46 protein-coding genes and 1 CRISPR repeat array (2 of these 47 running past the window's edge) are annotated in these 57,671 nt (G+C 48.8%); of the genes, 13 read left to right on the top strand and 33 right to left on the bottom strand.

What is annotated here, in order from left to right:
* Positions 1-1,469 carry the 3' end of an EAL domain-containing protein gene (locus JFT56_RS18995; RefSeq protein WP_198781519.1) on the top strand. 2,200 nt of this gene lie to the left of the window's left edge, so the window shows 1,469 of its 3,669 coding nt (coding positions 2,201-3,669); its start codon lies beyond the left edge, outside the window; its stop codon occupies positions 1,467-1,469.
* Positions 1,470-1,486: 17 nt separating this feature from the next.
* On the opposite strand, the gene JFT56_RS18990 is transcribed toward JFT56_RS18995, so the two are convergent.
* The 4 genes from JFT56_RS18990 to JFT56_RS18975 all read right to left on the bottom strand — a co-directional run bounded on the left by JFT56_RS18990 (position 1,487) and on the right by JFT56_RS18975 (position 5,499).
* On the bottom strand, positions 1,487-3,004 hold the full coding sequence (locus JFT56_RS18990; protein ID WP_198781518.1) for a DUF3300 domain-containing protein: 1,518 nt from the start codon (positions 3,002-3,004) through the stop codon (positions 1,487-1,489).
* A 137-nt stretch (positions 3,005-3,141) separates the two neighbouring features.
* A complete protein-coding gene (locus JFT56_RS18985) occupies positions 3,142-4,506 on the bottom strand; it encodes an ATP-binding protein (RefSeq protein ID WP_198781517.1) in 1,365 nt (454 codons plus the stop codon).
* Entirely contained in the window at positions 4,499-5,194 is a 696-nt protein-coding gene (locus tag JFT56_RS18980; protein WP_198781516.1) for a response regulator transcription factor, read from the bottom strand. Before JFT56_RS18980 ends, JFT56_RS18985 begins: the two co-directional genes overlap by 8 nt.
* 2 nt (positions 5,195-5,196) lie before the next feature.
* On the bottom strand, positions 5,197-5,499 hold the full coding sequence (locus tag JFT56_RS18975) for a PepSY domain-containing protein (RefSeq protein WP_198781515.1): 303 nt from the start codon (positions 5,497-5,499) through the stop codon (positions 5,197-5,199).
* 368 nt (positions 5,500-5,867) lie between these two features.
* Between JFT56_RS18975 and JFT56_RS18970 the strand changes: the two genes are divergently transcribed.
* Both JFT56_RS18970 and JFT56_RS18965 read left to right on the top strand, forming a co-directional pair.
* Positions 5,868-6,800 carry a choice-of-anchor H family protein gene (locus JFT56_RS18970; RefSeq protein ID WP_198781514.1) on the top strand — a complete coding sequence of 311 codons (933 nt, stop codon included), beginning with the start codon at positions 5,868-5,870 and terminating at the stop codon, positions 6,798-6,800.
* Between the two features lie 80 nt (positions 6,801-6,880).
* Positions 6,881-7,354 (top strand): peroxiredoxin, encoded by a 474-nt coding sequence (locus tag JFT56_RS18965; protein ID WP_198781513.1) that lies wholly within the window; start codon positions 6,881-6,883, stop codon positions 7,352-7,354.
* A gap of 80 nt (positions 7,355-7,434) precedes the next feature.
* On the opposite strand, the gene JFT56_RS18960 is transcribed toward JFT56_RS18965, so the two are convergent.
* From JFT56_RS18960 to ompR, 3 genes are all read right to left on the bottom strand, one after another.
* Positions 7,435-9,414: a methyl-accepting chemotaxis protein gene (locus JFT56_RS18960; protein WP_198781512.1), complete on the bottom strand. Its 1,980-nt coding sequence runs from the start codon at positions 9,412-9,414 to the stop codon at positions 7,435-7,437.
* A 128-nt stretch (positions 9,415-9,542) separates the two neighbouring features.
* Positions 9,543-10,859 carry a two-component system sensor histidine kinase EnvZ gene (envZ, locus tag JFT56_RS18955; RefSeq protein ID WP_198781511.1) on the bottom strand — a complete coding sequence of 439 codons (1,317 nt, stop codon included), beginning with the start codon at positions 10,857-10,859 and terminating at the stop codon, positions 9,543-9,545.
* Between the two features lie 42 nt (positions 10,860-10,901).
* Entirely contained in the window at positions 10,902-11,627 is a 726-nt protein-coding gene (ompR, locus tag JFT56_RS18950) for a two-component system response regulator OmpR (protein WP_007652054.1), read from the bottom strand.
* Positions 11,628-12,004: 377 nt separating this feature from the next.
* On the opposite strand from ompR, the gene greB reads away from it, so the two are divergent.
* From greB to JFT56_RS18935, 3 genes are all read left to right on the top strand, one after another.
* Positions 12,005-12,508 (top strand): transcription elongation factor GreB, encoded by a 504-nt coding sequence (gene greB, locus JFT56_RS18945; protein WP_198781510.1) that lies wholly within the window; start codon positions 12,005-12,007, stop codon positions 12,506-12,508.
* 164 nt (positions 12,509-12,672) lie between these two features.
* Entirely contained in the window at positions 12,673-15,048 is a 2,376-nt protein-coding gene (locus tag JFT56_RS18940) for a Tex family protein (protein ID WP_198781509.1), read from the top strand.
* Between the two features lie 215 nt (positions 15,049-15,263).
* Positions 15,264-17,228, top strand: a complete 1,965-nt coding sequence (locus JFT56_RS18935; RefSeq protein ID WP_198781508.1) for an LTA synthase family protein — start codon at positions 15,264-15,266, stop codon at positions 17,226-17,228.
* A 170-nt stretch (positions 17,229-17,398) separates the two neighbouring features.
* Positions 17,399-19,847: a CRISPR direct-repeat array (repeat unit 33 nt; unit sequence GTTTCAATCCACGCGCCCCGTGCGGGGCGCGAC).
* 180 nt (positions 19,848-20,027) lie between these two features.
* Here the strand turns inward: JFT56_RS18935 and cas2 are convergent.
* The 10 genes from cas2 to bioH form a co-directional block, all read right to left on the bottom strand.
* Positions 20,028-20,321 carry a CRISPR-associated endonuclease Cas2 gene (gene cas2, locus JFT56_RS18930; protein ID WP_198781507.1) on the bottom strand — a complete coding sequence of 98 codons (294 nt, stop codon included), beginning with the start codon at positions 20,319-20,321 and terminating at the stop codon, positions 20,028-20,030.
* 18 nt (positions 20,322-20,339) lie between these two features.
* Complete coding sequence (gene cas1c / locus JFT56_RS18925; RefSeq protein WP_198781506.1) at positions 20,340-21,356, bottom strand: type I-C CRISPR-associated endonuclease Cas1c; 1,017 nt, start codon at positions 21,354-21,356, stop codon at positions 20,340-20,342.
* A complete protein-coding gene (cas4, locus tag JFT56_RS18920; protein WP_198781505.1) occupies positions 21,337-21,978 on the bottom strand; it encodes a CRISPR-associated protein Cas4 in 642 nt (213 codons plus the stop codon). The genes cas1c and cas4 overlap by 20 nt, the downstream gene beginning before the upstream one ends.
* A gap of 121 nt (positions 21,979-22,099) precedes the next feature.
* Entirely contained in the window at positions 22,100-22,930 is an 831-nt protein-coding gene (cas7c, locus tag JFT56_RS18915) for a type I-C CRISPR-associated protein Cas7/Csd2 (protein ID WP_198781504.1), read from the bottom strand.
* A gap of 10 nt (positions 22,931-22,940) precedes the next feature.
* A complete protein-coding gene (cas8c, locus tag JFT56_RS18910) occupies positions 22,941-24,887 on the bottom strand; it encodes a type I-C CRISPR-associated protein Cas8c/Csd1 (protein WP_198781503.1) in 1,947 nt (648 codons plus the stop codon).
* Positions 24,884-25,603: a type I-C CRISPR-associated protein Cas5c gene (cas5c, locus tag JFT56_RS18905; protein WP_198781502.1), complete on the bottom strand. Its 720-nt coding sequence runs from the start codon at positions 25,601-25,603 to the stop codon at positions 24,884-24,886. Before cas5c ends, cas8c begins: the two co-directional genes overlap by 4 nt.
* A gap of 17 nt (positions 25,604-25,620) precedes the next feature.
* Positions 25,621-28,086 (bottom strand): CRISPR-associated helicase Cas3', encoded by a 2,466-nt coding sequence (gene cas3, locus JFT56_RS18900; protein WP_198781501.1) that lies wholly within the window; start codon positions 28,084-28,086, stop codon positions 25,621-25,623.
* A gap of 103 nt (positions 28,087-28,189) precedes the next feature.
* Positions 28,190-29,029 carry a WYL domain-containing protein gene (locus JFT56_RS18895; RefSeq protein ID WP_233095548.1) on the bottom strand — a complete coding sequence of 280 codons (840 nt, stop codon included), beginning with the start codon at positions 29,027-29,029 and terminating at the stop codon, positions 28,190-28,192.
* Between the two features lie 211 nt (positions 29,030-29,240).
* Positions 29,241-29,795 (bottom strand): hypothetical protein, encoded by a 555-nt coding sequence (locus JFT56_RS18890; protein ID WP_198781499.1) that lies wholly within the window; start codon positions 29,793-29,795, stop codon positions 29,241-29,243.
* A 61-nt stretch (positions 29,796-29,856) separates the two neighbouring features.
* On the bottom strand, positions 29,857-30,579 hold the full coding sequence (bioH, locus tag JFT56_RS18885) for a pimeloyl-ACP methyl ester esterase BioH (RefSeq protein ID WP_233095618.1): 723 nt from the start codon (positions 30,577-30,579) through the stop codon (positions 29,857-29,859).
* A 104-nt stretch (positions 30,580-30,683) separates the two neighbouring features.
* On the opposite strand from bioH, the gene JFT56_RS18880 reads away from it, so the two are divergent.
* Both JFT56_RS18880 and nfuA read left to right on the top strand, forming a co-directional pair.
* Positions 30,684-31,478, top strand: a complete 795-nt coding sequence (locus JFT56_RS18880; protein WP_198781497.1) for a ComF family protein — start codon at positions 30,684-30,686, stop codon at positions 31,476-31,478.
* 238 nt (positions 31,479-31,716) lie between these two features.
* A complete protein-coding gene (gene nfuA, locus JFT56_RS18875; RefSeq protein ID WP_198781496.1) occupies positions 31,717-32,295 on the top strand; it encodes a Fe-S biogenesis protein NfuA in 579 nt (192 codons plus the stop codon).
* A 98-nt stretch (positions 32,296-32,393) separates the two neighbouring features.
* Here the strand turns inward: nfuA and JFT56_RS18870 are convergent, their stop codons facing one another.
* Together JFT56_RS18870 and JFT56_RS18865 are read right to left on the bottom strand one after the other, a co-directional pair.
* Positions 32,394-34,331, bottom strand: coding sequence for an alpha/beta hydrolase family protein (locus JFT56_RS18870; protein ID WP_198781495.1), 1,938 nt, complete (start codon positions 34,329-34,331; stop codon positions 32,394-32,396).
* A gap of 80 nt (positions 34,332-34,411) precedes the next feature.
* Positions 34,412-35,779 carry an MATE family efflux transporter gene (locus JFT56_RS18865; protein WP_198781494.1) on the bottom strand — a complete coding sequence of 456 codons (1,368 nt, stop codon included), beginning with the start codon at positions 35,777-35,779 and terminating at the stop codon, positions 34,412-34,414.
* 22 nt (positions 35,780-35,801) lie between these two features.
* Between JFT56_RS18865 and JFT56_RS18860 the strand changes: the two genes are divergently transcribed.
* Positions 35,802-36,848, top strand: a complete 1,047-nt coding sequence (locus JFT56_RS18860; RefSeq protein WP_198781493.1) for a polysaccharide deacetylase family protein — start codon at positions 35,802-35,804, stop codon at positions 36,846-36,848.
* A 7-nt stretch (positions 36,849-36,855) separates the two neighbouring features.
* On the opposite strand, the gene JFT56_RS18855 is transcribed toward JFT56_RS18860, so the two are convergent.
* The 5 genes from JFT56_RS18855 to JFT56_RS18835 all read right to left on the bottom strand — a co-directional run bounded on the left by JFT56_RS18855 (position 36,856) and on the right by JFT56_RS18835 (position 40,825).
* Positions 36,856-37,479: an SCO family protein gene (locus JFT56_RS18855; RefSeq protein ID WP_198781492.1), complete on the bottom strand. Its 624-nt coding sequence runs from the start codon at positions 37,477-37,479 to the stop codon at positions 36,856-36,858.
* A gap of 47 nt (positions 37,480-37,526) precedes the next feature.
* Positions 37,527-38,432, bottom strand: coding sequence for a heme o synthase (gene cyoE / locus JFT56_RS18850; protein WP_198781491.1), 906 nt, complete (start codon positions 38,430-38,432; stop codon positions 37,527-37,529).
* A 14-nt stretch (positions 38,433-38,446) separates the two neighbouring features.
* The gene (locus tag JFT56_RS18845; protein WP_198781490.1) at positions 38,447-39,424 is read right to left on the bottom strand and encodes a COX15/CtaA family protein; all 978 of its coding nucleotides are present in this window, start codon (positions 39,422-39,424) and stop codon (positions 38,447-38,449) included.
* Positions 39,424-39,969: a hypothetical protein gene (locus tag JFT56_RS18840; protein ID WP_198781489.1), complete on the bottom strand. Its 546-nt coding sequence runs from the start codon at positions 39,967-39,969 to the stop codon at positions 39,424-39,426. The genes JFT56_RS18845 and JFT56_RS18840 overlap by 1 nt, the downstream gene beginning before the upstream one ends.
* Positions 39,970-40,060: 91 nt before the next feature.
* Positions 40,061-40,825, bottom strand: a complete 765-nt coding sequence (locus JFT56_RS18835; RefSeq protein WP_198781488.1) for an SURF1 family protein — start codon at positions 40,823-40,825, stop codon at positions 40,061-40,063.
* Here JFT56_RS18835 and JFT56_RS18830 point away from each other — a divergent pair.
* The gene (locus tag JFT56_RS18830; RefSeq protein ID WP_198781487.1) at positions 40,824-41,042 is read left to right on the top strand and encodes a DUF2909 family protein; all 219 of its coding nucleotides are present in this window, start codon (positions 40,824-40,826) and stop codon (positions 41,040-41,042) included. The genes JFT56_RS18835 and JFT56_RS18830 overlap by 2 nt on opposite strands.
* Before the next feature lie 4 nt (positions 41,043-41,046).
* On the opposite strand, the gene JFT56_RS18825 is transcribed toward JFT56_RS18830, so the two are convergent.
* The 6 genes from JFT56_RS18825 to lexA all read right to left on the bottom strand — a co-directional run bounded on the left by JFT56_RS18825 (position 41,047) and on the right by lexA (position 47,174).
* On the bottom strand, positions 41,047-41,922 hold the full coding sequence (locus tag JFT56_RS18825) for a cytochrome c oxidase subunit 3 (RefSeq protein ID WP_198781486.1): 876 nt from the start codon (positions 41,920-41,922) through the stop codon (positions 41,047-41,049).
* On the bottom strand, positions 41,919-42,500 hold the full coding sequence (locus JFT56_RS18820; RefSeq protein WP_198781485.1) for a cytochrome c oxidase assembly protein: 582 nt from the start codon (positions 42,498-42,500) through the stop codon (positions 41,919-41,921). Before JFT56_RS18820 ends, JFT56_RS18825 begins: the two co-directional genes overlap by 4 nt.
* A gap of 1 nt (position 42,501) precedes the next feature.
* Positions 42,502-44,094, bottom strand: a complete 1,593-nt coding sequence (gene ctaD / locus JFT56_RS18815) for a cytochrome c oxidase subunit I (RefSeq protein WP_198781484.1) — start codon at positions 44,092-44,094, stop codon at positions 42,502-42,504.
* 9 nt (positions 44,095-44,103) lie between these two features.
* Positions 44,104-45,642: a cytochrome c oxidase subunit II gene (gene coxB, locus JFT56_RS18810; protein ID WP_198781483.1), complete on the bottom strand. Its 1,539-nt coding sequence runs from the start codon at positions 45,640-45,642 to the stop codon at positions 44,104-44,106.
* Positions 45,643-46,044: 402 nt separating this feature from the next.
* Positions 46,045-46,557, bottom strand: a complete 513-nt coding sequence (locus tag JFT56_RS18805) for a cell division inhibitor SulA (RefSeq protein ID WP_198781482.1) — start codon at positions 46,555-46,557, stop codon at positions 46,045-46,047.
* Complete coding sequence (lexA, locus tag JFT56_RS18800; protein ID WP_198781481.1) at positions 46,554-47,174, bottom strand: transcriptional repressor LexA; 621 nt, start codon at positions 47,172-47,174, stop codon at positions 46,554-46,556. The genes JFT56_RS18805 and lexA overlap by 4 nt, the downstream gene beginning before the upstream one ends.
* Positions 47,175-47,334: 160 nt before the next feature.
* On the opposite strand from lexA, the gene plsB reads away from it, so the two are divergent.
* The 3 genes from plsB (at position 47,335) to JFT56_RS18785 (ending at position 51,930) form a co-directional block, all read left to right on the top strand.
* A complete protein-coding gene (gene plsB / locus JFT56_RS18795; protein ID WP_198781480.1) occupies positions 47,335-49,758 on the top strand; it encodes a glycerol-3-phosphate 1-O-acyltransferase PlsB in 2,424 nt (807 codons plus the stop codon).
* Complete coding sequence (gene mtr, locus JFT56_RS18790; protein WP_198781479.1) at positions 49,758-51,014, top strand: tryptophan permease; 1,257 nt, start codon at positions 49,758-49,760, stop codon at positions 51,012-51,014. The genes plsB and mtr overlap by 1 nt, the downstream gene beginning before the upstream one ends.
* A gap of 142 nt (positions 51,015-51,156) precedes the next feature.
* Positions 51,157-51,930 (top strand): VOC family protein, encoded by a 774-nt coding sequence (locus JFT56_RS18785; protein WP_198781478.1) that lies wholly within the window; start codon positions 51,157-51,159, stop codon positions 51,928-51,930.
* 48 nt (positions 51,931-51,978) lie between these two features.
* Here the strand turns inward: JFT56_RS18785 and JFT56_RS18780 are convergent, their stop codons facing one another.
* From JFT56_RS18780 to JFT56_RS18770, 3 genes are all read right to left on the bottom strand, one after another.
* On the bottom strand, positions 51,979-53,121 hold the full coding sequence (locus JFT56_RS18780) for a ribonuclease T2 (protein ID WP_198781477.1): 1,143 nt from the start codon (positions 53,119-53,121) through the stop codon (positions 51,979-51,981).
* Between the two features lie 147 nt (positions 53,122-53,268).
* Positions 53,269-56,436, bottom strand: coding sequence for an efflux RND transporter permease subunit (locus tag JFT56_RS18775; RefSeq protein ID WP_198781476.1), 3,168 nt, complete (start codon positions 56,434-56,436; stop codon positions 53,269-53,271).
* A 9-nt stretch (positions 56,437-56,445) separates the two neighbouring features.
* A protein-coding gene (locus tag JFT56_RS18770) for an efflux RND transporter periplasmic adaptor subunit (RefSeq protein WP_198781475.1) crosses the window boundary here: on the bottom strand, positions 56,446-57,671 show its 3' portion. It continues 304 nt past the right edge of the window; 1,226 of the gene's 1,530 nt are visible here — the last part of the coding sequence; its start codon lies off the right edge, out of view; the stop codon is at positions 56,446-56,448.

Raw genomic sequence — 57,671 nt, 5'->3', positions numbered from 1 at the left:
GCGCCGCGCTCGAGCAAACGGGATTTTGGCAAGGGGAAGTGTGGGATCGTCACCGAGATGGATACGATTTTCCTAAGTGGCTGATGATGTCCGTGGTGCGAGATGAATCGGGCACGGTAAGCCACTATATTGGCAGTTTCACCGATATTAGCGAGCGTAAAGTCAATGAGGAGCGCATTCATTTCCTCGCCCACCATGATTCGCTGACATTGCTGCCTAATCGACTCAGTTTGCAGTCGCGCCTCGAAATGGTGTTCCAGGAGGCATTGGCATCCAAAAGCCAGATAGCCGTGATGTTTATCGATATGGACCACTTTAAAAATATCAACGATACCTTGGGCCACCATATTGGAGATTTGCTGCTATTGGAGGTGGCGCGTCGCCTAAAGACTGTGGTCGGTAGTAGTGATATTGTGGCGCGTCTTGGCGGCGATGAGTTTGTGGTCGTGTTATCAGATATCAATCACGATGGGGTTGCCACGATTGCCGAGGCATTGCGCGATGGTTTGAGTCAAGTCTATATCATTGATAATAAACCATTACACTCATCACCCAGCATAGGGATCAGTTTATTCCCCAATGATGGTGACAGTGTTGAGGCTTTGATGAAAAATGCCGATATGGCCATGTATCGAGCTAAGGCGGCGGGGCGGAATAACTATCAGTTTTTCACCTCGGCCATGAACACCTCAGTGACCGAGCGGCAACATATTGAAACTGGCTTAAGGCAAGTGCTCGTCCGTGATGAATTAAGGCTGCATTATCAGCCGCAGATCGATATTCAAACAGGGCAAGTGGTGAGTGTCGAAGCCTTAGTACGCTGGCAACATCCTGAATTTGGTTTAATTGCGCCAGATCGTTTTATTTCCATCGCCGAAGAAATTGACATGATCATTCCCATAGGCCAATGGGTGCTGGAGACCGCCATGGCACAGTTAGCCGATTGGCGCCGCGCCGGTGCTGTGGGGCTGAGGATGGCGGTGAATCTGTCGGCACATCAATTACGTAAAGAGACTATCGTTACCGACATCACCAATGTGTTGGCTAAATACAATTTAGGCAAAGGGGCGTTGGAGCTTGAAATCACTGAAAGTGTGGCGATGCAATATCCGGAGCAAAATGCCCGCTTACTAGCTGAGCTACGCAGCCAGGGGATTGAACTCGCTATCGATGATTTTGGGACGGGTTATTCATCCTTGTCCTATTTAAAACTCCTGCCCTTAGACAGGTTAAAACTGGATAGATCCTTTGTTAAGGATATCGAGAGCGACCCAAACGATGCCGCCATCAGCGCCGCCACTATTTCAATGTCCCATGAGCTAGGGCTAACTGTGGTTGCCGAAGGGGTCGAAAATGAAGCGCAGCTGGTATTACTCTCAAGCATGGGGTGTGACTTAGTGCAGGGATATTATTTTAGTAAACCCCTAGTCGCCGAAGAGTGTTTGTGCTTTATCGAGCGAAATTTGTAGCCGCTTATTAGGGCGGCTTATTCCCTGTGGCGTCGTTCCTGGCTTTGGGTCGATCTGCCTTGATTATGCTCCGCACTACGGGCCGTTTGCATATTTTGGCGTGAATCATTCTGTCTGACTTTGGTCTCTTCCCGCTGCCTTGGCGCGGCTTGCTTTGGTATCGATTGACGAGGTTGCTCCACGCGTTGCGGTTCGGCGCGTCTCACCTCGGGGCGTGTTTCTTGCCTCTGTGGCTGAGTGCGAGTCTCGAAGTTACGCGGTTGCTGTTCTCGGCTTTGATACTGTCTCTGTGGGTTGTCCTTAGCTTGTTCCCTCGATGTTTTAGCCTGCATTTGTCTTACTTGATTATCATGGCGGGCATTGCCGTCACGCTCTTTTGGGTAACCTTCCTTTTTAGCTTGGGCTGAGTTCATCGGCGCAGAACGACGCTCTTTTAACTCGGCCTGAGTATGTTGGAAACTCGGTGCGCGCTCACGGCTATAGTTGTTGCCTCTGTCCTTATCATGGTTCTTGTCATAGCCCTTGTGGTCACGTTGATAACCTGCATTTTGCTGTTCCCTCGATTTCGAGTATTGGCTAGTGAAGTGCTGGCCGCTACCACTGGAGTGGGAATCGCGCCCGCGGAACTTATTGTCGTTGTAGTGTTTGTCGTTATAGTAGCGTTGCTTCACCACTGGGTTGCGATAGACGACGCCACGTCGGTGTTCTGGCTTATGTTTCCAGGGTTGTGCGCCATGGCTAACACTGTATCTTTCCCGTGGGCGATAGTGGTGTGAATGATGGTGGTCAATCACGACGACCCTGTGGTTATGCCAGTGGAATGAGCTGAAAAAATAGTTAAAGGAAATATGGATCCCGGGTGACCAGTAAAAGTAACTCTGGCTTGGGCGGTAAGGGTAGCCCACATAACCACCAAACTCCCAATACACTGGGGGATAAGCCACACCCCAGCGCCAGGTGCCGTAGACGACTCGGGGATCGTAATAGGGCACATAGACAATTTCCCGTTGCACTGGCTCTATGATGATCTGGTTATTGGCGCGGGTAATCGCCATATTGTCCATATTTGCCAGACTATCCGCTTTATCCGCCTGTTGTCTAAGTGACTGAATACCATCCATCACTTGGGCTTCATCGGCTAAAAAGGCCTCCCCTAATCTTTGGGTCCAGTCCAGATCTTCACTCATTTTTTGCAGTACAGTCGGAAAGGCCAGTAGGGCTTTGATGCTAGGATCCCAGTCCTTTACCTCTGCCTGTGACATTCGCTGTTCGACCGATAATTTAGGGCGGCCCTCCAACCAGCGATTTGCTTGTACCACTTCGAGTGGATAGGTAGAGGCAATCAGAATATGGCTCAACAAACTGTCGGGATAGAGTGCAATCGGCGCTAACATTTGCTCGAGTTCGGCCTGGCCAATTGCGGCACTTGAACCTTGGCTGACCGATACGCCCGCGGCTTGGGTCGGCGTAGTGAAAGGCAGGGCGACTAATGCCACCGATAATACTAGCCAGTTCCATCTATGTAGTCTGTTCATGATTTACTCCAATAATCCTGTTTGAGGATGTTATTGGCATCATAGGCGTTTGAATATGAACATAAGCTGAAAGTGTTTTATCGGCGTAAATGTTTTATTGCGTGGAATTAATTAATCTATCTTATTGAAAGTAAAGGTTAAGCAGAGTGGATAAAGCTAAGGTTAAATTGGGCGCCACCTAAGGATTCTGAGCGCGAAACTGAAATTCTGCCGTTATAGCTGTCAACTAAATCACGGACAATCGCCAATCCAATGCCATTTCCTTGGTGATAGGAATCGGCACGGATCCCCCGTTCAAAGATTTGAGTTTTTACTGCTTCACTGATCCCTGGGCCATCGTCTTCGATACAGATCTGCAATTGGTAGGCATCACCCGTGACGGTTAATTTGACGGTGGACTTCGCCGCCTTACAGGCATTGTCGAGCAGGTTGCCTAATATTTCAGTGAGATCGGCTTCATCCCCCTTAAATACCGCGTGCTCCGCCATATCTGCAGTCAGATTGATCTGCGGCTCTCGGTAGATTTTCGCTAAGGTTCGCAGCAGTTTGGCCGCGACCTCATCGACCCTGGTCCCCAAATGCCAAGAGGCCGCTGCGGCAGTCTGGGCGCGCTTGAGCTGATGGCTAATGATCCGACTGATATTAGACACTTGCTCGCTCGAGGCTTCGCTCAGATCGGCTTGGCTTTTGATCACCGCCAGTGGCGTTTTCAGGCTATGGGCCAGATCGGCCAAGGCATTGCGATAGCGCTTGCGTTGGGTTTGTTCGGTATTGAGCAGGATATTAAGCTGCCTCGCTACCGCCTGTAATTCATTGGGATATTGGCTGCTTAATTGGATTGACTTGCCTTGCTCAACATCGTGGAGTTCTTGGGTGAAGCGTGCCAGCGGCCTGAGTGTCCACAATAACCAACTCAGTTGGAACACGAGCATGACCAGCATAAGGATCGCTAACCAAGTCCAAAGCTGTTGATTAAATTGGTCAATTTGTTGCTGAAACTCTCGCTCATCCTTAATGATGTGTATGGTCACGGGCACATTTTCATTCTGGCTGGCAAAGCTCACACTGAAGCTATAAATCAGGTGGGGCTGAGCCGTGAGTTCGATTTGCTCAAAGGCGCTTTTACCCGTGGGAGGAATAGTGAAATGGGCCGGAGGAGAGATGCCCATAAAGGATTGGGAATGCCACACTATCGCCTGCTTATCGCCTGTGCCTTCGGTAGTTGCAATGGCATAAAGCCCTGATTGAATAAGGTTAAATCGGTTTTCAAGCACTAATTCAGGGATGGAAATTTGCCTATTTTCCACCTCAGTGACCGCCAGAATGGAATAAACATAGGCACTGAGTTCATTTTTAGCCGCACTCTTTACCTGCTCGGTAAAGGCGTCGTTGAGGGCGACGCCAATCAGCGGCAGTAGCACTAAGATAAACAGCAGCGCACTGAGAACGAGCCGTGTTTTAAGGGAATTTAGCAGTTGCCATGCCAAGGCGCGTTTACTCATCGGCGCCTTGCTCTGGGGTTAACACTCTTAGGCGGTAACCTTGGCCGCGCAGGGTCTCAATCAGATTGTATTGATTATCAGGGTCGAGCTTTTTGCGTAGGCGGCGGATAAAGACTTCGATAACATTGGAGTCCAAATCAAAATCCTGATCATAAATATGTTCCGTGAGCACGGTTTTCGATTTCACTTCACCCTGATGCAGCATAAAGATTTCGAATAATTTGTATTCGGAGCCGCTGAGATTAATCAGCTGTTCACCCTTACGTACTTCTAAACTACTGGTATTCAAACTAAAAGGGCCATTATAAATCAACGGGCTCGCCTTACCTGCCGAGCGGCGGATCAGCGCTTTTAGGCGGGCGACTAGCTCTTGGGGATGAAACGGCTTTGTCAGGTAATCGTCGGCACCGGCGTCTAGGCCCTCGACTTTGTCTTGCCAACTGTCCCTCGCGGTGAGGATTAATATTGGGAAATCGCGCTCTTTTTGACGCACGCTGCGGATCAGCGCGATACCGTCGAGTTTGGGTAAGCCGACATCGATAATGGCGGCGTCGTAATTATATTCAAGCGCTTGAAACAGCCCCTCTTCGCCATCACTCGCAACATCTATGCTGTAATTGGCGTCGAGCAGGTGTTGCTTTAAGTTGCTCTGTAGTTCTATATCATCTTCAACCAATAAGAGTCGCATAGTTAGTTCCTCGACACCCGGCCCGTGGCGGCATCAACCGATACAGAAAAGACCTGCCCATCGTTATTGAGGATTTTGACGCGATAGCCAGAGCCACTCGACTGCACACTCAGCACTTTGCCACGGTATTGGCGCTGCACCATAGCCACGGCCTGATCTGGGCTGTTAACCACGAGACGACGCTGCTCCTGCTTAGCCCCTTGATTGCGAGGCTGGTTGCGATCATCCTGTTTATCATTTCCCGCCATGCAGCTAAAGGAGAAGCACAAGCAAGCGATCAGTGGCAGTGTCAAACCAAGTTTCATATCGGGTACCCGCGAATGTTCGGCGATCTTACGCAAATAGATAGGTGAATAACTTATCGAGTCGACTAAGAATACCTTATCACCTAAACAAACGCCTAGAGATCGACCAATGGGTTAGCATAATTCCTTCAAAATTCACTGGGATAATCACGCAGGTTAGCCCTTCTTGTGAGCTGGCTGAACTGATCCACAGTGAGCGAGTCTTATCCTTAGCCCAGGCTATGCACCTTAGTGTTATTTAAGGCAGATGAATTAACGCTGAACGTATTGTTGGCTGAATAGCAGCGGATAAATATGTTCAGCCTATGTTCACATTGGGTGCCCTTTAATGTCATCAATTTGAACGGATTATCCATGGGGTATTCAAGATGAACACACTTAAACAACAAGGTATGGCAGCCACAGTGAACGCCGCCTTCGTTAAGGCGATGGTATTGGCAGGCGTATTGCTGGCACCGACAACTGTGAGCGCAGAGTCCATCGATGAGCCAAGCTTGGCTCCCTTTAGTGCGGCCAGTATTGGCATGACGAAAAAGGCCGATGCCGAACAAGCCGCGGAGCAAGAGCAGCAAGCCTTGAGCCTGCTGCAACAGTCGGCTCCCGCCCAAACTGTGGGTGAAGCCGCAGCGGTTGCGGTGAAGTCTTTAGCGCCGTCTTTGTCGGCAAAACATCCGAGTACCAATCGCGTACAGTTGATGGGCGCGACGCCATTGACCCGTGAACAAGTGATCGCAAAACATGCGAGCCAGCCAATCCCCAGTTCGAGTGCGGCCACTGAAGATCCCTATCGCTCCCCCGTATACCATAGCTTTGCGATTTTTGATGCCAGTAGTCGATTGTTCGAAGATTTTGATTACGATGGTTTTTATCAAACCTTTAGCGTGACATTTGATGTGGATGTGTTCGGCGCATACCTTAATGAGCGCGCCGATCTCTTTGCCGAATTGTACCTTAGTCGTAACGGTGGACCTTGGGTGCATTACTACACTACGGATGTATTTACCATTTACGGCGACTCGACCCAGGATGATTATGAAGTGTTGACTACCCTCTACTCGGGTTATCCAACGGATCACTACGATGTGTTAATCGATGTCTATGAAGTGGGTTATAGCGATATTGTCGCGACCATTAGCGCCGATGAAACCGATGGCCTGTATGCGCTGCCACTGGAAAGTAGCGACCGTGACCATATTGATGAAGTGATTGTGGTAGAAGAAAGTGGCGGCGCATTCTCAGTATTAGGTTTGTTATGTCTTAGTTTGTGTGCGGGGCTGCGGTTGAATCGAACTCGAGTCTAATCGCCCTTATTTCTCTCGGTGTTTATCTTGGGGAAATAGGGCTAGTATGGGCGGGTTACTTTAACTAAAGGAAGAGAACCATGATTGCTCAAGGTCAAACATTACCTGCGGCCACGTTAAGCCAACTGACTAAAGATGGCATGGTAAATCATCAAGTTACCGAGCTGTTCGCGGGTAAAAAAGTGGTGTTATTTGCGGTGCCTGGCGCCTTCACACCAACCTGCTCCGAAGCGCATTTACCAGGTTATGTGGTACTGGCCGATCAGTTTAAAGCCAAAGGTGTGGATATCATTGCCTGTGTCTCTGTGAACGATGCCTTCGTGATGAAAGCCTGGGGCGAAGCGCAAAATGCCTCAGAACTGATGATGTTAGCCGATGGCGATGCCAGTTTTACTAAGGCGTTAGGACTCGAGATGGATACTGCAGGTTTTGGCGGTGTGCGCTCGCAGCGTTACGCTATGATTATCGACAATGGCGTAGTGAGCTTGCTCAATGTTGAAGCGCCAAAGTCATTCGAGGTCAGCAAAGCCGAAGTGGTGTTAGCCGCACTCTAATTAGCCGCACTTTAAGCTGTTTGCTGGTATCAAAAATAACAATGGGAGCCGAGGCTCCCATTGTTATTACTGCAAAAACCTTAAGCTGCGCGTGCTTGGGAGAAACCCTGGGTATCGCCAATCCCTAAGCTGGTTTCTATATCTTCAACGCTTTGCTGCACTTCTTGGGCGATGACTTCACTCTGTTGGGAGCTGGTTTGTGCCTGCGCCTTTAAATTATCCATAGTGCGCACAAATTCATCGAGATAATCGACCTGTTCTTTAGCATTGAGCGAGCCCTGTTTGGCGGTGTTGGCCATTTCACTCGCTTGATTTTGCACGTTTTGTGCAACTTGCCATAAACTCTGCGCCCGCAGTTTTTGGCTGCTGGTGGCCTGGGCTATACCATCGACACTCTCGCCGAGGGCATGGTTCGATTGGGTGAGTTGTTGCAGGATTTTTACTATCTCATTTAAGGACACTTGGGTGCGCTGGCTTAAGCTTCGCACTTCATCGGCGACCACGGCAAAGCCGCGACCCTGTTCACCAGCCCGGGCCGCTTCGATGGCGGCATTGAGGGCGAGTAAGTTAGTTTGCTCGGCGATATTACCAATCACATCAATGATTTTGGCAACGTCCGTGACTGAATTATTCAGGCTTTCGAGTGAGGCATGGCACAGGCCAACGGCGGTTTGTGTCTGTTCTGTGGCGCTGAGCACGGCTTCGGCTTCGGCTTGGCTCGATTGCATCTGGCGCATGGTTTCGGCGGCGCTTTGTTCAACTAATTCCGAAGTGTGGCTGACCTCATGGGCTAAGTGACGGATATGCTCAGTTTGGGTTTGAGTATCACTGACAATCGTTTGCGTATGCTCAGTATGTTGGGATAGTTGAGTAATGCGCGCCACCAACTGGCTTAAGGATTGCGAAACCTTAGTCATTTGTTGACGTTGGGTTTCATCTTCCTGCTCAAATCGTTGTAATAGTTGATTGAAATGGCCTGCAATTTGGCCCGTCTCACAGCGCCGATTAATGTCTAAACGCTCGCGGCTATTAGACTCGCTTAACTTCATAAAGGCTTGGTTGAGGCGTTTAAGCGGTTTGACGACCCGATTCTGTTGCAGGATCAAATAACCTATGGCAAACAAGGCCATAATCGAAACCATGGTGTAGAGGAGCAACTGCAGTTCGTATTTAAGCTGCTGATTTTTCGCCGCCTGTGCATCGCCTAAACCTATAAGTTGTTGTTCCACATGGCTAATCGCTTGGACAAGTTGAGCTTGCATCTCCTGGTTGGCTTGCAGCAATTGGTGGGTGTTGGCGACTTCTTTATTGTATCTATTGGCGAGACTTAGCAATTCACTGCGGTCACTCTCACCGACTTCAATTTGTTCTGGCTCGCTGGCGCCGAGGGCAAATTCATCGGCTTCCTGCTGCTCATATATTCCTATTAAGGGTAGGGCATTTAAGCTGTCGTGCCAGTGCGTTAATTCCTTGCTGGTGCTGTCTAAAATCCCCTTGAGCTGCTGATTTTTACCGATCAGATAGCCGTCGGTCAGTTGGGAAAGTTGATAGACGATAGAGGGCAAATCGCGGCTTAATTGCAGATATTGCTCGGCGATGGCGGCATTAGTGGTTAAGCCTTTGTCGGCATAACTGCCGAGGCGACGATTATAGTCGAGCATTTCAGACTCGGCGTGGGCGAGTAGTTGCCGCGGGTTTGCGGCGAGTTTGCCTGCGGCGCGGTATTTAGTGTCTAAATCTTGAATAAACTGGTTGAGACCAAGCTGCAATGCATTATCGGTGGCGCCCGTGGCGGTGAGATTGAGCTCTGTAAGCTGAGTGTTAATGGCGCTGAGTTTAGCTTTAGCCTGTTCAAGTTGGCTGGCATTACCATTGGCTAAGTAACCATCGAGATCGCGGCGTACACCGACGAGAAAATCCTGCTGAATGCTTTGCAATGCCTGGGTTTGTTGCTCAATCTGTTGCCGTTGATCGCTGCTCCACAGCACGACGGCGGCTAATAATCCCGCCTGCAATAACAACAGGGCGGAGGCAGAGAGCGACAGCGTTGAAATTTTCATTTTGCAATCTTCATAATGGACAGAGCGAGTTAACTGCACCGAGTTTATGAATTTAGCGTGACACTAATATGACAAGGCCAAGGTTGAAGCTAGCTTTGTCGGCTTATGTGTAAATCTGTGATCTTGGGTTATTCCAGTGGCAACCACACCTGGGCTTTTAAGCCGCCTTCGGCGCGGTTAGAGAGTTTAATTTGCCCTTGGTGTCTATCGATAATCCGCTTGATGATAGCAAGCCCTAACCCAGAGCCGACACTGCCACGGGCGATGTCACCTTGGGTAAATGGTTGAAAAAGTATGGGGATTTGTGACTCATCTATCCCAGGGCCATTATCTTCGACACTAAAACCGATACGTTTGCCATCGAATTGCGAACTGATACGCACCCAGCCAGAACCGTAACGGAAGGCATTTTCGACTAAATTACTCAATACCCGTTTAATGGCGAGACTCTGGAATAAGGCTTCGGGACAGTCCATAAGCGCCAACTCAATTTCGCCCGCGCGATTGGCTTCTGCCTGGGCGATATCTTGAATAAGTTTATTAATTTGCCCCGGCTCGCGGCTGGCTTCCTGATCTTGACGAATATAGGCAATAAACTGGCTGATGATGGCGTCCATATCCTCGATATCGTTGACTATGCCATCTTTAAGATATTGATCTTCCTCTACCATCATCTCGCATGCGAGGCGGATTCGGGTCAGCGGTGTGCGTAAATCATGGGAAATGCCCGCCATCAACAGGGCTCTATCCTGCTCCAGTTGCTTCATGCTGTGGGCCATCTGGTTGAAAGCGTTAGTCACTTCAACAATCTCACTCGAGCCTTTAAGGGGTAATGGCCCAGGAAACTCCCCGCGGGAAACTGAGATAGCGGCCCTTTGTAGCCGTCTGAGTGGGCGGTTTTGCTGGCGGGCAAACCACCAACCGCCGGCGACGCTGAGTGCGCCTATCACCAGTAAATAGAGGGTAAGCGGCGAAAGATCGGAGACATTCTGGCCGATAAGCGGCACTTTTATCCACACCGAAGGGGCTTGGGGCGGGCGGATCCAAATCTGTAATACACTGCCGTGGGTGACGCGCACTTCGGCTTCACCACCGAGGTACTCCGACATTTGCGATGACCAAAAACCGTAATAGGTCGCCTGTTCTATCCCCGCCTCTCTGGCCTGTTGCTGATTGTAGATTTTCATCCCATCGTCACGGACTTTGGCATTGAGGGCATCGACTATGGTTAAGTGCTCGCGGCCAATGTCGATACCGTCGACAAACAGCAGCTTCACTTGGCGGGCGATTAACTGGTTGATTTGCTGATAGCTTGGCTTAAGCACATACACGGCTACCGTGAGGTAAGACACCAGCTGATTGATCAGTAATAGGCAACCAATCAGCATCACGGTTTGGCTAAATGCACTGCGGGGGATTAATCGCTGCCACCACTTGAGTTTCATCGTGGGCTCAATAACCGCAGTGAATTAAGGTGGCAACGCGGTTCATCGACGCGCCGCACCATCGGGTACAAACACATAACCTAAGCCCCACACGGTTTGAATATACCTTGGGTTTGCCGGATCTTTTTCAATCAAACGGCGCAGGCGGGATACCTGCACGTCAATCGAGCGCTCCAATGCAGAATAATCACGGCCGCGGGCAAGGTTCATCAATTTATCCCGAGATAAAGGTTCCCGTGGATGGGTGACCAATACCTTGAGCACCGCAAATTCACCGCTGGTCAGCGCGATAGCTTCGTCGCCGTGGTACATCTCGCGGGTGGCTAAATCGAGGGAAAACTCACCGAAACTGATCTCGGCTTCCTGCTGGGCGGGCGCGCCGGGGACATCTGGGGTTTGGCGGCGCATCACTGCTTTAATTCGCGCCAGTAATTCCCTTGGATTAAAGGGCTTAGGTAGATAATCGTCGGCACCTAGCTCTAGGCCAATAATGCGATCAACCTCATCGCCTTTGGCGGTCAGCATCACGATAGGAATTGGGTTTCCCTGTTGGCGTAAACGACGGCAGATGGATAAGCCATCTTCGCCGGGCAACATAAGATCGAGCACCAAAAGATGGAAGTTTTCACGTTCCAATAGCCTGTCCATCTGCTCGGCATTGGCCGCACTGCGTACCTGATAGCCTTGCTCCATCAGGTAACGCTCGAGTAACGCTCTGAGGCGCATATCATCATCGACGACGAGGATTTTCGAGGTTTCTTGTCCCATGGGATGTCCTTTAATTGCTCGGATTACTGCTTTTATAGGTGTTGCCCTAATGCAGTTAAGATTAACTAGCTGAAATTGAAAACGAATCCGCCTAATATAGCCGCATTCAGCCTAAGCGACTAGCTGATCATCTCAGCGAGTATGCGCTTAATGCTGATTATTTCCGTTCAATGTTAATACTAAGCAAATGAAATTGCATGGGAATCATTGCATTTATTCACTATGCACATGAAATTGTAACTAAATTGGCATTTTAGCTTGGGGAGAGTTGGAATGCTGCTCGATAGCTTGTTAACTTTGGCTGTGAGTCTGAGTATTATCAGTCAATATTGGCCCGTTTTAATGGCGGCAATTTTATTCAACGATTGAGTCATAACATGAAAGCGCATTTGATCACCCGCCAAGGCTGGATGACCTTAGATAAAGAATTAAAATACCTGTGGAAGGAATATCGCCCGCAGATCACCCTCAAAGTGCAGGAGGCGGCCGCGCAGGGAGATCGAAGCGAGAATGCGGATTACACTTACAATAAAAGGCTTTTACGTCAAATAGATAGCCGTGTTCGCTATTTGGTGAAGCGCCTCGAAGAGCTGAAGATTGTCGATTACTCGCCCCAGCAGGAAGGTAAGATTTACTTCGGTGCTTGGTTTGAACTCGAAAATGACGCCGGTGAGCGGGTGCGTTATCGGATTGTCGGTAAAGATGAACTCGATACTAAACTCGGTTATATCACTATCGATTCCCCCATGGCGCGGGCGCTTATTGGCAAGCAAGTGGATGATGAGGTGGTAGTGCAAACCCCTTCTGGCCCAAAAGAATGGTATATCAACGAGATCCGTTACACGCCATTCGAAACACCCTTAGCCGGCGAAACAGATTAAGCCTGTGATTGCCGGCGTAATAAGGCCCAAGCGCTCGAAAATCATCGCCCAGAAGATCAAACTCTGTGATTTGACGCTGGCTTTAGCATGAAATTGATCCTGCGCCTGTGGTATCTTGGGCGCAATCATGACCCATACAACCCGTTAGGCGCGACATTTTATTTATGCAAACTAATGCCCATAACTCTGTCCATAACATCGCTCACACTATCGCCCAAGAACTGAATGTTCGTGAGCAGCAAGTTAGCGCAACCATCAGCCTACTCGACGATGGCGCTACGGTTCCCTTCATTGCCCGTTACCGTAAAGAAGCCACAGGTGGTTTAGACGATACTCAACTGCGTACCTTGTACACGCGTTTAGGTTACCTGCGGGAGCTCAATGATCGCCGCCAAGTGATTTTGTCTAGCATTCAGGCGCAGGGGAAATTAACCGCACAGTTACAACAGGATATCGATAACGCCGACAGTAAAACGCGCCTCGAAGATCTCTATTTACCCTTCAAGCCTAAGCGCCGCACTAAGGGCCAAATTGCCATAGAGGCCGGCCTTGAGCCATTAGCCGATGCGCTGCTTGGGGATCGCAATGCCGATATTGAGGCGATGGCGACGAGTTATTTGAATGTGGAAGCGGGCTTTGGCGATATCAAAGCCGTGCTCGAAGGCGCCCGTTATATTTTGATGGAACGCTACGCCGAAAATGCCGAGCTATTGCGTAAAATACGTGAACACTTAAGCCAAAACAGTGTGTTAGAAAGCCGTGTTATCGCCGGCAAAGAGAAAGAAGGTGCAAAATTCCGTGATTATTTTGAGCACACAGAGCCCTTGGCAAAGGTGCCTTCACACCGCGCCTTGGCCATGTTACGGGGTCGAAATGAAGGCTTCTTAGCTTTATCTATGAATGCCGACCCTGGCGCTGAAGCGGGCCAGGGCAGTTACTGTGAAGTGATTATTAGTGAGCATTTACAGCTAAAACTGGGTGACAGCAGCGTCGACCAATGGCTTAAAACCGTCGTGACGGCCACCTGGCGGATTAAGATCGCCCTGCAAATGGAAACTGAGTTTATTTCGCAAATGCGTGAACGCGCCGAAGCCGAAGCGATTAAGGTGTTTGCCCGTAATTTAGGGGATTTGCTGATGGCGCCGCCCGCGGGAGCCAAAGCGACGATGGGACTCGACCCCGGATTACGTACCGGCGTTAAAGTTGCCGTGGTCGATAACACCGGCAAATTAGTGGCTCACACTACTATCTTCCCCCATGCGCCGCAAAATTTGTGGGACAAGTCTATTCGAACCCTCGCTAACTTAGTGCAGATGCATAAGGTGGAGTTGATTGCGATTGGTAACGGTACGGCTTCGCGGGAAACCGACAAGCTGGCAGCCGAATTGATTGCCAGCGTTAAAGAGTCGCAGCCACAGTTGACCAAAGTCATGGTCAGTGAAGCGGGCGCCTCTGTGTATTCGGCGTCAGAGCTCGCGGCGCTGGAGTTTCCAGATCTGGACGTTTCTATTCGCGGCGCTGTGTCTATCGCCCGTCGTTTACAGGATCCGCTGGCCGAGTTAGTGAAAATCGAGCCTAAATCGATCGGCGTGGGGCAGTATCAACACGATGTTAGCCAGAGCCAGTTATCTAGCTCACTCGAAGCCGTGGTGGAAGACTGTGTAAACGGTGTGGGTGTGGATCTCAATATGGCCTCTGTGCCCTTATTGGCGCAAGTGGCGGGTTTAAACAAGACATTAGCGAAAAATGTGGTCGATTACCGCGATGCCAATGGCCAATTTACCAACCGTAAAGAGCTGCTTAAAGTGCCGCGTTTAGGGCCTAAGGCCTATGAGCAAGCCGCGGGCTTTTTGCGTATCCGTGAAGGCAGCAATCCCCTCGATGCCTCTTCAGTGCACCCCGAGGCCTATTCGCTAGTCGAAACCATAGCTAAGACTAAACAGGTGGAGCTGGCGAGTCTTATCGGCAACTCGGATCTGCTGCGAAGCATTAATGCCAAGGAGTTTATTACCCCCGAGTTTGGTTTGCCGACCGTAACGGACATTTTAGCCGAGCTGGATAAGCCTGGGCGCGACCCCCGCGGTGAGTTTAAAACCGCTAAGTTTAAGGACGGGGTTGAGGAGCTTAAGGATCTAAAACCTGAGATGATCTTAGAAGGCGTGGTCACTAACGTGACGAACTTTGGCGCCTTTGTCGATATCGGCGTGCATCAGGATGGACTGGTGCATATCTCTTCACTGACCGACAAATTTATCAGCGACCCACATACAGTGGTGAAAGCCGGTGATGTAGTGAAAGTGAAAGTGATGGAGGTGGATGTCGAGCGCCGCCGTATCGGCCTGAGTATGCGTCTGGATGAAGCGATAGATCAGAGCAAGTCGCAGGCAAGACCCCATAACCCAGCAAAGACGCATAATGGTAAAGCCCCGCAATCGGCAAAACCTGCGGCGCGTCCCACCCAAAAGTCTGCGCCTAAAGCGCCAGCCAATGCGGCCATGGGTAACGCCTTTGCCGATGCCTTCGCTAAACTGAAAAAGTAAACGACAGTGCCAGACTCGGACAGACCTGTGTCCGAGTCAGCATTTTTTACTCGCTAATCATAAAATTGTTGCATTTTTGCTACCATCGAGACTATAAAGGCGGCAATTTAATGCAACCTTAAGCCAAATAGGTTGTCATAGGACGACTTCTTCCTAGGTTTTCTTCAAATAGACACTCCAAAGCTGAGTGGAAATTGATTGTTTTGGGGTAATACATGCTGTCAGGTTTATCTACTCGCGGACGTCAGGGCGCCCACGGGCCTTTTCGCGCCATTTTCATTTTTTGTCTATTAGTTCTGTTGATTGCAAGCGTGAGTCGTATCGGTTTAGGCCTATGGCAAGCCGAACGGGTAAGCGCGGTCGACGGTTGGTCACACCTGTTAATCCAAGGGTTACGCGTCGATATCGCAACTCTGTGTTGGCTGTGGGGTATTGCCGCTCTTGGGACGGCGTTGTTTTCGGGTGATCATCTTATTGGCCGAGTTTGGCAACCTATCCTAAGGCTGTGGTTGACCCTTGGCCTGTGGATTATTCTCTTCCTCGAAGTATCGACGCCAGCCTTTATTGAAGAATACGGCATTCGTCCGAATCGTTTGTATGTGGAATACCTGATTTACCCTAAAGAAGTGATTTCCATGTTATGGGCGGGGCGAAAACTCGAACTGATTTTCTCCGTGCTATTAACGATAGGCACACTCTGGGGTGGCTGGATTTTAAGCGGTAAACTCACGAAAAATATCCGTTTTCCACGCTGGTATTGGCGCCCTGTGATGGCGGTACTGGTTATTGCCGTGACGATATTAGGTGCCCGTTCAACCTTAGGCCATAGACCGATTAACCCGGCTATGGTGGCCTTTGCCGACGATCCATTAGTGAACTCGTTAGTGATTAACTCCGCCTATTCATTAGTGTTTGCCATCAAACAGATGGGTAGTGAAGAAGATGCATCAAAAGTGTATGGCAAACTCGATAATGCCGAAATTATTGCCACTATCAGGCAGGAAAGCGGTCGCCCCGAGAGTGCCTTTACTTCAACGGATATCCCCTCACTGAGTTTTAACCAAGCGAGTTTCACCGGTAAGCCCAAAAACTTAGTGATCCTACTGCAAGAGAGTTTAGGTGCCCGTTTTGTCGGGAGTTTAGGGGGATTACCCCTGACACCGAATATCGATGCCTTATCGAAGGAAGGCTGGTATTTCGATAATTTATACGCCACAGGCACTCGCTCCGTCCGCGGTATCGAAGCGGTAACAACGGGCTTTACCCCCACACCCGCGCGCGCCGTCGTGAAGCTGGGGAAGAGTCAAACTGGCTTTTTTACCATAGCAGAACTTCTTAAAAATCATGGTTATACAACCCAGTTTATCTATGGTGGTGAAAGCCATTTTGATAATATGCGCAGCTTTTTCTTGGGTAACGGTTTTAGCGACATCATAGATCAAAAGGACTATAAATCTCCCGCCTTTGTCGGTTCCTGGGGCGCCTCTGATGAAGACTTAATGCGTAAGGCGAATAGCGAGTTTGAACGCCTACACAGTGAAGGTAAGCCATTCTTTAGTTTAGTGTTTAGTTCGAGTAACCACGATCCGTTCGAATTCCCCGATGAACGTATCGAGCTTTACGAACAACCTAAGCAAACCCGTAATAACGCGGCGAAATATGCCGATTATGCGATTGGAGAGTTTTTCAAACTCGCTAAAAATGCCGACTACTGGAAGGACACGATTTTTATTGTGGTTGCCGACCATGACAGCCGAGTGGGCGGGGCGGATTTAGTCCCCGTATCGCGTTTTCGCATTCCTGGGCTGATCCTCGGGGATGCGATTGAACCTAAGCGCGATCATCGCATTGTTAGTCAAATTGATTTACCACCTACTTTGCTATCTTTAATTGGTATTTCAGATTCTTACCCTATGCTCGGTCGCGATCTGACTCAGGTGAGCGACGATTGGCCGGGGCGCGCGTTAATGCAATACGATAAAAACTTCGCCCTGATGGAAGGCAAAGATGTGGTTGTGTTGCAACCCGAAAAAGCACCACAGGGTTTCAAATATGACGAAAAAACTGAGCAGTTAACGCCTAATCCACCCTCCGCCCAAGCCCTTGAGACAAAGGCCCTAAGCTGGGCCTTGTGGGGCAGTTTAGCCTACCAGCAAGAGCTTTATCGCCTAGCTAACTAATTGCGTAAAAATACTGTTTATCGGACCTTTAGCATAATGCGTAGGGGCTAGGTTTTAGGGGCTAGGACCTAGGTTTTAGGAGATAGGCCCTAGGTTTTAGGACCCCGAACCTATTTATCCCCGTGCGGGACGCGACATGAGGCGGTTTAGTGTAGTTATCCTACGATAGAGTTTCAATCCATGCGCCCCGTGCGGGGCGCGACGAGTTTGTTCGCACGATGGCGTTTGAAACCTCAATGTTTCAATCCACGCGCTCCGTGCGGGGCGCGACACTGTTAGCACATACTGTCGGTTCTTCACCCGTTTCGTTTCAATCCACGCGCCCCGTGCGGGACGCGACATTATTGACCCTAACACCGAAGTGTTACTCGAAATTGTTTCAATCCACGCGCCCCGTGCGGGACGCGACTTTCTTCAAATGAACCGAAGCCGCGAACAAAGCCGTTTCAATCCACGCGCCCCGTGCGGGACGCGACCCTGAGAAGTTGATTCAGAAGGTAGACCATTAGCAGTTTCAATCCACGCGCCCCGTGCGGGACGCGACAGTTAAGAGTTAGCATTTTTATCTAATCACATATGTTTCAATCCACGCGCCCCGTGCGGGGCGCGACGTTAAAGCTATCAAAAGTCGATTTCAAAGTTATTGTTTCAATCCACGCGCCCCGTGCGGGGCGCGACGCAAGCCCACCGCTGCACAACTTCCTTTGTTAGTTTGTTTCAATCCACGCGCCCCGTGCGGGGCGCGACGTAAGTTGTTACCTCATCAAACTGCTTGTTAGTGTTTCAATCCACGCGCCCCGTGCGGGGCGCGACGTCATCACCAAATCCAGAGCAGCTTGTGCAGTTAAGTTTCAATCCACGCGCCCCGTGCGGGGCGCGACACTGGCGCACTTGGTATTGCAACGGCTGACGAAGGTTTCAATCCACGCGCCCCGTGCGGGGCGCGACCCCCTAATGCTGTGCAGCAATGATGCCACGGCAGGTTTCAATCCACGCGCCCCGTGCGGGGCGCGACTCTACGTTCTGGTTTAGTATCCAGTCTGTTAGCGGTTTCAATCCACGCGCCCCGTGCGGGGCGCGACAAGATGTACAATGACAACACTCAGTATTTCAGTGTTTCAATCCACGCGCCCCGTGCGGGGCGCGACTATTGAGTAGAGATACTGATAAGCGACTATCTCTGTTTCAATCCACGCGCCCCGTGCGGGGCGCGACGTTTGGTCTCGACTTAGCGATTGCACAGCGCGAGTTTCAATCCACGCGCCCCGTGCGGGGCGCGACTAACGCAGTAGCAAGCTTTAGCATTGCTTGTGGTGTTTCAATCCACGCGCCCCGTGCGGGGCGCGACTCAGAGTATGCAGTTAGATAAAATCAGCAATGCAGTTTCAATCCACGCGCCCCGTGCGGGGCGCGACTAGACCAATATCACCAGCAGATATCGACTTTGCAGTTTCAATCCACGCGCCCCGTGCGGGGCGCGACTCTGGTGCACTGGTAAGGACTATAGAGTTAACTGAGTTTCAATCCACGCGCCCCGTGCGGGGCGCGACGTGATCTCTGCGCTTAAACGCTCAACACTAAAGCGTTTCAATCCACGCGCCCCGTGCGGGGCGCGACAAATTCAGCGGTATCAAAGTCCAGCATGTGAGCGTTTCAATCCACGCGCCCCGTGCGGGGCGCGACCCTACGGTTTAATAATCCCTAAATAATATACCCGTTTCAATCCACGCGCCCCGTGCGGGGCGCGACGGAACAGGCTGAACAACAGGCCAAGCAGGAAGCTGTTTCAATCCACGCGCCCCGTGCGGGGCGCGACTCGTCCGTTTGTGTTCAAGAATATGAACCCAAATGTTTCAATCCACGCGCCCCGTGCGGGGCGCGACTTGAGTTCGCCATGGCCGTCACCGTTAGATTGTGTTTCAATCCACGCGCCCCGTGCGGGGCGCGACTGCCTCCACTCGCCACGGCAATCAATCGCTATTACGTTTCAATCCACGCGCCCCGTGCGGGGCGCGACAATCAAGCGGTGCCATATTTGCCCAGTTCCGCGAGTTTCAATCCACGCGCCCCGTGCGGGGCGCGACGGTGCAAATTTTCAGACATGTACCGAAGGTGACGGTTTCAATCCACGCGCCCCGTGCGGGGCGCGACCCACTTGGCTATGACGGTGATTATAAAAATGAAGTTTCAATCCACGCGCCCCGTGCGGGGCGCGACGATTAAGCGCCCTATTGCATCGTTGCTCTTATAAGTTTCAATCCACGCGCCCCGTGCGGGGCGCGACCACCAAACCCAGTGACAGCCAGCATAAAATTGACGTTTCAATCCACGCGCCCCGTGCGGGGCGCGACATGGCTTGAACAGTGGCGCGACGAGTGGCTAGAAGTTTCAATCCACGCGCCCCGTGCGGGGCGCGACCTTCGACGTTCTCAAGCATGATTACTCGAGGGCGTTTCAATCCACGCGCCCCGTGCGGGGCGCGACTTGATGCGCGCGGAACCTCTGCCTTACTGATCAAAGTTTCAATCCACGCGCCCCGTGCGGGGCGCGACAAAGGGATTATTAAACCGTAGGTTTGATGTAAGCGTTTCAATCCACGCGCCCCGTGCGGGGCGCGACTGCCTTTTTGCAAAGGCAGAGCTAGTCTAGCCTGTTAGCCACATTTACGCTAACGTCAGATTAATTCAAAGATAATACATGGGAAAAGGAAAGCGATATCCTTAATTACCTTTGGGATCAGTAACTAAAGATGCCGCTAATGTTCCGGCTTTTTAAAGAGCACTATAGGTTAGCGGTTAGCTAAATAATGAGAGGATCAGCAAACAAATCCAGCGTGGCTTTGGCACCATGATGTTCTACTTTACTACGCCAGCTTTTACCCAAAATGTAAAAACGCAAGCTGTCGATACTATCATCATAGGTTGATAACAGTTTCGATTTTAAAGAAACCCATTGAGCAGGGTCGATATCGCATTCGAACACCGAATACTGCACTCTGGTGCCATAGTTCTGGCAAATTTTTGCAATGTGCCTAAGCCGACGTTGCCCACCTTCATTGTCAAAAGATACGTCATAGGTAATTAGCACCATCATACAAATTCCCCCACAAATTTACTTACTGATAAAAGGTGGATATTGCTGTAAATCACCACGAATATGCCTTGCCAGTAACAGTGCCTGCACATGAGGTAACAAACCAATTTCAACGTCTTCGTCTAAAAACTGATGCCGGATTTTTTGCTGCTTCCGGCTTTGATATTCTTTCAACACCAGCTTTCTGGCGTCGTCTTTTAGCTTTACAGCACCACCTGTTTCAGTCACAAAATCTGACGGTTTGAGCTGCTGTCGGTTCAGCAGGGTCAGTACCAATCTGTCGGCAATAAAGGCTCTGAACTCTTCCAGCAGATCAAGGGCTAAGCTATCCCGCCCAGGCCTTTCCTGGTGCAAAAAGCCAACCTGAGGATCTAGGCCTACGCCTTGCAACGCGGCGCTGATATCGTTACCAAGTACAGAATACATAAAGGACAACAAACAATTGACTGGATCTGTCGGAGGCCGCCTGACTCGGCCTGAAAACTCAAAGCCCTTGTCTTTGTTGGTCAGCAGCAGATTAAACACTGAAAAATATCTGGATGCAGCTTCCCCTTCATAACCGCGGATTTTGTCTAAATCTGAGCATTGTTTTAACGTATCCAAAACATGATTAATTGCTGTGATTTGCTGACTAAACTCAGTGGCATTTCCATGGTTGCGTTGGTGGCGCTGCAACACCTGCTTTTGCATCTGAATTTTTGCCGCCACAATATTTCTGGCGACAGACACCGGGTCTTCGTCCGCTTTACGATATTGAGCACGACGCAACAACACATTGCCCGTTTGCTTACCTTGTACCCTTGCTAAAAACCTGCCGTATTCGGTAAAAAATGCCAGATTGACAGAGTTTTCACCACAAAAGCCCATCACTTGTGGTGACACCATGACATTACCAAAACAAAAGATGGCACCAATACCATGAATAGGGAATTGAGCTACTTTTTCTTTGTTAATATCAATAACTAAAGTTTCACGTTCTTTATGCAGATACGCACCTTGCGTATTGATGTATAAACTATTCTGGAGTTTCTTCATCGAAATCTTCCGTTGAAAAAAGGCGGTTCACATACTGCGTACTTTTATCATGTTGTAGTAACTTCGGGTTGCACAAATCAAACAAACTGCAAGCATGGCAACGTTTGTCATACACCGCTTTTGGAGTAATGCCCGACTCCAGCATGGCCGCCACATCAGCAATCACCTGTAAGGTGCGCTGGCGCAATTCTGGTGTAAAACTTACCGCTTGGCGGTGACGGGTTTGGTTGTACCAAAGTGCTCCTTCAGCCACAATCCGCCCGGTCATTTCTTCCAGACATAAGGCCTGGGCACAAAGCTGAATTTCATCCCAGTCGCTGATTTTGGGTTTGCCACGCTTGTATTCCACCGGAAACAGCTCACCGGTAGATATCTCTTTTTCAACCAGATCCAGTTTGCCGGTGATGCCAATATTCGGCGCCGCAACCTGTACACCCCGCTCAAACCTGATCCCTTTTCGGGTTTCCGGTTCGCCGCTATCCACACGCTCGTGCAGCAAGTTGCCTTGTGCCGTTAAATAATTATCTGCCCACACCTGCTCGTTATGAATTAACGCACATTGGCGTGGGCAAAAAGCGTAGTGCTGAAGCGCAGCAAGTGGGATCAATCGGACATCATTCATACTATTGCCTGAGCTGTCTTAGCTCTTGGAGGTTCATCTGCTATCCCCAAATTAACCTGATAGTGTTGGTACACTGGCGTTTTCAGAGCCTGATTGCTGCAGGCTCTGTTGTTTTGCAAAGTTAGAATCCGTCTATTTCTTCGGCTACTAAGTTATCCAAAGATGTTAACTGATAGCTGCCATCTGGTTTTACATCCAACGACCTGTGTACTTTGGCCGACGAGTATTGACCAGCTTTGCTGTTATGCTGCCACCAGATCACCTTTTCAACAGTCATAGAACCTTCTGGTCGGGCAGAAGAAGCATCGCCTTCGAATAACCTAGGTAGTATCGATTTTATTACCTCTGCATCAGCATCACTAAAGCCGGTTTTTTCTGCCAGTTGTGGTGACATTGCACCATATGCAACATACACCGCCTGATCAACACGATGCTTCATCCCCATAGTGTCCGAACCTTTTTTACTGCCATCACCATCACCACTAACACTTTTGGTGATTTGGGTGCTGGTAATGCTTACTGGTTCACGGCTAAAGGCCGATTGAATGCTAACCGGGCCGCGGATAGGGATTGAAACGCCATCTTTCTCTTCGCTTTTAAATGCAAATAGCTGACCAAAGGTCCGAACATCGAACCAGGTTTCACATGCCAGTCTTGCTGCATCTTCTGGTTTTGTTTTCTTCGCATTCAGAGCATCTTTACCTAACACGCCTTCAGCTCTTGCTCGCAAACTTGGGTAGCCATCGGTTTTTTTCTCATCAGACTGCACAAAAATTGCCTGACCTGAATCTTGTAAGCGATCCCGTGTTTTGCGCTTTAGGCATACGTCGGTAATTTCGCCCAAACCATCATAGTCAGTACGTGGGCGGTTACCATTTAACGGATCGCCATTTGGATTGGCATTTTTTACTGAAAAAATAATGGCGAAGTCGATTTTATTTTGTAAGCTCATGCTGTTTTCCTTATTCTGCTGTATCTGCGGCTTCTACCGCATCTTTTTTACTGTTTAGCTCTAAGCGCTGGCAGTGAAATCCCAATAAAAACTCACCGCTTAACGCTTTGTCTGATTTAAATTCCGTAGTATCGAAAGTCGACTGAATGCTATCCAGCAAGTCTTTTCGTAGCTTTAAAAAGCCGGGGCTAACATTTTGCAAACGATGCATATAGGGCTTTAGTGCCAGCTCCAGATTACGCCAAGTGGAAAACGGCCTGTCGGCAAAGCGTTGCATTAAACGGTCAGCTGTGGTGTTACGCTTTTCACCCGCTTTGTAAAGCGCATAGGATTCAATATTTTCAGCTACCGCCAATAGGCGGCCATATAAATAGTCCCGTGAGGTACTGGTTTCATCTAATGCCATGGCGTAGTCCTTTTGATATTTTGAAAGAGGTGTGCGTTTGCAAAAGCCTTTGTACAGAGCGCAAGCAATACCGAGGTTTTGCTCCCACTTCCATGTTTCATCACTTTTGTAGGCTAAGCGATTTGTTGCCCGTTTTACTGCGTAATTAACAATGTCTATCGGCAAAGGGCGGCCTTCAACAATGCAGGGCAACAGACGTTCTGTCAGGTTTTTCTTTAGTGAATCAGTGCTTTTTAAAACATCGCCGTAAACTGCATCCCAAATTTTATAAGGTGCAGGAGCGCAAACCGACCAAACTGTTTTCTCGACCGCTTTACTTTTACTCTCACTGTTCAGCGTTACTTTATGCCGCTGCGGCCAGGCAAAATCCTGATACCACTTTTCTAACGAGGCTAAAAACTCTTCCGCTATCGTTTCACGGTAGTAAATAATTCCCATACGGCCTGGCGTGGCGGAATCCAGCCCCAGAATACAAATGCTCTCGTTACGCTCCAACGCTCCTTTACCCGTGCCTTTTAGGTGACTTTTCAGGTTTAGCGCATAACTTTGGCCTAAATCCAGCGAGTGATCTTTTTCAGGTAGGGCTTCGGCATTTAGCAGATCCCATGGATCAGAGAATGGATTTGGGATCTGTTTACCCGATACCGCCCAACTGACATAAGCTTGATCTCCATTGCGAAAACCTTGCCGCCCAAGTAACCAGCGCAGCGCATTATGTGCTTTTTGGGTAACGTCAAAACTCACTGCCGATGCTTGCTCACTATCGGTAAACTTGCCTCTGAAGGTAAAACCACTGCTATCGTTAGCAGAGATTAATTTTGCTTTATCGCCACTGTGGCGAATTTTGGCAGGGTGGTTTGAAGCCAAAACACTTTGTTCGCCTTTTATTAAACACAGGCCCGGCTTACCGCCATTTAAACTATCAAAATTAATCCAGCTTTGTTGGATAGCGGGATCAAGCCAGGTTTTAGATTGGGCAATACCGGGTATTTCAACAGTCCAGCACACTAATGCAGAACCTTGATCTAGCGAACCTTTTTCTTTTGGTAATAACTTAAAAATGGCAGGTGCTTCAGAGTCTTCCGACCATTTTGTTAATAGTTCACCGTCTGCGGCATGCAATACACCATATTTAATCAGGTCCGCCACAACCGTTTTCTGAACGATATAGGAGTGAATAATTTTGATTGTAGATACAGCAAACTCTGACTCGCACCAAGAGCGTAACAAAGCTTCATATAGCTCATAGCCTGATGCTTTTTTCCCTCCAAACGCAGAATAATCACCCGCGACATACTGAATTTTGTCTGCTAGTGGGTGAGGTGCAAGGCCACTGCTTCGCCCGGCAGACTGCTCTGTTGCCGGTAGCACTATTTGCGTTTTATCTAGCACTTCCGCTCTTACGAAATTGCCATCACCATCAATCACAATATTAATATGCGCATTCTGTGGGGTATGGCTAACTGGCATTAACTGCTGTTCCTGCGGTAAATCGGCAGAGAGTTGCTGCGCTTGCTCGTAGGTTTCGTATAGTTTTGCCAGCCAGCTCATAGTGAAGCCTCCAGCGTATCAACCGACTGTTGATTGACATCAAGCGCAAATTCTTTTGGTTGCATCTCACGAACAAAACGTCTGATTTGGCAATCTTCCGGCCGGGGAAAGGTAACAACTCCGTGTTTCATCGTTGCATGCCAAAACCGGCTGTGTAATTCGTTAACTCCGGTTTCATCCGGATAATCAAAACCGTGAAACATTAAACCAAGACCCAGTTCGTCAATATTGTCGTAGGCGCCAGCGCCTTCGCCAAACTCACAAGGCTCTACATAGGCCTGACAATCACGGGTGCCGAGGAAGATATCCTGCCTTCCACCTTTTTCCAGTACCCGTGTAGCAATACTAAAATGCTTGCCATCCACTCTGTCTGCGGCAAGCTCTGGTCGGTGTTCATTCCATTCAAAATGCGCCTCAACCTGATACTCAACATCATGCAAAAAGGTGTAAATCGCCAGACTGTTGCCGCCGCCCCAGTTTAACGGCTTAGTGCCTTTAGTTTGGGTGCGCAGCGGCTTAATCACTCTGACTCTGTCTACATACCAGATCAGTGTTGGCTTCCAGTAAATGGATTTTAAAACGCCCTTTAATGCCTCATAAGTTGGCAGGTGATACGAGCATTTTTCACCGCCGACTTTAGTTATCGGATCGGTAAATAGCGCATATCGCCCCCACAGACGAAAACTAATGCTGTTTTTCATTGGTTTTGTCGCCATTATTCAGTCCTTTTAAATTACAAAACTAAAACTTGCTGTCCTGCACAGAACTCTGTGCAGACACCAAAATCTTCACTATAAAAGCGCTCATCAAGGTAGAAAACGCCTTCGCCTTCAGCTATCTCGTAAATTGCCTTCTGCTGTTGTAGTTTCTGCCAAAGATTCGGAAATAAATTAACGCTATATTTTTGTACTCTGCGCAGTAGCTGGTAGTAGTGCGTAGCGTCGAACTTCTTGTTTGCTGCACACAGCTGAGTTATTAATGTTTTACCTTCACCAAAAGGTACGATCAGCGATTGAGTTGGTGCATCTATTGCCTTAAAGGCTTTACCTGCCGTCATAAACGCATGGTGTAAGGTAAGTGGCACGTTACCGTTTGGGTTGTTTTGATTGGTACTCAATAAATTCAGTAAATTATTTTCACCTGCCGCCGCAGTTGCTTTTAGCGGGTAATGCATCTGGTCGCTGCGGTCAAAAAAGTAGTACTGAAAATACTGCTGCATGACTTTGGGTTTTAAAAAATCCTGATTTTTAAACTCGTTAAATATGCGTTTTGTTGTGTCACGCCCAACCTTGATATCCGTCAGCAAATCGATAGTTTCTTTGTCAGGGTTAATCACATAAACCTGAGCAGTGGGATGCCTGCCGTTACGGTTACAGCGGCCGGCGGCCTGAGCTAAAGAATCGAGCCCGGCCTGAAAACGGATCACTGACGCGAAATCTACATCGACCCCGGCCTCAATTAACTGGGTACTGATGCACAGTACCGGTAAGCCGTTATCTAAGCGTTGCCTTACTTTGGTGAGTAATAGTTTACGGTGTGTCGGACATTGCGCCGTGCTCAAATGAATTAACCCATCGGCATTAATTTGCTGCAGTTGCTGTGCAGATTTAAACAGTGCCTGTGCCCAGTTTTTAGTATTTACAATAACCAGGCAGCTTTGCTTTAAGGTCAGTTGCTCAAGCGCTAATGCTGTAATCTCCTGCAAAGACCAACCCGGAGTTTTTGTCTTATCTAAAATTTCTACACGTTTTAACTGTTCAAATAACTCTGTTACATCCGGTATCAACTCGTTGTCGGCAGGCAGGTGCAGCCTGCCTCTTCTTTCATTTTGCACTTGATGCAACAACGGCTGAGTTGCAGTGCACAACACAGCTGTTGTCTTACAATGTGCAGCCAAGAAGTTCAGTGAATTGTTGAATAAGTGGATGCAGTTAACCGGTAAAGTTTGGATTTCATCAAATACAATGACGCTATTGGCCAACTGATGTAACCGTCTGACACCTCGGGTGCCGCCGCTGAGTAAGGTTTCCAGAAACTGCACCATAGTGGTCAGTACTATTGGCGCGTCCCAGTTTTCACTGACCAATTTGCTGTGCCAGGTTTGCTGTTCTGGTTCCAGATTAGAGTGATGCTCTAACACCCATGGTCTGGCATCATCATCACGGTGCAGGACATTCCTGATTGCCTCAGCATTCTGCTCAATTATTGAGGTGTAGGGAATAATATAAAAAATTCTATCCAACTGATGTTTTCTGGCGTGATGTAAAGCAAAGCGCAAACTGGAATAGGTTTTACCGCCGCCAGTAGGCACTGTAAGGCTGTAGATTCCCTGTGCATCGCCAGCATGTTTTAAGCAATTGTCTGAGATTTGCCTGCGTATATCGTCAACGGTATTTCTGGCTTTCAATGTGGTGACAAAAGCTTCCATACGTTGACAAGCTAATGCCCAATTCGGTTTTAAATGCCGGTGCTGGCTGTAATCCGGGTTTTCAAAATCAGCACTGTTTACCCTGTCTGCATCGATAAGGCAGCTGAAAAGAAACTTAGTGTAAAAGCCAAGATTAAATGCAGAAACAATGTCACTGTGTTCAAAGGCTTCTGATGAGTGTTGTTTTAAGTTGTCAACGACACTCTTAATAAAATCAGCAGATCCCAAGGATGCGGCTTTGGCTAAAATCTCCGTATCTGCCGATTTCATACATTCTTGTAGATGCGTAAGATCGTCAGCTTTACGTACTCGATTTAAAAAGCCTGGACCATTTTCAGAGGGCAAACAGTCAATTAAACCGCTGTGATGAGAGGCAATACATAAAGCTAAAATTTGTACTGTTGCAATTGCCAGTTTTTGATCTGAGGATCCATTTTCAGGAAAGCATCGCAGCGCAACAGGCAGCAGGTGCTGAAAAACCCACTGTGCGCCTGCAGATGAATGGTCGATTTTTCCTTTCAAACTTTTTACGTCAACATCGTCAATGTCAGGATCAAAACTTGATACCGCCTGCTGAATAATAAGCTGCATATAGTCTTGAAAGGCCTGACTAAATTTGCCGAAGTCATGCAATAAACCCAGCAAAAAACCGACATCACTCTGGCCTATTTTGCTTGCATAGCCTGCAGCTAAAGCGCCAACTTCTACCAAATGTGTCTTGACGCTTTGATGGTTAATGCCATCTTTTGCCGGATGAGCGATATAATTCATTTGCTATATCTCCTTTTCAACATCACCACTCTACCTTCAATCCCTGAACTAACAACACTGTACAAAAACACCTGCAAACTAAGTGTGCAGGTTGTTATTAAGCTTATGATTTTTCTTCGAATAGCCATGGTTTTATGTCGTTTAGATTTACCAAAACCAGTTGTTGAGCTTCGGGGCTGATGTCGATGTCGCGGATGTTGACCTGCATTTCCTGTAATACGTATTGGGCAAGGCAAGCACGGCTATGGATAAGGAGTTTGCCTTGCTGCATCTGGTAGTCGTGGGCCAGCACGTTTTGTTGTGCTGGCTTTAAGCGGGGATCGGGCTGAAATTCTAAACAAAGCTCAGTGGTCCAGCCGCTGTCTTCTTGTGCACTGATTTTGGTTTTATCCATCAGTTCAGGCACACCACGAAAGCGGCTTAAGACAAAGTCGCGAAAGCCTTTTGACTTTTCACAGTAAGCCCGCAAATGCCATCGTAAGCCAGCGCTGACAAAATGGTGCGGTACTATTATACGGCCCTGGCGGTCGGGGTTGCTGACCGAAACGTAATCCACATCCACCCGGCGCTTTTGCCTGATAGCAGAGACCAATATCCGCATGATTTCGGCACTGACCTGGCGTTTTGGCAAAGCCAAAGTGGTGTATGGCAAAGCAGTGCTTACATCTGTGATGGCGTCTTGATGACTTATCCAATTCAGGTATTCCACAACATCGCCGGAAATATAGGCTTGCTGAAAATCGTTTTGTGGCAGAAAGCCTTTATAACTGGCGTGATATAGCAGGTTACCGGGCAACAACTGTTGATAATAGAGAATGTCGTTTCGGGCTTGAGTGCGGCTGATGCCAAACTGGCGAATTAAGTGGCTGGCGCTGATGCGACCTTCCCACCAGGCAATCAGTTCGATAAACCATAATCTTATGTCCTGATTAATAATAACCACTTCATTTCCTTGAAGTTTAGCCGGTGGCACATTGTAAAGTAGCATTTACCTTAACGTAACAGATACAAAGACAACAAGTGGTTTATTGCTGCCAACTTGAGTAGTCACTAAGCTAGGGAGACTATCGGGAGGGAGATCACACTTTTGACTGTCTGTGTGCAGCCTGATCATCTGTTGTTTTTGCTGTGGCAGAACCTTGAAATGGGGTAGGTTAAATCCAAGCTGACATGGCGGGCTCTTGTTCTGGCTGGGTCTGTTGCTCGTAAAATAGACCGATACGCTGCCCAAGCTGCTGGTAAAACTGGGGGGATTCGCCTTGGATGGACGGGCGAGTTGGGTTATGGCTCGCTTTAGCGTTGGTGCTGGCGTAATTTATCGCGCTTTGACCCACCTTTAAGCGTATATCCTTTCGCTGCAGTGCTGCTTGGCCTCGGGGGGCGATCTTCAAGGTTTTTGCTTGTGCTGGCACTGCCGCTAGAACGGGGGCTTTTTTCTCTTGTTGCTGTTGATTTTGCTGCTGTGAGGATTGCTGTTGCTGCTGTTTTTCTTGGATCTGTTGTTGGCTGTGCTCGAGTAAGCGTGCCTGTTGCTGGGCTTGTTCTGCTGTGCGTTCATTTTGTGGATTGAAGGCGCGTTCTTCGTGGCCTTTAGTGGCCGCTTGGGGAGGAATGACCACTGGCTTGAGTTGGTTGTCGACCCGAGCCGTGTCCGTGGCGACATTAGTGGTCGCTAGCGGGACTTGGGGGTAGTTACTGACAACTAACATGGAAAACTCCTTGGAACACTAATGGTTAAATACTAGCCATTAATTGCTCAAAGATAAAGCGCTAGCGTGTCTGCCGTGCTAACCAAGGTAAAAATACCTGTAAAAACTCATCTCTATGGGAAATGAAGGGAGCATGGGAGGCTTTGGCTAATACCACATCTTCTATTTGAGTCGCCGTTGGCATCTTAGGTTGTACCCGTTTAGGCACGAGTCCATCGAGCCGTCCCCAGACCCTCAGCCAAGGTTGTTGGATAGTTGGCATTTGCGGTCTTAAGTCTATTCCTGCAAGCATTTCAAGACCTTGAGTCAAAGCTGTTGCATGGGGCAAGGGACGCGCAAGCACGAGATCCCGCAGTTGTTTGATGTCTTCTTTAGCGGTTTCACTCCCCATAGCTTGGATGGCTAAGAAGCGTTCTATGGTGCGAGGTAGATTTTGCTCGAGTTGTTCGCCAAATTGGTTAAGCACTTCGGGTGGGATGCCAGGCCATGCTTCAGCTTCCCTCGCCATAAAGCAAGGGGACGAGGCTATGGTTATGAGTCCATTAATATGTGAGGGATGACTGAGCGCCGCCTGAGTCGCCACTAATCCACCCAATGACCAACCCGCCCAAATGGCCTTTGCGGGCAGAGCCTGCACTAAAACCTCGATCCAGTCTGATAGTCCGCCGGCAATCGGTTGGCTTAATCCAAAGCCCGGCAGATCGACGTAGTGCACCCTATACTCAGAGAGCGACTCCTGCAGCGGTGTAAACACGGCACTGTTAACGCCCCAACCGTGGAGCATCACCACATCAGGCCCTTGGCCTCTGGTGTCAATATGCACATAGGGTTGAGGTATGTGGGTCACTTGGTTCACTCTATGCCTCTAAAAATAATTAGGATTAATGTATGCCGCGCGATAACAAAGGGATTTGGTCGCAGGATGGAACTCGATTACTGCGTTTAGTGTATCGCTTAGTTGCAACTTGGTTGGCGGGCAGTTTACCTAACCGTTGCCTGCTGTGCCACCAATCCATGCAAGCGCCCGATACGGGGATTTGTGCTATTTGCCTGCAAGCCTGCCTGTACCATGGCCCGATTTGCCTTGGGTGTGGTAAATCAATGCAGTTGCAAATGGATTACTGTGGTGAATGCCAAAAGCACCAGCCGCGTAAAGTCGTGGCCCCCTGTAGTTATCACCAAGGGCTGGGCACTTGGATAGGTGCAATTAAGTATCAAGGGCAACTCGCCGCCTTACCCGTATTGTGCCGCGCTTTAGTGGCGAGAATTTATCTCCTCGAACAGCAAGGTTTATTAACGCTTCCACAGGCTCTTGTACCTGTACCGCTACACCCAAAACGTTTGCGGCAGCGGGGATTTAACCAAGCTTGGTTGATTGCCCATGAATTATCCCAACTTCTGCGGTTGCCCTTAGTTAACGAGGGATTGATGCGTCAGCAGGATACGCACCCGCAGGCGGGATTGTCGGGGGCGCAGCGGCGGCGCAATTTACAGGATGCCTTTATCCTCGCGGATGATTTTGAGTTTCAGCGTATTGCCTTGGTGGATGATGTAGTGACGACAGGGACTACGGTTGCCGAAATAGCCCGATTATTCGAGGCCCGCTATGTGCATGTTCAGGTGTGGTGTCTGGCAAGGGCAGAGGCGCCAGGCTTGTTGGACGATCTCGATAATGAAGGATGAGAATGTGTGTAACGGCGATGAATGCCGGCTCAAGTGACTGTCTTTGTAGCATTATTCGATTTTAATGGGTTGTGCCTTTATCCTTTAATCCGTCAAAATCACTCAGTCAAATCGTGATCACTATGGCAAAAATCCACAAACTTGCTATCCAAGGGACTACAAAGCAAAGGTGAGTCGGAGTATCATACGGCTAATTCTTACTAAAACACTCAGGTATCCCCTGACGGAGCAGGTTTTCATGATTACTATTTCCGATGCGGCTCAAGCCCATTTTGTTAAGTTGTTAGCAGATCAACCTGAAGGCACTCATATTCGTGTGTTTGTGATAAGCCCTGGCACCGCTCAAGCTGAGTGTGGTGTGTCCTATTGTCCACCGGATGCGGTTGAAAGTGATGATATTGAACTCGAGTTCAATGGCTTTAACGCTATGGTCGATGAGAAGAGTGCGCCTTTTCTTGAAGAAGCGACCATTGACTTTGTAACCGATCAACTCGGCTCACAGCTCACACTCAAAGCCCCTAATGCGAAAATGCGTAAAGTGTCAGGTGATGCGCCCCTAGTCGAGCGTATCGAGTATGTTATTCAATCTGAAATCAATCCTCAGCTTGCTAGCCACGGCGGTAATATCATGCTGGTGGAGATCACCAAAGAAGGCGTAGCCGTACTGCAGTTTGGTGGTGGTTGTAACGGTTGTTCTCAAGTTGATATCACCCTGAAAGATGGTATCGAAAAACAACTGTTAGACATGTTCCCAGGTGAATTGATGGGTGTGCGTGACGTGACAGATCACCAGCACGGTGAGCATTCTTACGCTTAATCTAGCTGATTAATTTTCAATAAAAAAACGCGACCTTGAGTCGCGTTTTTTTATGCTTAGCTTTTCACTTTACTGGCTTTTAAGCGTGAAGCGTTAAGTTATAGCTGGGTTTTGAGATTATCGGCGAGGAACTTATCTAGTGCCTTAAAGGTGGCAAGGCGATGATCATTATTGCTCAGATAATGATCGCCATTTTCCAACTCAATATACTCTACTGGTTTTTTCAGCGATTTGAGTTCGTCATACATTTCGCGGCTATGTTCAACCTTGACTATCCTGTCCTTATCGCCATGCAGCAACAAAACTGGGATATTAATGTTGGCCGCTTTGCTAATCGGTGAGCGTTCATAGAGTGCATCGAGATCGCTGCCTATTTGCTCTTTAACCACTTCATAATTGGTATGTCTGCGGCTGGATTTGACTAGGTAGGCCACATCGGTAACGCCCGCAACACTCACTGCGCAGCGGTAGAGATCGGGGGTCATGGCCGCCCCCATTAAGGCCGCGTAGCCACCGTAACTGGCTCCAACAATGCAGATACGTTTAGGGTCGCTAATACCTTGATCGATAAGGTATCGAGTCCCATCTTCGACGTCGTTTTGCATCTCCAGTCCCCAGCTTTTTAGGCCAGCTTTCATAAATTCATAGCCGTAACCCGCCGAGCCCCTGAAATTCATCCGAAAGACAGCGTAACCGCGATTGGCGAAAAACTGTGCCCAATAGTCGAAGTCATTGCTGTCGTAACTGATGGGGCCGCCGTGGGGGAAAATAATCGTCGGCAGTTGCTTGGCTTCGTGCCCCTTTGGCACTGTGAGGTAAGCATTAATTTTGAGCTTATCCCTTGCCTCATAGGTTAGATATTGGGTCTCTGCGAGCAATTCACTGTTGAGCTGGTTGTATCTATTCGCTATGGGGTAGAGCGATTTTGCATCCCTATCGCCGAAATAATAAGTGCCGGGCTCGGTCGAGCTAGTGGAATACACTAAGTAGCGGCGCTCATCGGCGCTGAACTGGGTAATATAGTTGCGGGCGTTGGGCAACACGGCTTTAAGGCCATTCTGCAGGCCTGCATATTCCTTGTCCCAAAAGGTGTATTCTTCGCCGTCACCCTCGCTTATTCCAATCACTTTTTGTTTCAGAGTGGAATAAAGCAATTCGCCTTCGACGTCGGTTTCTTCATTGGCGTAGACCAATTCTTTGGTGAGCTTAGGGTCGGTTAGGTTCACTTTAAAAATGGCTTCAAAACCATTGTGATAGGCGCGAACGTAGAGAATATTAGGATCGGCATCGAAACCTAAGGGCCAGACACTGTCTTCAGCGAAGGCTTTAAAGGTCCAGAGCAAGCGAGAATCACTCTTCTGCTCTGGCTGTTCATAAATGCGGTACTCAGTCTCATCGTTATAGATAGAAATGCGGACCTTATGCTGTCTGTCGGTAATCCAACCTATGACATGGTTTTTCGCATTTTGAATATATGTGGATTTTCCCTGCGCTAGATTGATTTTCAGCACACTTTCTTGGCCCACACTTTCACCCATACCATCTAAAGAGAGCAAAAAACTATCGGGGTCATCGGGCATAAGATCGATAATTTGCCCCTGATGCTGTGGGATCCAACTGAGGCGCTCTAAGATGCTGTTAGCGAGCACATTTGCGGTCTTTTTCGTCGTCAAATCATACTTTACGAGGCGGGTTTCTATCGTGGGCGTACCGTAACGGTTGGCCGGAAACTTAGCTTTGATCAGTAAGGTATTATCATTTGCCCACAGTAATGACTGGATGACAAATTTTTGGTTGTCCGTATGAATGGCATAGTTTTTCTCCCCCGTATTTAAATCGAGAATACTCACTACAGTTCCCTTGAGTTTAGGGAGTTCGACACGCACAACCGAGGCGATTTTTTGGCCATTAGGGGAGAGTTGTACAGAGCTAACATCTGGGATGCTGGCAAAGGCTTCGACGGGTAATAGGGGAGCTGAGTCGGCAAAAGCAGGGTTGCAGAGCAACAGGCAGAGCAGGGAAAAAATCCTTTTCATGATTGAGCTACATTTTAGTTACAGTTGTAAGAATCGCATCTTAATGATTTTAGAATGAGTAAACCACTGTCTTTACAGATTTATTTAGTAAAAAAGGCGTTGCTGAAATAATAGTGCCCACCCAGAGTGAGGCTTCTTGTTAGCATAAACGCGCTCATGGCGGCCCAGAGGGCATGGTTGCCTTGTTCAGGTAACAATAGCTGTTGCAGTACATACCATGTTGGGAAAAACGCGCCGAAGGTGGCGAGTATCATGCTATTGCGCATCACTTTTCCTTTAGCGGCACCTATGTAAACACCATCGAATAAATACGAGCTAAAGGACCATAAAGGCAAGAATATTAGCCAGATAAGATAGGTTTGCGCAGTGGCTCTGACCTCATTAATACTGGTCAATAACGCGATAATATTACTGCCAAAAAGACTAAATACAGCGCAGAATCCTAGTGCCGTTATGGCCGACCAGCACCAAGCTAAGATCACAGCTTCCCTTAATTGTTCTGCCTGTTTTTGCCCATAGGCACGGCCGACTTCTGCCTCGGCATAATAGGCTATACCATCTAGAGCGTAGGAGATTAATAGCAGTAAATTCAATAACACGGCATTGGCCGCAACGGTATTATCACCTAGACCTGCACCATGGAATGTCATAAAGGCAAAGGCCGCCTGCAAGCAGAGGCTACGGACAAAAATATCTGTGTTGAGCCTCAGTAATTTGCCATAACCAGTCAGGGTGACATGGGGGAATAGGTGGGATAAGTGAAACTCGGGTGCACGCTTGAGTTGTTGTAACACCATAGTGAGTGCGACTGAGAAAGCAGTGATATCGGCAAAGACTGAGGCGAGGGCAGCACCTTTAACGCCCCAGCCCAAGCCGAGGACAAACACCACATCGAGAATAATATTGGCAAGGTTCGCTAAAATCAGCTGCCACATGGCGGCTTTAGGTTGTTGTCGCCCTAAGAGCCAACCTAACATCACTAAATTGAGCAGGGCGAAGGGCGTTGACCAAATCCGTACCTGAAAATACTCGCGGCAATAACGTTCGACCTCGCTACTCGCTTCGGATAATCCTAACGCTAAATTCAATATCGGGACTTGCAGTGCGATAACACCTGCGCCCAATAACATCGCTAGCATAGCGCCTTGGACTAAGAGTTTGTGCTGGGCGTGAAGATCGTCAGCACCAAAGGCTTGCGCGACTAAACCTGTCGTCGCCATGCGCAAAAATCCCAATAACCAAATGATTAATGTGATAATCGTTGACCCGACAGCGACTCCCCCTAAATAATAGGCCTCACTCAGATGACCTATAACAGCCGTATCGACTAAGCCCAACAGCGGGATAGTGATATTGGAGAGTATCATCGGCAGGGCGAGCGCTAGTAACTGGCGATTTTTCGCGTCGTTGAGCATGAGGTCGAGCCAAGTTGATTTAGCAGTATTCATTAATTTCAGAGGTGTTCACATTATGGTTAAACGTGTGCTGTTGGCACTCATAGGGCTAATGACGTTTTCTGCCCATGCCGTGGTCATTCTGCAATATCACCATGTGTCAGAAACCACTCCGGCGGCAACCAGCGTTACGCCCGCGCAATTTCGTGAGCAAATGCAGTTTCTCGTCGATGACGGCTTTAAGGTGATCCCGCTTTCTAAAGTGGTTGAAGCGATCAAGCAAAAACAAGATTTACCCGCTAAAACAATCGCAATTACCTTCGATGATGGTTATCGCAGTATAGCGACTACGGCGCATCCTATCCTAAAGGAATTTGGATTCCCCTACACCTTGTTTGTGGCAATTGAGCCGATTAAACAAAAGTTTACCGAGATGATGACTTGGGATGAGCTGATAAAATTATCTAAGGAAGGCGCCGATATTGCTAACCACAGTTGGGCGCACGAACATTTGATCCGCGCCTTAGAAAATGAATCACAGGCCCAGTGGTTAGCGCGGATAAAAGCCAATATTTTAGACACAGAAAAAGCCATTGCGGATGCCACAGGGCAGAATTTTAAAATGCTGGCCTATCCCTACGGTGAGTACAACCAAGCGATTCAAGATATGTTAACCGAGAACGGCTTTGTCGCTTTTGGGCAACAGTCCGGCGCTGCTGGGCCCTATTCGCCATTAACGGCCCTGCCGCGATTCCCCGTAGCGGGACAATATGCTGATCTAAAAAGCCTTAAGGCCAAGTTATATAGCTTAAATATGCCTGTGATTGCCCAAACCCCAAGCGATCCTGAGTTAAAGGGCGGCCATTGGCGCCCAGAGCTTAAAGTCACCCTCGATATGAGTGATATCTCTGCTAAGCAAGTGATGTGTTATATCCAAAGCCAAGGCTCAAAACAACCGACTTGGCTGAGTGAAAACGAGTTTAGTGTACAAGCGGATTTAGCCTTACCCGCTGGGCGCTCCCGTTATAACTGCACAGCGCCGAGTAAGGTTCGCAATGGTTATTATTGGTTTTCCCAGCCTTGGGTTAGGCCAAAGGACGATGGCTCTTGGGTGAAAGAGTGATCAACTGCTAGTGGTATTGCGCCACTATTTTTCCAAAATCGCTAATCAATTGCTCATTTAATACCTGCGGCGGTTTTCCGAGTGTTGCCGTAGGTTTAAACACTGCGACTCGGGTGCCCTGGGGCGACACCAGCACATAACCCGCACTGTGGTCGACTAGGTAGTTTTCCCCTTCACCCACCATGGCATAGGTGAGCCCTAGGCTGCGGGTGAGGGGAAATATCTGCGTTTGTTCACCTGTCACGGCTTTAAATTCAGGATTGAAAAAATTCACATAGGTTAGAAGCTTATCCGGAGTATCCCGTTTGGGATCGACGGATAAAAACACCACCTGCAATGGCGCGATTTTGTTGAGCTCGGGATAGGCCGCGGCGAGTTTGTTTAAGGTCGTCGGACAAACGTCGGGGCAAAAGGTAAAGCCGATAAAAAATAAGCTCCATTTTCCTTGCAAACTGGCGTTAGTAAACGCCTGCTTGTGCTGATCGACCAATTCAAAGGGTGCTATTTCATAGGCCTGTGGGAACAGAAATCCGTTCTCTAGCTCGACGGGTTTTTGGGGACTAAATTTCACCGCAAACAGGCCGCCAAGACCGACTAATAAAATGGCGGCGACTAACATTCTTTTCTTCATTATTCGCTCCATCAATACAAGTTAGCGGGACAAACGAGTTCCATACACTAGCTCCATAAATAGTGGTCGAGCAGTAACGCCATAAATAACAACATTAAATGGTAGATAGAGAAGCGGAACACTTGCATCGCTAAGCCATCACGATCCCGATATTTAAGTTGCCACGCCTTGTAGATAAATCCCGTGCTAAGCAGGCTAGAGCAGACGAAATACACTGGCCCACACATGCCAACCAGCACAGGTAACAGGCAAGCAATCGCCAGTAAGACTGTGTAGAGCAGAATGCAGGTTTTAGTAAATTCGACGCCGTGGGTGACGGGCAACATGGGAATATCCACTTTGGCATATTCGGCGCGTCTGTGAATGGCCAGTGCCCAAAAATGTGGCGGCGTCCAGGTAAAAATAATGATCACCAACAACAGCGCATGGCCGTGAAATTCGTTAGTCACTGCCGTCCAACCCAGTAGCGGTGGCATAGCGCCCGCCAGACCACCGATCACAATATTTTGCGAGGTCGCGCGCTTCAAATAGGCGGTGTAAACCAAGGCATAGCCAATCAGGCTGGCAAAGGTGAGCCAAGCTGTGAGTGGATTAACCAAAAAATACAAGACGATAAATCCAAGGCTACCTAAGCTAGCGGCGAAAATTAACGCGCGGGTGGCCGAAATGCGTCCCTTAGGCAATGGGCGATTGTAGGTGCGCGCCATTAAACCATCGATACGGCGATCGATCAGATGATTGAGCGCCGCCGCCGAACCCGCCATCATGGCAATACCCAGCATACCCGCGAGCAAAGGTTGAACGGGCACCGCATGGGGCACCGCCAGACACATGCCGACGAGGACAGTGAGTAGCATGAGTGCGACCACTTTAGGTTTGGTCATTTCAAAATAGGCGCGCCATGTCACGCTAAAGGTGGGCAGGCTACTGGTGATTGAGAGTGGTTTTGCCATCTTGGTTCCCTCGCTTATGCTTTGCGCCATAAAAAATAGTTAATTGCGACTAAGGTCAGTAGCAGCAGTGCCGCACCGCCATTGTGTGACACGGCAATACCCAGTGGTAAATGCATCACGACGTTAGAAATACCTAAACCTACTTGCAGTATCACTAGGCCCACTAATAACAGGCTTAGTGCCCTCATCCCCGCGTTACTCACAAATAATCGATAGGCGAGTACGAGTAGCAAACTGGCGGTGACGATAGCGCCTATTCTGTGGGCGATATGGATAGTCATCCGCGCTGGGTAATCTAAGACACCAAACTCGAAGCTCGGGTGCTGGCCCTGAAAAGGTGAAAAGGCTTCGGCTATTGCCAAATTATTCATCCAGTTACCTTCGCAAATGGGTAAAGAGGTGCAGGCGAGCGCCGCATAGTTTGACGAAGTCCAGCCCCCCAGCATGATCTGGCCGATGAGAACAAACAGACTCACTAATGCCAAGGGGGCGAGGTTTTGAACATAGGTGCCGTTATTAAAAATCCGCCGCGGCCGAGTGCGAAGATAGAGGAGTAACAGCAGTGAAATCAGGCTGAAGCCACCAATAAGATGCGACATCACGACTATGGGCATAAGTTTCATGGTCACAGTCCACATGCCTAGCGCCCCTTGAAAGAGGATCAGCAGCACTATGATGAGCGGTAACTTTTTTGGTGCTTCCGGGGTTTTTAAGCATAAAACGAAAATGAAAAACACCAGCAAGCCCAGCCCGCCAGCGATATACCTGTGGATCATCTCCAGCCAGGCTTTCTCTGGGTGTATATCGTGATCGGGGAATATGGTTTGCGCGCGGGCGATTTCATGGTCTTGGGTCGGCACTTTGATATGGCCGTAGCACCCCGGCCAGTCTGGGCAACCTAGACCCGCATCCGAGAGGCGAGTGTAAGCGCCCATTAAGATCACTAATAGGGTAAAGACTAAGGTTAAGCGTAGGGTCCAAGTGAGTGACATTAATCTACCCTCGACAGTTTTAGCAATTTACGCAAATCCGCGACTAAGGCCTTCCCCTGAACTAAATGGGCTTCTCTGCCCTGCACTTGGGGGTAGCGCAGCACTAAACTGCCTAAGGGATCGACTATGATCAGCTGCTGTTCATCTAACCAATGGCTTAGGCCCGCATTGACGGGGCGAGTATTAAAGTTAAAGGCGCTTAAGGCATTAAGATCGCTGTCGGGATGGGTGAGGATCAGCGGCTCGACTCGCGCCTGATCTGGCCCTAGCGCAGTATGGCTTTGGCGTAAAATATACAGGCGTTCGCGGCAGGCATCGTCGCATTGGGCGGGCAGTAAATACAGCAGTTGCCATTCTTTGGGGATGGGATTTTCAACCCCCAGACTGGCATAGCTGGTCTCTGGGGTGATGAGCTCACCATGATTGGTGGCGCCGCCGTGGTATAAATTCAGGCTCAGCACGAGTTTGGCTATCACTACGGGCGCGATAAACGCCAGCAACAACAAGCCCAAGGCCTTATGTTTAGATTTGTTCTGGGAGTTCATACTTGCTCCTCTCATTCAAATTATCCCTAATTTATTGTTTTATATTTATTTAGTTTTTATTTGTGTACTTGCTAAGTATGGTCGAATTTTCCTATTCGCTCCTTGAGTTTGCGATTGCTTCGGCACTATGGCGTTTTACATACTTAATTCCTTGCCACAACATGAGCCCAGCAAACACGGCCGCCATAGAAAACCACTGCAACGCGTATCCCCAATGTTTTTGTGCTGGCAACGGGAAGGGCTGCCAAGGATGCGGTAAGGCAAGTGCGGGTAACTCATCCGGTTGCAGCACCGCAGGGAGTAAAGGGTGGCCTAGCATCTGCGCCATCTCGAGAATATTGAGGTTCTGAAAGCGAATATTTGCTCCCGACTCAGCTATCAAGGACTGACTCAAAGGATTGATTTGCTTTTGATAAAGCCTACCTTCGATAGCTAATTCACCGCTAAGTGGGGTGATTTGAGGTAATTCACCACGGTGGGAACCTGCGGCGACAAAACCGAGTTCGACCAGCAACCAAGGCTTTCCTACTTCCACTTGTAGGGGCTGAAAGGCTAAATAGCCCACTTGACCCTGATAGATTTGATTATCCAGTAGCCAGATTTGTGAGCTCGCGGGCGTCGCCTGTACTTGTAGTCGATAACCTGTGATGCTTTCCTTATTTACCTTAAGCTGGAGCTGCTCAAAACTCAGTGGCAATAAGGATTGCCTCGCCTCCATTTGCGCTTGCAGGGCGGTTTTTTCTTCACCTCGGGCTAATTGCCATAGACCCAGCTTGACCAAAATCCCGAATACAGCCACAGTCAGTATCAGCAAAAAAACCGTTAATTTATTCAACAGGACATAAGGATATTGCATGAATACCCTGTTTATTTTTAAGTTGGCCTTAGTGCTGCTGTTGCTGTTTATCATTTTTAATTTAGGTAGAGCCTTGTTTATTATGGTGAAAGGCGACAACAAAATGCCTATGAGTCGCTATCTTGGTCGTCGCGTGATTTTCTCTGTGCTCGTTATCCTGCTATTGCTGGTGGCCCTAGGGACTGGGCTGATTAGCCCCAATCCCACGCCTTACTAGTGCCTTAGAGTACGTAGACGAAAATAAACAAACACAGCCAGACCACGTCCACAAAGTGCCAATACCAACTGCCCGCTTGGAAGGCGAAATGCTTATCTGCGCTAAAGTGTCCCTTCAACACTCTGAAAAATAACACTAATAAGAATACCGTTCCTAGGGTCACGTGCATGCCGTGAAAACCCGTTAACAGGAAGAAGGTATTGCCATAAATCCCCGAGGTTAAGGTAAGTCCCATTTCCTGATAGGCGTGGATATACTCTTTAGCCTGCAAGGCAAGGAACCCCATCCCTAAGAGTATGGTGATCCCGAGCCAGAGGGTGATGGCGGAACGTTTGCCTTTTTCTAGGCTAACATGGGCAAAATGTAAGGTGACAGAAGAGGTTAGCAGCACAATAGTGTTGATTAATGGCAGTCCAGTCCATGGCATAGCCTCGGTTTTTGTCCCATCAGGCGTAGTGATTAATGGCCAAACGGCTTCGAACTGTGGCCAGAGCACTTCGTGGGTCATGGCATTATTCGAGGCGCCGCCAAGCCAAGGCACCGCGACCATGCGGGCGTAGAATAATGCACCGAAAAATGCCGCGAAGAACATCACTTCGGAGAAGATAAACCAGCTCATGCCTTGGCGAAAGGATCTATCCATTTGGTGGGAATAGAGTCCTGTCATGGATTCGTTGATCACGGTTCTAAACCAACCCACGAGCATAAAGAGGATTACGGCGATGCCAGCGAGCAGTATATAGCCGCCACCTGAGGCACCCGATTTGAGTTGTTGTACAAAGCTTCCTGCACCAAAGGCGATTAAAAATAGCCCTATAGCACCAATGATGGGCCAAGCGCTTTGGGCGGGGACATAGTAAGGTTCATGTTTTGTGGTCATTTTGCAGCTCCTTGCTCTATGGCAGACGCTAACTGCTTGTCGGTAATGTCGTAGAGGGTGTAAGAGAGGGTTAGAGTGTGGATGGACTCAGGTAACTGAGGATCCACAAAGAAAATGAGTGGCAACTCTGCGCTGGTCGAAGCCGCTAAGTGCTGTTGATTAAAGCAAAAACATTCAGTTTTATTAAAATAGGCAGCGCCTTGGCCGGGGGATACCGAAGGTATCGCCTGACCGATTATGGCTCTGTCCGAGAGATTGCGTGCCAAAAAAGCCGTGTGGATAAGTTCGCCGGGGTGGACTTCGAGCCGTTTGGTTTGCGGCTCAAATTTCCACGGCATACCCGTTTGCACTTGGGAGATAAATTCCACAGTAACAACCCGGCTAGTATCAACAGTTATTGCTTGATAATTGCTGGCGGTGCTGGAGGTTTTACCGTTGATCCCAAGCTGCTCACATAGCACATCGTAAAGCGGCACCAGCGCAAACCCAAAGCCAAACATACCGATACAACCCATGACTAACAGGCTGATTAGTTTACGATTTGACTTAGGCTTGTCGGGCTGGTGGTTGTTCGTCATTTCATTTCACCTCGGGTGGTGTCGTGAAGGAGTGGTAGGGCGCTGGGCTTGGTAATGTCCACTCTAAACCCTCACTGCCTTCCCAAGGTTTAGCGGGGGCTTTCTCGCCGCCACGGATGCACTTGATCACTAGCACTAAGAAAATCAATTGCGATAAACCGAAGGCAAACCCACCAATAGAGACAATTTGGTTGATATCGGCAAATTGAATCGAGTAGTCGGGAATACGCCTTGGCATACCCGCCAGCCCAAGGAAATGCATTGGGAAAAACAGTACGTTGACCGAAATCACTGAGCACCAGAAATGCCATTGTCCCAGTCGTTCGTTGTACATATGCCCCGTCCACTTAGGTAGCCAGTAATAGGCCGCCGCCATGATGGAGAAAATCGCCCCAGTTACGAGCACATAATGGAAATGCGCCACCACAAAATAGGTGTCGTGGTATTGGAAGTCGGCGGGCGTAATGGCGAGCATTAACCCCGAAAAACCGCCAATGGTGAAGAGTATGATAAAGGCCACGGCGAACAACATAGGGGTTTCGAAGCTGAGCGAGCCGCGCCACATAGTCGCCACCCAGTTAAACACTTTCACCCCGGTCGGCACCGCAATCAACATAGTGCAATACATGAAAAACAGTTCGGCAAACACTGGCATACCTGTAGTGAACATATGGTGCGCCCACACGAGGAACGACAGAATCGCAATACTCGCAGTTGCATAAACCATTGATGCATATCCAAATAATGGTTTGCGACTAAAGGCGGGCACTATGGCAGAAATGATGCCAAAGGACGGCAAGATCATGATGTAAACTTCAGGGTGGCCGAAGAACCAGAAGATATGCTGGAACATTACAGGATCGCCACCTCCCGCCGCGTCGAAGAAGCTAGTGCCGAAAAACTTATCGGTCAGCACCATAGTCACAGCGCCCGCGAGGACGGGCATCACCGCGATCAGTAGGAATGCCGTGATAAGCCAAGTCCATACAAATAGCGGCAACTTCATCCATGTCATGCCGGGCGCACGTAAGTTCACTATGGTCACAATCACGTTGATTGCGCCCATAATTGAACTTATCCCCATGATATGAATAGAAAATACGAAGAGTGCCGTGCTATCGGGGCTATAAGTGGTCGACAGTGGTGCGTAGAAGGTCCAACCAAAGTTAGGCCCGCCGCCTTCCATAAATAGTGAGCTGAGTAAAATGGTAAAGGCGAAGGGTAAGATCCAAAAACTCCAGTTATTCATCCGTGGCAGCGCCATATCGGGCGCACCAATCATCATAGGGATCAGCCAGTTGGCTAGCCCTGTAAAGGCTGGCATCACGGCGCCGAATACCATGATCAGCCCATGGACTGTGGTCATTTGGTTGAAAAAATTGGGCTCGACCAATTGTAATCCGGGCTGAAACAGTTCAGCGCGGATCACCATGGCCATAGCACCACCGGTTAAAAACATAATAAAGCTGAACCATAAATACAGAGTGCCTATGTCTTTATGGTTGGTGGTTAGCACCCAGCGCATGATGCCCTTTGGCGCACCATGATGATGGTCATCATGGGCTGCGGTTTGATCTTGAGTCATTGTGCTCATCATAATCCCCTACTGTCCATGGCTTGCGATATCAGCAGGTTGCACTGTATCGCCGGTATTATTGCCCCAAGCATTACGTTCATAGGTAATGACGGCCGCGAGTTGCTGTGGGCTTAATTGTTTGCCAAATGCCTGCATCGCCGTGCCCGTTTTGCCATGTATTACTATGTCGATATGATTGGCGACGGGCCCAGTGGCGATAGCGCTGCCCACAAGTGACGGGAAGGCGGGGGGTATTCCTGCTCCCGTTAATTGATGGCAGGCTGCGCAAGTGGCGGCGTAGACAGTCTCGCCTTCGGCCATTAGAGCGTCATGGCTGAGTGTGGGGAGGCTGGCAGGATCGACAACTGCAACTGGCTCAGGTTCAGGTGCGGGAGTTGGGATCGTATTGGCTGGCACTGCAGTGGATGCTGGTGTGCCAGCGCTGCCGTTCATATGCTCGTTAACATCTTTGGCCTGCACAGAATCGCCCATATTATTGCCCCATGCATTACGCTCATAGGTAATAACGGCGGCCATTTCCTGTGCCGTCAATTGCTTACCAAAGGCCTGCATGGCGGTACCCGCTTTACCGTTAATCACGATTTCAAGGTGATCACTGACCGATCCCGTTGCTATCGGGCTGCCTTTGAGGTGTGGAAATACGCCCTTTAAACCTTCGCCATTGGGTTGATGACAGGCCGCACAGTGGCCTAGGTACACTTGCTCACCTTGGGTCATCAGCTCTTCTTTACTGAGGGTTTGTGATAATGCGGCTTGGGCGGCTGCCGCCGCAGCACCTGCGGCTTGTTTTTGCTCCGTCACCCAAGCATCAAATTCGGCTTCGGGCAGGGCTTGCACTACGATAGGCATAAACCCATGGTCTTTACCGCAAAGTTCGGCGCATTGACCACGGTAAATGCCGGGTTTGTCTATGCGAGTCCAGGCCTCATTGATAAATCCTGGGTTGGCATCTTTCTTCACCGCAAAAGCGGGTACCCACCATGAATGGATCACATCTTCAGAGGTCATCAGGAAACGAATTTTGCGGTTTATCGGTAGCACGAGCGGCTTATCGACCTCCAAAAGGTAATTTTCCCCTTTGGTTTCGGTGCCCTCTATTTGTGCTCTGGGTGTGGCGAGTATGCTGTAAAAATCAATGTCTTGATCGAAATAGCTGTAGTGCCATTTCCATTGGGAACCCGTGACTTTTACAGTGAGATCGGCATTGCTGGGATCTTCCATTGCGATTAAGGTCTTTGTTGCTGGAATCGCCATTAAGATCAAAATGATAAATGGCAAAACAGTCCAAGCAATTTCGACTTTAGTGCTTTCGTGAAAATGGGATGCGACTGCGCCTTTGGACTTTCTGTGGTTGATCATGGCATAAACCATGGCCCCAAAAACCACTAAGCCGATCGCACAGCAGATATACAAGATGGTCATGTGCAAGTGATAAACCTTGCCACTGATCTCGGTTACGCCGGGGGTCATGTTGAGCCGCGTATCTGCGGCGGCCAACGGTGGTGCGAATAACACCACGAGTAAACAATACAACAATTGCTTCACAAGACTTCTCCTCTGCCAATTGCGAATAGCAACTACAAAGAAGAGCAACACAGTAAGTCTCAACTCTATGCAAACTCTTCAGTTCCCAAAAAAGCGTTTTTGACTTCAACGTGCGTTGGCGGCTGTTACTTTTAATTAAGTATTATTACTGCTGGTATTAGCCACGCTGGCACATACGACTGAAATAAATCTGTTCTCTATTTTTAGTGGCATTTCAAACGGGATAGCTGTTCGATTTCTGTGCCACGGACGGCGATATATCATCTCCGACTTAACCAACCATACTTGCAGTTTAAATATTGATCAAGATCACTTATTTTTCTAATTGTCTGAAAAATTGCCAAAAAAAAGCCTCACATTCATAGGTGAGGTGGCTTTGACGGTAAAATATAGCGTAAAAAATTAATGCATAGAGTTGAAAAAAGCTTGCTGGCTAAAGTGTGGTTGTTGCTCGAGCCTAGTATCACAGCGTAAGTGACTGTTCACCTCTTCGAGCACAATTCCCATAGCGCGGGCGCTTTTAGCGACAATTTGCAGACGACGATTATCGCGGGCATCGAGTGATTGTGTCCAAGTAATGACCGCACTGGACGTACCACTTGTCAGGGCTTTTTCCATTGCCCAGAGTGTTTCAACCTCGTCTTTGGCATGGACTAACAGGATGCGATCCATACGTACTCCAGCGTTAGCAAGGAGTTGCTTATAGCCGATGCTTGGAGGATTAATAAGTACAACCCATCGCCCCTGTTGGCTGAGCTGGGCGAGTTGAGCGCTTAATTGCACGAGTTCGTGCTGTCCTTGGGTTTGGGTTGGCATACAGCTAATCGGAGTATGTTGCCAGTCGGTATCTGTATCTCGTACTTCATCTAACCACAAACCTGGATGGCGCGGGGCATTGCCGAGTAGTTTGTTCATAGCCAATCTCCATTACGGATCACACCGACGGCGAGTCCTTCAATTGTTAAACTTTGAAAACTTAAATCGACTTTAATCGGCGAATAATCTTCATTTTCGGCGTGTAGATAGACTAAGTTGCCTTTTTTTTCGAAGCGTTTAACCGTGACATCGTCATCGACTCTGGCGACAACCACTTGACCATTTCTTGCCTGTTGTACCTTATGAACCGCCAGCAAATCCCCTTCGAGAATGCCGATATTCTTCATGCTGTCGCCTTTTACGCGCAGTAAAAAGTCGGCGGGCGGGTGAAACATGCTGGGATCAACTTGGTAATACTGCTCGACATGTTCTTGGGCGAGTATAGGTTCACCTGCGGCGACTTGACCGATAAGCGGTAGGCCAGATTCAGAGACTTCTTCTTCCTCTGCGGGGAGACGGATACCACGAGACGTACCGGGCATGATCTCGATACAGCCTTTTTTCGCTAACGCTTTAAGATGTTCTTCCGCCGCATTGGCGCTCTTAAAACCTAGACGTGCAGCAATTTCCGCCCGAGTAGGTGGCATGCCTGTATCGGCAATATTTCGTTTAATTAGCTCTAAAATTTCAGCTTGGCGTGGCGTCAAGGGTCTCATGGTGGTTCCTGTTTTTCTATACAGTTACTGTTAGTATATACAGTATTATTGGTAGTGCAAGTATTAACCACTTTTTAACGATATTGGAGAGTATTAGCGAATGTTCCCCAGAGTCTGGTATTCTATTGGACCAGTGAACGTACTTAATTGCATAAGAATAATGCCTAAACAAGACTCTCTTTGGTTGAAATCATTACGTTGGATCCAAAAACACTTAGTGCACACTATTGTGGTGCCCCAGGATCCCTTTGCCGATCTGAATCTGGATGCTTCCAGACCCCTTGCTTATGTGATGAAAACAGAATCCATTAGTGATATCGCAGCATTGAGCGAAATCACTGCCAAGCTAGGGCTGCCCAGTCCCTACGAACCTTTAGTGGCCAACGGCGTCGTGGCTCCCCGCGTCGTTTGTCTCGAAGGACGCAAGCCATTATTCGGCGAGCGTGCCAGTAATGCGCCTTTCCTTGAGTGTTTTATGCGTTTATTGGCCGTGCATAAGGAAAGACCTGAACTGGATATACAGTTGGTGCCTGTCAGCCTTTATTGGGGCCGCACGCCGGGTAAAGAAGATGACACTATGAAGGCGGCGGTATTGGAGCGTGAAAATCCGACCTGGCTGCGCAAGTGTTTAATGATTTTATTTTTAGGTCGGCATAATTTTGTGCAGTTTTCCAATGCTGTGTCACTGCGTTATATGGCCGACGAACATGGCACAGATATGGGGATCGCCCATAAGCTAGCACGGGTTGCGCGGGTGCATTTCCGCCGTCAGCGCAAGGTGATGACTGGGCCTGTGTTGCCAAATCGTCAGGCGCTATTCCATTCGCTGCTTAAATCCGAATCCCTGCGTAAGGCCATTCAGGAAGAAGCGTCCAGCAAGAAGATTTCTGAAACCCAAGCCCGTGAGACTGCGATTGAATATTTAGATGAAATTGCGGCAAATTATTCGGACAGTTTAGTCCGTATCGCAGAGCGTTTCTTGACTTGGTTATGGAACAAGCTCTATAGCGGGATCAATATCAAGGGCGCCGAGCAGATCCGCCAACTGCACCACGATGGCCACGAGATTGTCTATGTGCCCTGCCATCGCAGCCATATGGATTACCTGCTGTTATCCTATATTTTGTACTACCAAGGCATGGTTCCGCCGCACATTGCCGCTGGCATTAACCTCAACTTCTGGCCCGCTGGACCACTGTTCCGCCGTGGTGGCGCCTTCTTCATTCGCCGTAGTTTTAATGGTAATAAGCTGTATACCGCAGTATTCCGTGAGTATTTAGACCAACTGTTTGCTAAGGGCTATTCGGTGGAATATTTCTCCGAAGGTGGCCGTTCGCGTACGGGGCGTTTGTTGGCACCCAAAACCGGCATGATAGCGATGACGATGAACAGTGTACTGCGCGGGATTGAACGTCCTGTGACCTTAGTGCCTGTGTACTTAGGTTATGACCATGTGATGGAAGTGGCCACCTATCATAAAGAATTAAGCGGTAAGAAAAAGCAGAAAGAATCTGTTTGGCAAGTCTTTGGTGCTATTCGTAAATTAGGTAATTTTGGCCAAGGTTATGTGAACTTTGGTGAGCCTATAACGCTGCAAAACTTCTTAAATGAGCGGGCGCCTAATTGGCGTGCTGAGCTTGCCGATGATCCAGAACAAAAACCGAGCTGGTTAACACCAGCAGTCAACGTGCTGGCGAATCGAGTGATGACGCGCATTAACGATGCCGCGGCCGCCAGTTCTGTCACCCTGACCAGTTTAGTGTTGTTGGCATCGGAGCAAAACGCCCTAGAGCGTCGTTTGCTCGAGCGTCAATTAGATTTATACCTGACCCTGCTTAAGCGTGTGCCTTACACTTCGTTTACCTCGGTTGCCGAAGGTGATGGCAAGCATTTAGTGCAACAAGGATTGGATCTGAATAAGTTCTCCATCAATGCCGATCCCTTAGGTGAGATAGTGTCTATCGATGAGAATCAAGCGACCTCAATGACTTACTATCGCAATAACATTATTCACTTATTTATTATCCCGTCATTGATTGCGAGTTGTTTAACCCACAATGAGCAAATTCAGCGACAGCAGATCCTCGGGATAGTGAATGACTTTTATCCGCTGCTAAAAGCCGAACTTTTCATGGGCATTAAGGATTTACCTGCCTATGTAAATCAAGTGCTGGACCTCTTTGTTGAGCAAGGTTTAGTGACCGAGCAGGAGGGGTTATCGGTCGTGACGGAACATACTAGCCAGCTGTTATTACTTGCGGGTTCTGTGAGTGAAACTCTGCAGCGTTATGCGATTATTTTCAATTTGTTAGCCCATAGACCTAAGATGGAACGCTCGGAACTTGAGTCTGAAAGCTATCTACTTGCCCAGCGTCTAGGGGCGCTGCACGGCATTACCGCGCCTGAGTTTTACGATAAAAAACTCTATAACACCCTGAGTGTTAAGCTAAAAGAGCTGGGTTATTTCTCTGGTGAGGGAGATAAATCCAACGTAGAGCGAATTCGAGATCAAGCCAATGGCCTATTGAGAGCCACAGTGAGACAGACGATTGTAGCGAGTGTCACTGCGGAGCACATTGTTTAATGGCAAATCATATGAATGCGGCTAAACATAAGCCCGCAGGTAAGTCTTTGCTCGGTGGCGCCATGATAATTGCCGGTACAACCGTAGGGGCGGGGATGTTCTCCTTGCCCGTGGTGGGTGCCGGTATGTGGTTCGGCTATTCGATTTTTATGTTACTCGGCATTTGGTTTTGCATGTTGATGTCGGGTTTACTCTTGCTCGAAACCAATTTGCATTTTGAACCCGGCGCCAGCTTCGATACCTTAACCAAACAAACCCTAGGGCAGTTTTGGAGGATTGTGAATGGCGTTTCTATCGCCTTCGTGCTCTATATTTTGACCTATGCCTACATTAGTGGCGGCGGGTCGATTGTGAATCACAGCTTGCAGGGTATGGGAATAGTATTACCCCAAAGTGTGGCGGGATTAGTATTTGCCATTGTGTTAGCGAGCATAGTGTTAATTAGCACTAAGGCCGTGGATCGTATTACCACTATTATGCTCGGTGGGATGATCATCACTTTCTTCCTTGCTATCGGCAATTTGTTGATTGAAATAGATGTGACTAAGCTGCTAGAGCCCGATGGCACTCAGCATTTTGCTCCCTATTTATGGGCGGCACTGCCCTTTGGTCTCGCCAGTTTTGGTTACCATGGCAACGTACCTAGCTTAGTGAAGTACTACGGCAAGGACTCCTCGACCATTATCAAGGCGATTTTCATCGGTACTTTTATTGCGCTGGTGATTTATACCTGTTGGTTAGTGGCCACCATGGGCAATATTCCCCGTAGCCAGTTTAGCGATATTATCGCCCAGGGCGGCAATATGGGGATCTTAGTGGGCGCTTTGTCGGAGGTAATGGCGAGTAGCTGGTTAAACAGCATGTTAACCCTGTTTGCCAACTTGGCCGTAGCATCTTCATTCCTCGGTGTGACCTTAGGTCTATTCGATTATCTCGCCGACCTATTTGGCTTCGATGATTCCCGCTCAGGCCGCATGAAAACCGCATTAGTCACCTTTGTGCCGCCAACGATTTTGGGATTGCTGTTTCCCGATGGTTTCCTGATCGCCATCGGTTTTGCGGCATTAGCGGCGACCGTATGGGCAGTGATAGTGCCGGCTCTGATGGCCTATAAATCTCGGCAACTATTCAAGGACAGCACAGGTTTTAGAGTGATAGGTGGAACACCCTTGATCATCCTTGTGGTGTTATTTGGCATAGTCACAGGGGCCTGCCATTTACTGGCGATGGCGGATTTACTGCCACAATATTCCTAGTTTGTTTATGCCGCCAACGCCCTCATTTGAGGGCTTTTTGTTTTGCACTTTCCCCTAAGTCCTGTCTTTTTAATTCGGAAACTGGACAGAACGAAAAACTCCAGCTTAACTCCTACGATTGAGACAAAAATGGGAGCCAATAATGAAGATTACTCAGTACGCACAAGGACATGCATGTTGGGTTGAACTCGCAAGCCACGATTGGCAAGGGGCTAAGGCATTTTACCATGCCATGTTTGGTTGGAATGCAATTGAGATGCCTATTCCGGAGGGGCATTTCTCGCTGTTTAACCTAGATGGCGATGACTTGGGCGCCATGTACCAAATACCGAGTTCAGAGGCGCAGATCCCTAGCCATTGGCGGATCTATTTTGCCGTGCGAGATATTGAGGCCTGTGTTGCAGATATTCAAGCTGCGGGTGGCCAAGTGCATATGGGGCCGCATATTGTGGGTGATGCGGGGATCATGGCGCAGGTCAGCGATCCCGAAGGCGCGCGCTTTGCTCTGTGGCAGGCCAAAAACCATATAGGTGCCCGTCGTCAGGGCGAGGTTAATACTCTGTGCTGGGTCGAATTAGCATGCCGTTCCCCCCTCAGTGAAGAGACCTTCTATTGCAAAATCTTCCCTTGGACAGCACTAACCAGCCAAGTGGCTGATATTGAATATATTGAATGGCAGGTTGCTGGCCAATCTATCGGTGGCATGATGACGATTATGCCCGAATGGGGAGATATTCCTGCCCATTGGATGCCGTATTTTGTGGTGGCAGATTGCGATGTGTTTGCTAATAAAGCACAGAGTTTGGGAGGGCAAATTTGTGTTCCGCCGAGTGATATTCCCGAGGTGGGTCGGTTTGCTGTGATTACCGATCCCCAAGGTGCGACATTTGCGGTGATTAAACTGGATCAAATGTAATCGATAAGGCATAGACGCCCATTGGGCGTCTATTGTCTGTGATACTGGTTAATTGGGGTTATCAATTGCTATGGTCTCGGGGCAAGAGCCTTTTTTGGCCTTATTGGCTTTGGCGAGTAGGCTAGGTAGGGAGTCAGAGGTTTTAATGACTTCGGGCAAGTTAATGCGGATTTCACTCAATAATCCCTTAGCACATTCTAGGCTGATTTTTGTGTGGGCGCCTTGGCCAAAACTTGTATCAAAGTTTTGGTTTAAAACACTTTTACTGACATTCTTACCTATGTTGTCATGGATGAATTTTTGTACCCATGCCGAGGCATTGACCGCTTGGGTCAGCTGGGTTGCCAACAAAAAATACTCATTAGGGTCTTGGTTACGGCAAGTACCGTGCTTCCACCATTCGTGACGTTCTAAACAAGTGCCATAGCGGGCGCTTGGCATCACTTCTTCTAAATTTTTGCGCACCGATGGTTTAAGTTCAAATTCTGGATAAGTACAGAAATCATTCGGCTGCAGTTTTACCGTGCTGCAATAGCCATAGCGAGTGCCGCATTGTTGTCTATTCGGCCATAGCCCGTGCAGGCTAAAGTGCTGCCACTGGCTTGAATCAGGCGTTTGGCTGAGGGCGCGGCATTCGGCTTTACGGCGGCCATAGAGTTCACAAAAGGTGCTTTGCCAGCTTAGTGCTAATACGTGTGAATCAAAATTATCCTCGATTTGGCATTGATTGGCTTGGCGTTTTTCTGTGGTGCTCGGTGTTTTAAGGTTCTCGTTATGTTTTGTGTTGATATCCGATGTTTTAGTGGTTTGCGCGGGTTCCACCGACGTTGCGGATGTCGATACATTACTGCCAGCAATATTAGACAGATATTGACCACAATCGCCGCTAATCCAGCGCAGTGGCGAGGTTGTGGCATTGGTTCGTACTCGCAGCCAATCAGGTTTAACGCTATTGCCGAGAATTTCGAGCACGGGATAGCGCTCACCCATATTGCTCTGCCATTGGTCCGGGTTAGTCTGTTTATTTTTCGATTGAAAGAGCTCACAGCGTTTGTCGGCAATAAACTCGCCGCTAGCGGGCGCGGCAAAGGCGGGGAAGGAGTAAGCACTCAATGCTCCTAGTACATATAAGAGCATTATGAATAAGCGACTTAGGGGCTTTTTGACTATAGCTGCATAGAATGGGGTCATTGAGCGAATCCTTGCCTGAGCGAAGAGCAATTTATGGGGTTGGCATACATTGAGTGCTGATTTTAGGTTTTTTTGAGCCAATTTGATAATAAAAATCCCCTCAATCCTATAGGTATTGAGGGGATTTAGGTGACTTAGCTTGGGTCGTTATGAGCCTATATCCGACGAGTTTACGGGCTCAACTTTGTTGTTCAGTTTACGCGAGTAAATCAGTAGGTAGAGTGCTGGCAGTACAAATAGCGACAGTAATGGTGCCGTCACCATACCACCGACCATAGGTGCGGCGATTTTCTGCATTACATCGTTACCCGAACCTGCGCCCCACATAATAGGCAGTAGGCCAAAAAAGATAGTGGCTACTGTCATGGCTTTAGGGCGAATACGCATAACAGCACCTTCAATTAAGGCTTCTTTGAGATCGGTAACTGTGTGGTAGTTATTCTTCTCTTGCCTGTGCTTAATTGCATTATTGAGGTAAATCAGCATGATTACTCCAAACTCAGCGGCAACGCCCGCCAAAGCAATCATACCCACGGCGACGGCGACTGAGATGTTGTAATCCAGTAGATACAATAGCCAAGTGCTGCCGACCAGCGCGAAGGGGAGGCTGAGCATGATAATACTCGCTTGCAGAGTGGAGCCAAAGGTCATCATTAGCAGAATAAAAATCACCGCTAATGCCATAGGGATCACTTGCTTCAGTTTTGCATCGACTCGCTGCATATACTCATACTGCCCTGCGAAGGTGTAGCTGTAGCGTGGAGGTACTTTTAGCTCAGCATTTAATGCTTGCTTGGCGGTGGTAATGTATTCGCCGATAGATGTTCCTTCAATATCGATAAACACCCAAGAGATTAAGCGACCGTTTTCACTGGCGAGCATAGGAGCCCCATCGGTGATCTCTATATCCGCTAAATTTCGCAGTGGCAGGTAATTTCCCGATTTAGTGATCACAGGGAGTTCACGCAGCTTTTCGATATTATCGCGTAGCTCACGGGGATAACGCAGGTTAATAGGATAACGCTCCGCCCCTTGCACCGACTGGCCAATATCCATACCGCCAATGGCGTAACGCACCACATCTTGAATATCCTGCAGCGACATACCGTAACGAGCGGCAACATCCAGTTTTGGGGTGATATCGATATAACGCCCGCCACCACTGCGTTCGGCGTAGGCAGATTTAGTGTGCGGCACTTTACTGAGGATGGCCTCGATTTCTGCCCCTAGGCTTTGGAGTTCGTTCACATCGGCGCCGGTGATCTTAATGCCAACGGGGGTTTTTATCCCAGTGGAGAGCATATCGATACGGGTTTTGATGGGTTGCACCCAAGCATTAGTGAGTCCCGGCACTTTTACCGTTTGTTGTAGTTGAGCGATGATGCTATCTAAAGTCATGCCCTCGCGCCATTCTTCATGGGGTTTAAGCATGATAGTGGTTTCAAGCATAGTTAGCGGTGCGGGATCGGTCGCAGTTTCGGCGCGGCCCACTTTACCAAATACGCGGGCGACTTCGGGAACGGTTTTAATCAAACGATCCGTTTGCTGCAACACTTCGGCAGCTTTGCCAGCACTGAGTCCCGGTAACGCGGTTGGCATATAGAGTAGATCGCCTTCTTCTAGCTCGGGCATAAACTCACTACCCATACGTGTCATCGGATACCAAGCGCTGATTAAGGCAATAAGCGCTAATCCTAGGGTGATTTTAGGAAACCTAAGTACCAGATTCAGCGAGGGTTTATATAAAGCGATCAGAACGCGGCTGATGGGGTTTTTCTGTTCACTCGGAATTTTTCCGCGAATAAAATAACCCATTAAAATCGGCACCAGTGTAATCGCCAGTAATGCTGAGGCCGCCATAGCAAAGGATTTAGTGTAGGCCAGCGGTGCAAATAAGCGGCCTTCCTGCGCTTCGAGTGCGAATACAGGTACAAAGCTTAAGGTGATAATAATCAGCGAGAAAAAGAGTGCAGGGCCAACCTCAATCGAGGCTTCAGTCACGATTCGCCAATGCTCTTTGGTATCGGGTTCTCGGTCGTGTTCTGCGTGAAACTGCTCCAAATGTTTGTGCAGGTTTTCGATCATCACAATTGCGCCATCCACAACGGCGCCTATGGCGATTGCAATTCCACCTAAGCTCATAATGTTAGCGTTGACGCCCATCTTATTCATCACGATAAAAGCGATAAGGATCGAGAGCGGCAGAGTAATGACTGCGACCAGAGTAGAGCGTGCATGCAGTAAAAATAGTAGGCAAACAAACCCAACGACAAGCATCTCTTCGACGACCTTGCTAAACAGGTTATCAACGGATTTTAGAATCAATTGCGACCTGTCGTAGGTTGGGATGATTTCGACTCCCTTCGGTAAGCCTGCTTTTAGCTCTTGAAGTTTTGTCTTTACCGCCTCAATTGTGGTTAAGGCATTTTCACCATAGCGCATCACAATAATGCCGCCGACCACTTCACCTTCGCCATCGAGTTCGGCAATACCTCTGCGAGAAGCTGGGCCTTTGCGTACTGTCGCAACGTCTTTGAGTAATAATCCTGTTCCCGAAGGGCTAGTGATGCCAAGGGGGATTTCACGGAAATCCTCAAGAGTTTGGCGATAGCCCTTAGCGCGCACCATATATTCGGCTTCGGCCATTTCAACCACAGAGCCGCCCGCCTCATTATTGGATTTTTCTATCGCATCTTTAATGCTGGCGATATCGAGCTTATAGATTGCCATTTTATCGGGCTCAAGCACTATCTGGTAGGTTTGCTCCATGCCGCCGACGGTGGCAACTTCAGATACACCCGCCACGCTTTGCAGTTCTAACTTAAGATACCAATCCTGCAGACTTTTGAGCTGCGATAAATCTAAACTGCCGGAGCGATCGACCAGTGCATATTCATACACCCAGCCCACGCCAGAGGCATCTGGGCCAAGTGACGGTTGTACGCCCTGTGGCAAGCGGCTGCTGATTTGACTTAAGTATTCCAATACCCGTGAACGCGCCCAGTAGATGTCGGTGCCATCTTCAAAAATCACATAGACATAGGAGTCACCAAACATCGAGAATCCCCGAACCGTCTTGGCACCGGGTACGGCTAACATGGCGGTAGATAAAGGGTAAGTGACTTGTTCTTCTACCAATTTAGGCGCTTGCCCTGGGTAGGAGGTTTTAATAATCACCTGCACATCTGACAGATCGGGCAGTGCATCGAGTGGCGTTTTGCGCAACTCTTGTACGCCCCATACGGTGATCATGATGGCGATGATCAACACCATAAGTCGTTGTCTGATGGAGGCTTCGATAATGTATTTTAACATGCTGCGCTCCTAGTGCTGATGACCGCTGCTTAAACGCATTAAGCTGCCCTTGAGGCTGGCTTCGGAGTCGAGTAAAAATTGCCCTGAGATCACCACGCGCTCGCCCTCGGTTAAACCCGAGACAATCTCAGCCTTGCCTTGACTCATCATGCCGACGGTGACGACTTTAGCGGCAAAACTATTGTCGTCTTGTTTGACTATCACGCGATTCTCTTTACCCGTTTGGATTAAGGCTTCCTGCGGGATCACGAGCACATCCCTATTGGGGCCACCGAATAGCGAGACTTTGGCGAGGGTTTTAGGCCTTAAATCGACGTCGGTATTGTTGAGTACCACCCGCACCCGCAGGCTGCGAGTGACAGGGTCAAGCTCAGGGTAGATGTAGTCAATCGTGCCTTCGATGCCACTGATATTCATGGCGGGGACGGCAATTTCGGCCTTTTGCCCCTTGGCAATCCAGCTTTGCTCATTCTCGAATACGTCGGCAATCACCCAGACTTTTGAGAGATCGACTAACGACATTGCCTCAGTGGATGGCTCAATATACATGCCATCTCGGATAGAGAGTGTTTCGACAACACCATCCTGCTGGGCATAAAATGGCACTCGATACTGGGTTTGGCGCGATTGGGCTAATTGCTTGATTTGTTCATCATTAAACCCGAGGAATGACAATCGTAATCCCGCTCTACGCACCAGATCTTGATATCTTGGGTTGCCAGAGGTTTTTGCAGTATCTAAGGCGAGTAGATAATCATCCTGAGCATTGACTAAATCCGGAGAGTAGAGCTCATAGAGTAGCTGACCTTTTTTGACCGTATCGCCCATGGATTTGACCATGAGCTTTTCGACCCAGCCTGTGACCCTAGCGTGGATATGGGTAATTTGGCTCTCGTTATAGTCTACTTGTCCGACGGTTTCGACAAATTTCCACAGGGTATCACGCTCGACTTTGGCGACCTTTAGGGCGAGAGCCTGTTGCATACTGCCGGAAACCTGAATGTTGATCTCCTGAGTGTTACCACCCGTTTCGACTTTTTCCAAGTTCATGCCACAGATTGGGCAAGTGCCGGGCACATCACTGATGATATGGGCATGCATAGGGCAAACGTACTTGATAGTTGTCACGTGGTTTTGCGTTTTGACTAAACTGTCGGCCTTAGGTGTTGGAGTGTCGAATACCGGACTCGAAGCCTTGGCTGCTAAGGTTTGTCCATGCTCAGAGGCTTGATGAT

The sequence above is a fragment of the Shewanella putrefaciens genome (assembly GCF_016406305.1).
Taxonomy (GTDB): Bacteria; Pseudomonadota; Gammaproteobacteria; order Enterobacterales; family Shewanellaceae; genus Shewanella; species Shewanella putrefaciens_C.
This window is presented reverse-complemented; position numbering and strand designations above follow the sequence as displayed.

Bases quoted from the DNA above. Each gene is read 5' to 3' on its own strand.
- cas2 (WP_198781507.1), bottom strand. From the start codon at position 20,321: ATGATGGTGCTAATTACCTATGACGTATCTTTTGACAATGAAGGTGGG.
- JFT56_RS18835 (WP_198781488.1), bottom strand. From the start codon at position 40,825: ATGCAATATCCTTATGTCCTGTTGAATAAATTAACGGTTTTTTTGCTG.
- JFT56_RS18805 (WP_198781482.1), bottom strand. From the start codon at position 46,557: ATGAACAAACTACTCGGCAATGCCCCGCGCCATCCAGGTTTGTGGTTA.
- ompR (WP_007652054.1), bottom strand. From the start codon at position 11,627: ATGGGACAAGAAACCTCGAAAATCCTCGTCGTCGATGATGATATGCGC.
- JFT56_RS18990 (WP_198781518.1), bottom strand. From the start codon at position 3,004: ATGAACAGACTACATAGATGGAACTGGCTAGTATTATCGGTGGCATTA.
- JFT56_RS18830 (WP_198781487.1), top strand. From the start codon at position 40,824: ATGAATACCCTGTTTATTTTTAAGTTGGCCTTAGTGCTGCTGTTGCTG.
- JFT56_RS18880 (WP_198781497.1), top strand. From the start codon at position 30,684: ATGCCGCGCGATAACAAAGGGATTTGGTCGCAGGATGGAACTCGATTA.
- JFT56_RS18820 (WP_198781485.1), bottom strand. From the start codon at position 42,500: ATGACGAACAACCACCAGCCCGACAAGCCTAAGTCAAATCGTAAACTA.
- JFT56_RS18865 (WP_198781494.1), bottom strand. From the start codon at position 35,779: ATGAATACTGCTAAATCAACTTGGCTCGACCTCATGCTCAACGACGCG.
- JFT56_RS18825 (WP_198781486.1), bottom strand. From the start codon at position 41,922: ATGACCACAAAACATGAACCTTACTATGTCCCCGCCCAAAGCGCTTGG.
- JFT56_RS18940 (WP_198781509.1), top strand. From the start codon at position 12,673: ATGCAAACTAATGCCCATAACTCTGTCCATAACATCGCTCACACTATC.
- cas7c (WP_198781504.1), bottom strand. From the start codon at position 22,930: ATGAGCTTACAAAATAAAATCGACTTCGCCATTATTTTTTCAGTAAAA.
- nfuA (WP_198781496.1), top strand. From the start codon at position 31,717: ATGATTACTATTTCCGATGCGGCTCAAGCCCATTTTGTTAAGTTGTTA.
- JFT56_RS18985 (WP_198781517.1), bottom strand. From the start codon at position 4,506: ATGAGTAAACGCGCCTTGGCATGGCAACTGCTAAATTCCCTTAAAACA.
- lexA (WP_198781481.1), bottom strand. From the start codon at position 47,174: ATGAGACCCTTGACGCCACGCCAAGCTGAAATTTTAGAGCTAATTAAA.
- JFT56_RS18960 (WP_198781512.1), bottom strand. From the start codon at position 9,414: ATGAAAATTTCAACGCTGTCGCTCTCTGCCTCCGCCCTGTTGTTATTG.
- cas8c (WP_198781503.1), bottom strand. From the start codon at position 24,887: ATGAGCTGGCTGGCAAAACTATACGAAACCTACGAGCAAGCGCAGCAA.
- JFT56_RS18935 (WP_198781508.1), top strand. From the start codon at position 15,264: ATGCTGTCAGGTTTATCTACTCGCGGACGTCAGGGCGCCCACGGGCCT.
- JFT56_RS18965 (WP_198781513.1), top strand. From the start codon at position 6,881: ATGATTGCTCAAGGTCAAACATTACCTGCGGCCACGTTAAGCCAACTG.
- cyoE (WP_198781491.1), bottom strand. From the start codon at position 38,432: ATGGCAAAACCACTCTCAATCACCAGTAGCCTGCCCACCTTTAGCGTG.
- bioH (WP_233095618.1), bottom strand. From the start codon at position 30,579: ATGCTCCACGGTTGGGGCGTTAACAGTGCCGTGTTTACACCGCTGCAG.
- JFT56_RS18980 (WP_198781516.1), bottom strand. From the start codon at position 5,194: ATGCGACTCTTATTGGTTGAAGATGATATAGAACTACAGAGCAACTTA.
- JFT56_RS18775 (WP_198781476.1), bottom strand. From the start codon at position 56,436: ATGTTAAAATACATTATCGAAGCCTCCATCAGACAACGACTTATGGTG.
- JFT56_RS18970 (WP_198781514.1), top strand. From the start codon at position 5,868: ATGAACACACTTAAACAACAAGGTATGGCAGCCACAGTGAACGCCGCC.
- JFT56_RS18890 (WP_198781499.1), bottom strand. From the start codon at position 29,795: ATGTTAGTTGTCAGTAACTACCCCCAAGTCCCGCTAGCGACCACTAAT.
- JFT56_RS18785 (WP_198781478.1), top strand. From the start codon at position 51,157: ATGAAGATTACTCAGTACGCACAAGGACATGCATGTTGGGTTGAACTC.
- JFT56_RS18780 (WP_198781477.1), bottom strand. From the start codon at position 53,121: ATGACCCCATTCTATGCAGCTATAGTCAAAAAGCCCCTAAGTCGCTTA.
- JFT56_RS18845 (WP_198781490.1), bottom strand. From the start codon at position 39,424: ATGTCACTCACTTGGACCCTACGCTTAACCTTAGTCTTTACCCTATTA.
- JFT56_RS18975 (WP_198781515.1), bottom strand. From the start codon at position 5,499: ATGAAACTTGGTTTGACACTGCCACTGATCGCTTGCTTGTGCTTCTCC.
- cas4 (WP_198781505.1), bottom strand. From the start codon at position 21,978: ATGAATGATGTCCGATTGATCCCACTTGCTGCGCTTCAGCACTACGCT.
- JFT56_RS18870 (WP_198781495.1), bottom strand. From the start codon at position 34,331: ATGAAAAGGATTTTTTCCCTGCTCTGCCTGTTGCTCTGCAACCCTGCT.
- JFT56_RS18840 (WP_198781489.1), bottom strand. From the start codon at position 39,969: ATGAACTCCCAGAACAAATCTAAACATAAGGCCTTGGGCTTGTTGTTG.
- cas5c (WP_198781502.1), bottom strand. From the start codon at position 25,603: ATGGCGACAAAACCAATGAAAAACAGCATTAGTTTTCGTCTGTGGGGG.
- JFT56_RS18855 (WP_198781492.1), bottom strand. From the start codon at position 37,479: ATGAAGAAAAGAATGTTAGTCGCCGCCATTTTATTAGTCGGTCTTGGC.
- greB (WP_198781510.1), top strand. From the start codon at position 12,005: ATGAAAGCGCATTTGATCACCCGCCAAGGCTGGATGACCTTAGATAAA.
- cas3 (WP_198781501.1), bottom strand. From the start codon at position 28,086: ATGAATTATATCGCTCATCCGGCAAAAGATGGCATTAACCATCAAAGC.
- envZ (WP_198781511.1), bottom strand. From the start codon at position 10,859: ATGAAACTCAAGTGGTGGCAGCGATTAATCCCCCGCAGTGCATTTAGC.
- JFT56_RS18860 (WP_198781493.1), top strand. From the start codon at position 35,802: ATGGTTAAACGTGTGCTGTTGGCACTCATAGGGCTAATGACGTTTTCT.
- ctaD (WP_198781484.1), bottom strand. From the start codon at position 44,094: ATGAGCACAATGACTCAAGATCAAACCGCAGCCCATGATGACCATCAT.
- cas1c (WP_198781506.1), bottom strand. From the start codon at position 21,356: ATGAAGAAACTCCAGAATAGTTTATACATCAATACGCAAGGTGCGTAT.
- plsB (WP_198781480.1), top strand. From the start codon at position 47,335: ATGCCTAAACAAGACTCTCTTTGGTTGAAATCATTACGTTGGATCCAA.
- mtr (WP_198781479.1), top strand. From the start codon at position 49,758: ATGGCAAATCATATGAATGCGGCTAAACATAAGCCCGCAGGTAAGTCT.